Source organism: Niabella sp. (assembly GCF_030150205.1).
Lineage (GTDB): Bacteria > Bacteroidota > Bacteroidia > Chitinophagales > Chitinophagaceae > Niabella.
This window is the reverse complement of sequence record NZ_JASLGT010000002.1, coordinates 1-57,671: the sequence shown is the minus strand read 5'-3', so window position 1 is coordinate 57,671 and position 57,671 is coordinate 1. Positions and strand designations below refer to the sequence as shown.

The following is a 57,671-nucleotide window of genomic DNA, read 5'->3' as shown; positions in this document are numbered from 1 at the left end:
TCATACGTTGTCTCTGCTAAATGAAAACGGGGCTCTACTGAATCAAAAGCAATTTTTTGCTCATTATGAGGACCGCAATCGTTTATCAGTGCAGACCGAAAAAAATCAATTTGGTACCCGGGAGAAAATAGCTGTAACCATTGATATGAAAGACGGGCAGGGAAAGCCGGCCAAAGCACTACTTACTGTAGCCTGCGTAAATACAAATCGCCTGGAGAATGATAACCGGTTATTATTCCCGGGTTATTATTATGCGCAAAGCCTGGATGAGCCCTATAAAACTGAAAGCATCTATACAAACAGAAGCCTGTTGGGCCGCATGTTGCAACAACCGGTAAACGCCAGCGGAACACAACGCTTTACTACAGAAGGGCTTTACAAACCGCAGATAACAACCAATATTGTTTTTGCAAGAGACGGAAAAAGGGTAAAAGAAAAGCTGGCGGTATATATCCGGAGTGATACGACCGATAAATTCGCCACAACAGACAATGCAGGCCGGTTCTATCCTACACCAGCAGACCTGACCGTACCGGAAGGGCGTCCGTTTTCAGTAAAGGCGGGTAATATTACAAAAAGAGAAATGGTCTCGTTCATGATCCCCTATGCAATAACTATTACCAATCCTATGCTAAAATCCATGACCTACCTGGAACACCCGGGATTGCCTTTGCACCGCAGGGAGCCCAATAATCAAACCAGCAACAACCAGGTGTTAAACGATCCTTATGAAGCAAAAATGATGAAAATGGTTACCGTGCAAAGCAAATTTTTTAGCTTATCCGCTGATGAAACTCATAGAAATAATTGCGGTGATTATGTTTGCTCTTACAATATTCTAAACTGCCCGGCGCATTTAAACGACGTCAATAATACCCTTCCCGTTAAAGGCGGGCGGTATCTGACCAGGGCCGGGGGAACCTATACTATATACCAGGGTTGTACGGAAAATAATCTTGCAAGGATCAATACACCCCGTGTATTTACGGGAATGAATGAAAACAGGCTGCAAAACAAGGAAGTACCCCAATATTTGTCTACCCTTTACTGGTCTCCGTTTTTACAGGTATCCGATAAGATCACCCTGGAATTTTACAGTAGTGACCAACCGGGAAGATATAAGATCATTGCAGAGGGGATTGCAGAAAACGGGGATATTTTGCGGGAAGAAAAGGATATCCTGATTGATGATAAAAATCTGCAGCCATAATCGATGCTGCCAACTTTATCCTACTGTTTATTCACACTTCAATATCTCCCATACCGGCCCTGGAACAAGCCTACATTTACACCGGCCCGTATCACCGGTATGATCACCGGTCTTTTGTTGCCATAGTCGTCATACCGTTTATCTACATAAGGACTGTTCCAATCTTTTAATACATCAGCCAGCACCGAAATATAGAAGAAGGTTGTTCCCCCTTTGATACGGCCTGTAGAATAGCCTCCGCCTAATAACAAAGAAGGCGCGCTGGTATTGATCTTATAAGAAGGCACAGAACTGCTTCCCGAAGTGGTGTACCGCTCATTGGTAAAATTTTGCTCAAACTGCGCCTGAACAAATAAAAAGTTGATCGGATAGGCTCTCAGAAAAGCCCCCGGGCCCCATACATGCTGCCGCAATTTGTCATTGCCCGCCCATATATCCCGGGCGCCATTATACACATAGTTCAGCACGATGCCCCCGTCGAAATAATCGTTGAATTTATAGCCGATTACCGGACTGGCTCCCAGTACGCTTCCCCCCGAATAGAAAGAAGCGGTTACGCCTCCCCCGGTGAACAGGTTTTCTTTTTTAAATCCTTTTTCCTCAACAGGCTGCTCCCTGTTGCCATTTCTTACCTCAACCGGGTCGTTGTCCTGTGCATGCGATGCTACGGTTAGCAACAATGCCGTTCCAAGCATACAGGCCATACCAATCATTCTTTTCATATTCAACGGTTTTATGTGCTGTCGCCCTGTTTTATACCGATGCTACGGCATCAAATATCTTCCCGGCGTTTAAAATATTGTTAGGATCAAATGCTTTCTTAATATCACGCATTACCTGGATCTGGCGTTGTTCAAATACAATATCCATATAAGTCTTCTGGATCAGCCCGATGCCATGCTCGCCACTGATAGTACCCCCCAAACTTTTTACCAATTTAAACAATTCCCGCAGGATAGCGTTCATTTCCGGATCGTTAAGGCTGTTTTTATTGCCTTCTTTTTTGATACGTACATGTAAATTGCCATCACCCGCGTGTCCGTAACAAACCGCGTGAAAATCGTATTTCTGTCCCAGCTCCTTTACGCCTTTAATCAGTTTGGGCAGCTCTGCACGGGGCACTACGGTATCTTCTTCAATTGTGTACCCGGAAGATTTTACGGCTTCTGCAGTTCTTCTGCGCAGTTTCCACAATTCTTCCTTTTGCTGGGCATCGTCTGCAAAGAAAAGCTCACCGGCTTCATATTGCTCCAGCAGCATCGCAATCTGCTCCATTTCCTGCATCAGCACATCCAGGTTGTTGCCATCCACTTCTACCACCAGGTGCGCGGCAATATCGTCATTTACCGGTACCACATAGCTGTCTACCATCTGGCTCACGATCTTTAACGCATCAATTTCTACCAGCTCCAGCGCGCTGGGATTAAAGCCCGCCCTGAAAATAGCACTTACCGCTTCACTTGCCTTTTCAAGAGAAGCAAAAGGCGCCAGCATCAACAGGTCGTATTTAGGCAGCGGAATCAGTTTCAACACAATTTTTGTCACCACCGCCAATGTGCCTTCACTGCCTACCAGCAGTTGTGTGAGGTTATAACCGGTGGCATTTTTTAATACATTGGCCCCGGTCCAGATAATTTCACCGGTGGGTAATACGGCCTCCAGGTTCAGCACATAATCTTTTACCACTCCGTATTTAACGGCCTTGGGACCGCCGCTGTTTTCTGCGATATTTCCCCCGATAAAACAGGTTCCGCGGCTGCTGGGATCCGGGGGGTAAAACAATCCTTTTTCTTTTACGGCATTTTGCAGCACTTCTGTAATCACACCAGGTTCTGTGGTTACCTGCAGGTTCCGCTCGTCGATATCCAGGATCTTGTTCAGCCGTTCTGTAGACAGCACCACACCGCCCAGATGTGCCAGGGCTCCGCCGCTCAATCCTGTACCGCCACCCCGCGGGGTAACGGGGATCAGATCCCGGTTACAGATCTTAAACAACTCCGAAACCTCTGCTGTGCTTCCGGGTTTTACCACCACTTCCGGCACAAAATGAAGGGTTTCGGTTTCATCATGCGCATAAAATTCCAGTGATTCTGCGTCTATGATTACATGAGCGGCGCCCACAATCTGCTTAAAAGCCTCAATATGCTCCGCCGTGATCTTTTTGTCTGCCATTAGTCTTTTTTACGAACAGTCTATAAATTTAAGAGGCGTAAAATTCGGGGAAATTTGGGAAAGGAAAAAATGATATAGAGAATCGCTGTTAGCTGTCAGCCTTTAGCTTTTAGCAATCAGCAGTCCACCGGATTATCTGGCTAACGGCTGATAGCTGAATCTGATAGCTCTAAGAAATCTTGCTCCACGCCGTTTTTCCCTTCTGCGAACGCAGGAAGTCCTTCAGCACCTCGTGTTCGGGCAATGAAAGATCCGGGTCTTCTTTTAAGATCTGCTCGCATTGCTGCTTTGCGGCTTCCACCATCGGACGGTCGTTTACGATATCTACCAGTTTAAAGCTTAAGGCGCCGCTTTGCCGGGTGCCTTCTATCTCGCCCGGGCCGCGCAATTCCAGGTCTTTTTCGGCAATCACAAACCCGTTGCTGGTAGCGGTCATGATCTTCATCCGCTCCCGGGCTTCATTTCCCAGTTTTTTACCAGTGAGCAGGATGCAATAACTTTTTTCTGCGCCTCTGCCCACCCGGCCCCGCAACTGGTGCAGCTGTGATAACCCGAATTTTTCAGAGCTTTCGATCAGCATCACCGAAGCATTGGGCACATTTACTCCTACCTCAATCACGGTGGTAGAAACCATGATCTGGGTGTCGTGTATTACAAACCGCCGCATATTTTCTTCTTTCTGATGGGCTGGCATTTTTCCATGCACCATACTGATCCAGTACTGCGGCTCGGGAAAATAGGTCTTTATTTCGTCGTAGCCCTGCATCAGGTTCTCATAATCCAGCTTTTCGCTTTCTTCAATAAGGGGAAAAATAATGTATACCTGCCGGCCCAGGGCGATCTCTGCCTTCAGAAAATCCATTACCACGCTGCGGTCATTTTCATACCGGTGTACGGTCTGTATCGGCTTACGGCCCGGCGGCAACTCATCAATCACACTATAATCCAGGTCACCGTAGGCCGTCATGGCCAGCGTACGGGGAATGGGTGTAGCCGTCATTACCAGTACATGCGGCGGAATGGGTGCCTTATCCCAGAGCCTTGCTCGCTGCGCCACACCAAAGCGGTGCTGCTCATCGATGATGACCAGGCCCAGGTTATAAAACTGTACCGGGTCCTCAATTACCGCATGGGTACCAACGAGGATATGGATCTCCCCGGCTACAAGCCGCTCCAATAACAGCCGGCGTTCTTTTGCTTTAGTAGTACCGGTTAAGATGGCAACTTCCACCGGCAGCGGTTCCAGTAATTCTTTGATCCCCTGGAAATGCTGACGTGCCAGGATCTCCGTAGGAGCCATCAGCACCGCCTGAAATCCATTATCGGCTGCCAGCAGCATGTTGAGCAGGGCCACAATGGTTTTACCACTGCCCACATCCCCCTGCAGGAGGCGGTTCATTTGTTTGCCCCTGACGGTATCGATGCGGATCTCTTTTAATACCCGCTTCTGTGCGTTGGTTAGCTCAAAAGGCAGGCACTCCTTATAAAAACGGTTGAACAGATCACCCACTTTTTCAAATACCACGCCCTTTGAAAACCGGTGCCGCTCCCATCGCAGTAAATTCATCCGCAGCTGTGCAAAGAAGATCTCTTCAAACTTTAGCCGGCGTACAGCCGCTTCGTAAAGGGTAGTCGTTTGAGGAAAGTGAATATTCCGAAAGGCTTCAAAGCGGGGCATCAGCCGCAGGGCTTCCCGCATTTTCAATGGCAGGTTCTCCGGCAGGTCGCGTTCGGTAAGATGCGTGATCAGCCCTGCCGTTAATTTTCCGATCTGCCGCCCGCCCAGGTTTTTTGCCTTCAATTTTTCGGTAGACGGATAAACCGGCTCCAGGTAATCTTTTCCCTTTAGCTTTTCGGGATCCCAGGGCTCCATTTCGGGATGCACGATCTGCGGTTTCCCCATAAAAAAGGAAACCTTTCCGTAAACCAGGTAGGGCTGCCCGGGCTGAATTACTTTTTGGATAAGACTGATGCTTTGAAACCAAACCAATTCCAGTACCCCGGTTTTATCCCGGATCTGGGCGGTGAGCCTGCGTGCCCGCCGGTCACCAATCAACTCAAACGGAGATAACAGTCCGGCCACCTGCGCATACTCCTCACCCGGAACAAGGGCCGCAACCGCGGTTACGCGGGTTTTATCCACATGGCGGAACGGGTAATGCTGCAACAGGTCGCCGAAGGTAAAAATACCCAGCTCTTTTTGCAACAGCTCAGCCCGCTGTGGCCCTACTCCTTTGAGATAGCCGATCGGATTGGATAATATGTTGGTATTGCCGGAAATAAGACTGCTTTTGACAAAAATAAGGTGCTTTTGTTAACGGCAAAACAGGAATGCATTACCTTTTATGATCCGGAACCAGAGCCGGTTTTCCTATTGAGGTATAAAGCACTATCTTCACCCTATGAAAAACACCGTCTATCCACACGATAGCTTTATCCGCTGTATTTTATCCAATAAAAGCATTGCAATAGAATATTTTAAAAGCTATTTACCGCCTTTTATCAGCAGCCAGTTACATTTTGCATCCCTAACACAATTGCCGGATACTTATTTATCTGAAGATCTGATAAAAACCATGTCCGATATCGTTTACTCCTGCCAAAGAAAGAACGGCAGTCCTCCTGTTAAAATAAGTCTGCTTATAGAGCACAAAAGTTATCCCGACAAGCACACCTCTATACAAATGGGCCGTTATATTTTTTCGGCACTGCAAAAACAGGTGATCAACAAAGAGCCGCTGTCTATTGTCATCCCTGTACTGCTTTACCATGGTAAAGGAAAGTGGCGGTACCAGACTTTGACAGGCCTTTTTGAAAAAGTTGATGCGGACTGGCTGCAATATATACCCAGCTTTGAGTACGTTTACAATAACTTAGGTATACTGGATGATGAAGCCGTGGAACACCTGAATAACAAATTCTTAGCAGCATCGATCCTCGCCCTTAAACATTGCAGCGAGAAAAAATGGTTAAGTGATCATGCAACAAAGCTATTACTATGGGCATCAACGGGTTCCAGCGATCTTCAAAAGGGCTTTATCATTTATTTGTACGGCAGGGCAGCGTTAAAAGAAGAAAAAATATTAAATTCGCTACCAGACCCGATAAGAAAAACGATCATGAACACATTAGATATCTATATTGAAAAGGGAAGAAAAGAAGGTATTGAAAAAGGCAAAGAACAGGTAATAAACAACCTACTGGCAACAGGAAAATTTTCCGTTGCTGAAATTGCTGCTTTTGCAGGGGTTACCGAAGCCTTTGTAAAAAAGCAATTGCAATCTTCCAAATAAAACACCTAACCATTGCAGGTGCCAGCGCTTTATTACCGGAGGAATTTCCCAATAATCGGTAGTGCCTTCAATTCCTTTTTTTCCACACGACCAACAAAATACAGGAACACCGCCATAAAGAACGTTGCAGAAATTGTTTTTAACCAGAAGTTACCAGTAAGAGCACAAACCTTACTATTGATCCAAAACAGCATCACCGTTATAAAAATATACGCCACCAGCTTCTTCCATGCATACGGTATCTGGTAATATTTCTGTCCCAGCAAATAAGCCAATACCACCATCGTACCATAGCAGACCATCGTTACGGTGGCCCCCGCATACATTTCAAATCTGGGAATAAACAGGTAATTGCCAATTAAAGTAACGACCGCTCCTAAAATGGTAATAATAATGCCCCAATACATTTTATCCGTCAATTTATACCAGGCGGAAAGATTATAGTAAATGCCCAAAAAAACATTGGCCATTAATAATATCGGTACAATGCCCAGGCCAGACCGGTATTCCCGGCCGATCATGTGTTGCCAGATATGAAGATAAAGCCCGGTAAACAGGTAGGCGATACAAAGTGTTATAACAAACCATTTCATAACGCGGGCATAGGTTTGCCGGGCATTCACTGCATTTTTCTGACGGAAAAAAAAGGGCTCCGCTGCCATACGAAACGCCTGTATAAACATGGTTATAAAAATGGATATTTTATAATTGGCTGAATAAATACCAACAATGCGCATATTTTCATCCATGGAATGGGGCAGAAAACTCTTCAGCATTTGCCGGTCCATCACTTCATTCACCATTCCGGCAAGACCAATAATGATCATGGGTAAGCTGTAATGCAATACCTTTTTCAGCAGTGTTGTATTAATGTTGAACCGGAACCGCTTCCATTCCGGAAATAAAAACAGGAATACAAAAAAAGCCTGTACCAGGTTCGCCAGCACCAATAAGGTTACCCTGTTTTGCTGCAGCAACCACTTAATCAAAAAATTTTCCGATTTTGAAAAATGTTTGGGAATATAGTACACAAACAATACGACCAAAGCAATATTTACCAATACACCAAATATCTTTATAAAGGCATACCGCCGCGGCCGGTTCTCCTGTCTTAATTTTGCAAAAGGAATGGTAGAAAGGGTGTCAAACCCCATAATAATAACCGTAATGACAATGATCCGGGGAAATTTTCCGATTTCTAAAAACTCAGCAATCGGATGGCTGAAATAAAGGAGAACAATACTTAGTAAAACGGTGGTAATTACGTGTGATCCAAAAGTAGAATTAAATAATTGCTTTTGAGAAATACCGGCATCGCTGCTAAAGCGAAAATATCCGGTTTCCAGGCCATAGGTGTAAATAATGTTTGCCACCCCGATCCAGGCATACAATAAACTAAAGTCACCAAATTCCTTTACCCCTTTTGAATCTACCATCAGGTAGGTTAAAATGGGCGTTAGAAGAAACCCGATTAACCGGGTTAAAACGTTGCTTAAGCCATACCAAAGTGTTTGTCCTGCCAGTTGTTTAATGCCGCTCAATGGATCTTCGTATTATTTAACAAATGTACTGTTCTTCCGCTAAATGGTATTACCTGCCCGTTTTTTCAGTCAGGAAGCCGCATCTTTACCTACGGAAACCGGCCACTCCTTTTCCGGTTAATGAAGGAACCGCCCGATAACAGGCAGCCGCTGAAATTCTTTCCGCTCTACTTTCAGAATAAAAACAGCAAACAGCATCAGCAACACCGTAGCCGTTCCCAAATTGAACCAATGATTATTCCATAGGCTAACAAAGCCTCTGTGCACCGCATACAACACGATAACGATGATGAGGTATGCCAGCAGCTTTTTATGTGCATAAGGCACGGGATAATATTTTTGTCCCAGGATATAGCTGATGACCATCATCGATAAATAGCAGGTAAATGTAGCAATTGCGGCACCCAGGTAATGGTATTTGGGTATGAGCAATACATTTAAAACAATGGTTATAACAGCCCCGGTAATGGTAATAACGCCTCCCGTCATATTCCTGTTTGTTAATTTGTACCAGATACTCAGGTTATAGTAAATTCCAAGAAAGATATTTCCCAATGCCAGTACGGGCACCACATTAAGTCCCTGCACCCAACTTTCGCGGTGAATGGCTTTAAAAAACCAGCTTACCACATCAATATAAAGACTGATCAGCAAAAACATAAAACAGCAGGCAATCACAAAAAATTTCATGATCCGGGCATACGTTCTTTGTGCATTTTCTCCTTTTGACTGGTTAAAGAAAAAAGGCTCAGCCGCCATCCGGAATGCCTGGATCATGATCGTAATCACCACCGCCAGCCGGAAGATATTGCCAAAAATACCCAGTTCATGCTTTGCCTGTGCCGGTGGCAGATCTACTACATGCTGATAGATCAAACGGCTCATCATATCATTGATCATACCGCCCATGCCCACTATGATCAGCGGCAACGCGTACTTCATTACCTCCTGCCATAACTTTTTATCAAAATGAAACCGGATCTGGAGAAACTCTTTTTGCAGCACAAGAAAAGTAACAATACTTCCTGCCAGATTTCCAATGAGGTAATACCCGATGCCTATTTTACTATTATAGATCGCATTTAGTAAACTGTGGGGATGCGTATGAAGGTACCTGGGAATAACCGCCAGGAAAAGAATGACAATAACCAACATGGTAAATACGCCGGAAATACAGGCAAACGCATAACGCTTCGGCCGGTTTTCCTGCCGCAACTTTGCAAAAGCAAGTGTAGAAATCGCATCAAAGAATATAATTGCGGCCATATAGTTAACAAACCAGGGGGTTTGCTCAAGACTCGCCCATACAACGATTCTTTGCTTAAAGAAAAGCAGCATTCCGGTAAACAAAACCGTAGAAACCAACAGGGAAATGGATAGCGTATTATACAGCCTTTTTTGATCCACCGTTTGTGAAAAGCGAAAATAAGCCGTTTCCAGTCCGTAGGTAAACAACACATTTAAAAAGGGAATAATCGCATAAATCTGCGTGAGGTCGGCCGTGGATGCCGGCTGGGCAAAAATTAACGGAAGCGCAAGATTCATGAGATACCCCAGAAACCTTTTTGAAATAGTTGGAACGCCATACCATAACGTTTGTCCCGCCAGTTGTTTAATGCCGCTCAATGGATCTTCGTATTATTTAAAAGTATACTATTGTTCCGCTAAATGATATTACCGGGTAAAATTTGGGGTTGGAATAACATCTTTTTACCTTCGCAATACATCATTCTATAAAAATACAAATTAACATGAAAAAGTTTTCGTTGATTTTGGCGTTGCTTACACTGACCGGCACTGTTTCTTTTGCACAAAAGGCTTTTGAAGGAAAGATCCGGTATAAAAAGCTCGACCAGCCGGCACTTGCGGTGGAATACGATTATCCGGTGGCCGTGGTGGAAAACGCTTTAAAGGCGAAAATGGCGGATCTGCAGTTAAAATATACCGCTGCCAAGGGTTTTATTTCCTATAACAACAGCAGCATACCATCCATTACCCGTTCTGTGCTGGATTATACCTTCAAAACGATGCCATCGGCTAAAAATGGAAAAGAGAAAACAACGTTATATATGATTATGGAAGGCGGTAATAATGTGGTGGGAGACGCTGCAACACTGGCCACCAATGGTAAAACCTTCCTGGAAAGCCTTGCGCCCGATGTAAAAAGAAGTGATGCGATCTTCCAGATAAAGAAACAGGAAGACGTTCTTGTTACGGAAGAGCAAAAACTACAATCACTAAAAGATGCCTATAAGGAGCTTGAAGAAAAAATGCAGAAAAACCTGGATCAGCAGCAGAAACAATCCCGGATCATCGCCTCTCAAAAAAGTGTGCTGGATGATCTTAAAGGAAACTGATCCCGCCCGCGGGAAAATCAGCGCACTCTTTTAAAACTGCCATTGGAATATTCCAGGAAATACAGTTTTTTATTTTCGTAATAATCCAGTTTATTGGTTTTACTCACCGGCTGTATATCATAATCATAAAATACCCGGTATTCCTTACTGGCCAGCATTGCCGAAAGGTTTTTACCATACTGGTTTAACAGCCGGCCAAAGCGATAGGTAAGATCATAACTCCGGAAAACCAGGTCCGAAGGCCTTGCATACATTTTTGAATTATAATAGCTGATGATATTCCGGCTGGCAGCATCGAGCCTTGAGCTGTAAAACGGGGTACTGTATACCAGGTCAAGCCCCTTATACTTTGAAAAATTCAGATTGTCCCAGGTGGGCATGCCCATTATGGTGATCTGCGGATAGGTTTTGCTTAGCCGCGACAACTGGGTCAGCAGCTTTTCAGAAAAACTGTTATCCAGGGAGCCGATCACAAACAGCGAAGGCCGGTCCGGGAAAAGGTTCGCTGTAACCTGGGCCTGTGACAAGGTGTCCTTTACATCCGTAAACCGGATATGCATGGCCGTGGTTCTGTCCAGCTTGTTGAGGGTTTCAAAAACGGACCGCAGGTAATTTTCAGAACTGCCCTTACGCGTGAGATAGATGATCTGCTGATTGGGATAGTTCTTTTTGAGATAGGCATAGATCTGCTCGCCCTGCGTGGGCAAGGTAGGGTTCATTACCACAAAATAGGGATTATCCCGAACATTGCCATCATTGGGTGTCACCGCATTGATCAGTGCGATCTTTTTGGAGGCTGCCAGTTTGGATAACCGGTCCAGTTCACTGATAGCACAGTTTGCAATGATCAGTTCCACACCGTCGGACGCCGCTTTGTTTACCTGGCTTTCCAATGACATTTTTGACGACCTGGAGTCGTAAATATAAATATCCAGCGGAAGGTTCAGCTGCTCAAGGGAATCAATGGCCATCGACGCCCCATGATAAAACTCCAGTCCGGGTATAGACGCTTTTGGAAATGACTTTCCATTGTAGTTATACGAACCATCTGCGCTAAAGGCATCATCCAGGTATAAAGGAGTAAAAATGGCCATTTTATGCCGCTGGGTGCCCGTTACCTGTGCCGTTACTGCCAACATATGGCAAACAGCAAGGAGTACCAATAATGATAATTTCTTCATAGTCACAAGAATATTTGATCACCTGTTTCCGGCCGCTTCGTAAAAAGAACGATCCGCGAAACCGGTATATCCCTAGCAAATATTATTCCCATTCTATGGTAGCCGGCGGTTTGCTGCTAATATCATACACCACCCGGTTAATTCCTCTTACATTGTTACAGATTTCGTTAGAAACATTTGCCAGGAAATCATAGGGAAGATGCGCCCAGTCCGCCGTCATTCCATCCACACTGGTTACCGCCCGCAGGGCTACCGTATATTCGTACGTGCGCTCATCTCCCATTACGCCAACGCTCTTCACCGGTAACAAGATTGTTCCAGCCTGCCAAACCGTTGCATACAGGCCGCTTTCTTTTAGCGCATTGATATAAATGGCATCCGCCTCCTGTAATAATGTTACTTTTTCTTCGGTTACCTCGCCCAGTATACGAATTGCCAGGCCTGGTCCCGGGAACGGGTGCCGGTCGATCAGTGCTGCCGGTATGCCTAACTCACGTCCTACCTTGCGCACCTCATCTTTAAAAAGAAAGCGCAGGGGTTCTACCAGCGACAGGTGCATTTTCTCCGGAAGTCCGCCCACATTGTGGTGCGATTTGATGGTTACCGACGGACCATGTACCGAAACACTCTCGATCACGTCCGGGTAAATGGTGCCCTGTCCCAGGAAATCGATATCGGTCAGTTGGTTGGCCTCATCCTGGAATACGTCAATAAAAAGACGGCCGATGATCTTCCGTTTCGTTTCCGGATCCGGATTATCTTTCAACTCTTTATAGAAAAGCGCTTTTGCATCTACTCCTTTTATGTTCAGGCCCAGTTGCTTATAGGTTTCCAGCACCTGTTCGAACTCATTTTTCCGCAATACGCCGTTGTCTACAAAAATGCCGTAAAGCCGGTCGCCGATCGCCTTATGAATCAGGGTGGCTGCTACAGTACTATCTACCCCGCCGCTCAGCGCCATGATCACCTTGCGGTCACCGATCTGCTCCCGCAGGGCATTTACGGTATCGGTTACAAAATGAGCGGGCGTCCAGTCCTGGCTGCAACCGCAGATATCCGTAAGAAAATTCTTTAATATTTTTTTTCCTTCAATGCTGTGATACACTTCCGGGTGAAACTGCAATCCGTAAAGCGGGTGCTGTTCTCCGGAATATTTAAACGCCGCTACCGGAATACTTTCGGTGGTAGCCAGCACTTTAAAATCGGTAGGAAGTTCCAGGATGCTGTCACCATGACTCATCCATACCTGGCTTTTGGGCTCCACTGCTTTCATCAGCGGGTCTCCGGCCTGCCCGATCTGCATCTGGGCCCGGCCATATTCCCGTTTACTACTTTTTTCTACTCTTCCGCCAAAGAGTTTGGTAGAAAGCTGTGCCCCGTAACAGATGCCCAGTACCGGCACCTGGCCCAGAAGGCTTTTTACGCTGATAACCGGCGCATTTTCATCATTTACCGAAAAGGGCGATCCGGAAAGGATAATTCCTTTTAAATTGCCTTCGAATTCAAATGATTTAGAATAGGGAATGATTTCGCAATAAACATTGGCTTCCCTTACGCTGCGCGCGATAAGTTGGGTATACTGGGAGCCAAAATCAAGTATTAAGATTTTTTCGGTCATGATGCGCGAAGGTAATAAAATTGCAAATCACATGGGTGCAGAATCCGGAGAACCTTTGGTTAAATTACGGGGTTATGTGTTGAAACATTTATTTTTATAACAGGGAACATTGCCCGTTTCGTGTTTCCGGGAAGCAATAAAACGATTATAAACTTAAAAAACAGAGGATGAAAAAGTTATTTTTTTTGGGGATGGTTGCTGTGTTACTTGCTGGCTCCTGTAATATCATTGATCAGCAGCGCATTAAGGGCAACGGGAAAATTGTGAGTAAAACCTATGATCTGAAGGGTTTTAACAGCATCGATATCGGTAACGCTTCTTCGGTATTCCTGAAACAGGATTCGGTGTTTAGCATCAAGATCGAAACAGATGAGAACCTTTTCCAATATATCATTGCACGCGTTGAAGACGGGGAACTGGATATTGATGAAAAAGATGAGGTGAACCTGAAACCCAGCAACGATATCAAAATTTATATTTCCATGCCGGTGGTGAAAAAGGCGGCTTTGTCCGGAGCATCCACCTTGAAAGTTGATAATAAGATCATCCAGGACGAGCCATTTGCCCTGGATATCAGCGGGGCTTCCAATGCCACCCTCCAGGTAAAAGCACCCAGCGTGCAAATGGATGTAAGCGGAGCTTCTACCCTGAATATTACCGGGGAAACCCGCGATATCAAAGGCGAATCCAGCGGTGCCAGCACCATTCATGCGTTTGATTTAAAAGCTGAAACGACCAATATTGAAGCCAGCGGGGCCAGTACGGCCAATGTGTTCGCCAGCGTTCAGCTGACGGCAGATGCCAGCGGAGCCTCCAGCATCAGGTACAAGGGCAATCCAAAGGTAAGCTCTTCCGCAAATGGGGCCGGGAGTGTGAATAAAGCGGATTAAGCGTTCAGCTTTCAGCCTTTAGCTTTTAGCTTTTAGCATTTGTTCATAGAGCTAGAAACGGCATTTAATGTTAAACGGTTTTCAGTCATCAGTTTTCAGTTCTCAGAAGATATAGCTGGGGATGCAGTACCCGCATTTAAGAAAATGGAACCTAAACAGCATTTAGCCTTTACCTTCCAGCACAACAGACCTATAGAAGATCTGCATTGAATAATGATCTTCTTGCCCTGAACGCAAACATCTGATAACTGATTGCTGATAACTGATTGCCACCAGGAATGCTCATGGAGCTAGAAACGGCATTTAATGTTAAACGGCTTTCAGTCATCAGTTTTCAGTTATCAGAAGATATAGCTGGGGATGCAGTACAGGCATTTAAGAAAATGGAACCTAAACAGCGTTTAGCATCCAGCTTTCAGCCTTTAGCTTTTAGCATTCAGATGATCTGCCGTTATTTGAAATTTTGTCTTTTGTTCTTTGCTTTTTGAATTTTGAATTTTAACGCTTAGCCTTTAAAAAATCACTCCTTATCCAGCCGTTCCCAGACCTCCATCAGCCTTTTTTTGATCTCTGGTGAAAGACGTTCAAAGTTTTTGGAGTAAAGGTTCCGCTTATATCCATCCGAGGCTGTAGCACTGATTGTATAAAATGCAGTGCCTTTTGAAAACAACAGGTGTACCGACTGCTGCTGCTGACGGGCATCTGTAAGGCTGTAGATAAAATAGGCATCCGCACTGCCATCACTGTCACCATCGAAAAAGCCCTTGCGGGCATCCCAGTTCATAATGATTCCGGGATGCGTCAGCATCGTATCGGCCTTTACCGTCCAGGTTCCTTTTTCCTTAGTATATCGCTGCAGGTACATGGTATCCGGCTGAGCGCCTTTTGCAGCTTTTGAAAAAATAAATACGTTTTCCTCTTTGTCTCCTATACGAACTTCATTCACATTGAGCAGCCGGGCTCCCCGGAATTTAAAATTGCTGTACGCTTCCGCTGCGCGGGTGATCACACTTACCTGTGCGTTAGCAATCGCAGGGCCTATAAACAATGTCAATAGCAGTATAATGTGTTTCATGGTATGAATGGTGATTGGTTTTGCTTTTTGATATTTGAAATTTGTTTTTTGTTTTTTTAAAAAAAATGGGTCATGATCCATTTACCATGCACCATGACCCATTCACTTAAACAATAATTATTTCCGGCTGTAATTCGGCGCTTCCTTTGTAACATCGATATCATGCGGATGGCTTTCATTCATACCCGCATTGGTAATTTTTACAAACTGGGCGTTCTGCAGATCTTTGATGCTCTTTGCACCGCAATACCCCATCCCTGCACGAAGTCCGCCGGTATATTGATAGATCACTTCTTTTAAGGTGCCTTTATAAGCCACCCGGCCTTCAATACCTTCCGGTACAAATTTCTTTACATCATCTTCCGGATCCTGGAAGTAGCGGTCGCTGCTGCCTTTAGCCATCGCACCCAGCGAACCCATTCCACGGTAGGCCTTAAATTTACGTCCTTCAAAAATGATGGTCTCACCAGGGCTTTCTTCCGTACCGGCAAAAATACTGCCCATCATGGCGCAATCTGCACCTGCAGCCAGCGCTTTTACCAGGTCGCCGGTATACCGGATACCACCATCGGCAATGATGGGTACGCCTTTTCTTTTCAGTCCTGAGGCGGCTTCCATAATCGCCGTCAGCTGCGGCATTCCCGCCCCGGCTACAATACGCGTAGTACAGATGGAACCAGGTCCGATCCCTACTTTTACGGCATCGGCACCTGCTTCTGCCATTGCCAGGGCCCCGGCAGCAGTACCTACATTACCCGCTATAATATTCAGTTTCTTAAAGTTCTTCTTAACGTTTTTCAATGCAGTCAGTACGCCTTTTGTATGTCCATGTGCGCTGTCCAGTACCACCACATCCACACCTACCTGCTGCAAGGCATCGATCCGCTCTGCCACGTCTCCGGTAATGCCCACACCGGCCCCTACCAATAAACGGCCAAAGGAATCTTTAATAGCATTGGGAAACGAGGTCACCTGCAGGATATCCCGGTAGGTGATCAGCCCGATCAGCTTACCCTGACGGTCAACCACCGGTAACTTCTCTACCTTGTGCTGGCGCAGGATCGTTTTTGCTTTTTTCAGATCGGTACCTTCCGGTGCGGTGATCAGGTTCGTGCTGGTCATCACCTCACTTACCTTGCGTGCGGGGTTATCTTCAAAACGAAGATCCCGGTTGGTAAGGATTCCTTTCAGTTTCTTGTTTTTATCAATTACGGGAATACCGCCTATTTTATTTTCGGCCATCAGTTTCAGCGCGTCTCCGATGGTGGCATCTTCCAGCAGGGTGATGGGATCCAGGATCAGGCCACTCTCACTCCGCTTTACCTTTCGCACCTGTTCCGCCTGCTTTTCAATACTCATATTCTTGTGCAGGATACCCAATCCTCCTTCGCGCGCAATAGCCGTAGCCAGCGCCGCTTCCGTAACCGTATCCATGGCTGCGGATAAGATGGGAATGTTTAAAGTAATGTCTTTTGTAAGCCTGGTACGGATATCTACCTCGCGCGGCAGCACCTGGCTAAATGCCGGAACCAATAATACATCATCAAATGTTAAGCCTTCAAAGGCGATCTTGGGGTTGTTTGCAGTAGCTGCAGAAGATTTTCTTGTTGCCATGTGCAAAGGTAAGGGAAAATGGAAATACGATCCATGGTTTTACCATTTGATCACACAGATCTTGCAATTTCATGACGCTGTAACCCGCTGTGAAAGCGGGTTACAGGCCTATAAATATATTTTTTTGTCAATGCGGATGCCCACATAATCATTTTTTCTGCGGGCCATTAGTACCGGTGTAATTGTCCATATGCGCAAACGTTTGCGTAGTTATGGCGCATTGAAAACCAACGGAACACACAAACAATACCCCCGTTTTTCTTTTTAGTCCTACTTTTGCAAACAAATTTTAATGCAGCACTGAATCATGTTTAAAAGCAATCATACAAAAAAACCCGCGCCTACGGTCCTTTTTATATTTGGCGGAAGCGGAGATCTGAACCAGCGTAAACTGACCCCTGCCCTGTATAACCTTTGGCTGGATGGCCTGATGCCGGAACAATTTTCCATCATCGGTACCGGGCGTACAGATTATTCGAATGAAAAATTCAGGGATCACCTGCTGGAAGGTATCAATGAATTTTCGCGCCGGAAAAGTGATGGCAACGGAAGCTGGGAAAAATTTTCGCAGCAGGTATCCTATCTGCGGATGGATGTAGATAAGCCGGATGACTATGTGGCCATGGGAAAGATCATCAGCGATTATGAAGCGGAATGGGGCGTAGAAGTGCATGTGCTCTTTTACCTGGCGGTAGCACCGCAGCTGGTACCGGAGATCACTACCAATTTAAACAAACTGGAAAAAGCCAGGGATAAGAATAAGGCGCGGATCGTTATTGAAAAGCCTTTTGGACATGATCTGAAGAGTGCGGAAGAACTGAACCGCCTGCTGACGGAAATGTTTGATGAAAGCCAGATCTACCGCATTGATCACTACCTTGGAAAGGAAACGGTACAGAACATCCTGGCCCTGCGCTTTGCCAATGCCTTGTTTGAACCTATCTGGAACCGGAACTATATCGATCATGTACAGATCACCGCGGCAGAAACCGTTGGTGTGGAAGACCGGGGTGGTTATTATGAACGTTCGGGCGCCCTGCGTGATATGGTGCAGAACCACATCCTGCAATTGTTATGCATGGTGGCTATGGAAGCGCCGGTTTCTTTTGAAGCCGATGAGATCCGGAATAAAAAATCGGATGTGCTGAATGCGATCCGGAAGATTAAGAAAGAAGAAGTGCAGCAATATGCCGTACGCGGCCAGTATTCCCAGGGATGGGTACAGGGACAACAGGAGAAGGCCTACCGCGAAGAAAAAGGTGTGGCACCCGATTCATCTGTAGAAACCTTTGCTGCCGTAAAATTTTATATCGATAACTGGCGTTGGCAGGATGTGCCGTTTTATGTACGCACCGGGAAATTCCTGAAAGAGAAAACCACGCTGATCACCGTACAGTTTAAAGAAGCGCCCAAGTACGCCTTCCCGCCGGAAGCTTCCGAAACCTGGCGCTCCAACCGCTTAACCATCAGCATTCAGCCGGAGATGGACATCCGCCTGCGATTCCAGGCCAAGCGCCCGGGCCAAACCATGTCGCTGAACCCCGTAAACATGGTGTTTAGCTACAGCGACAGTTATGATGCGCCCCAGCCTGAGGCCTATGAAACCCTGTTGCTGGATGCAATGATGGGCAACCCCACCCAGTTTATGCGCGGGGACCAGGTAGAAGTGGCCTGGGAAGTAATAGCGCCCATACAGGAAACCTGGGAAAACCGTCCGCCGGTTGACTTTCCCAATTATGCGCCCGGTACCTGGGGGCCTGAAGATGCAGAAGCGTTGATTGCACGCGAGGGCAGGAACTGGATCACCCTTCCGCCCAAAAGAAAAGATGGATAACAAACCTTACGAATAGAATGCAACAGGCCCCGGAGATGATCCGGGGCCTGTTTTTTAATATCGCAGGATTTTACCTCCAGGCCTGCCTGCATTTAACTTTTCCTTTTCAAAGAATCGTTGGACGTTTGCATTATACCGGATGATGTAACATTTAAACCAACACATACGAATCACAACAATGAAAACATTTATACTGACTGCCATTGCCTTTTTTCTTCTGGATGTGGTTGCTGCAGCTCCTGTAAAGGGCCTGATCGCTGACGAGCACGGATCGGCATTGCCCTACGCCTCCGTTACCATAAAAGGAACCAGCATCGGAACCACAGCCAACAGTAAAGGGTTTTATGCCCTTACACTGGCACCCGGTACCTACACCATCGTGTTTGAATATGTAGGGTACATTCCGCTTGAAAAGACACTGACCATTACCGACAAAGAACAGGTATTAAATGCGGTACTTTACACCAACGATCACCTGATGGGAGAAGTGGTCGTTCAAAGTAAAGGGGAAGACCCGGCTTACCGCATCATCCGGCAGGCCATAAAAAAGAAATCGTATTACGAACATCAAACGGATTCCTTATCCGTAAACATTTACCTGAAGGGGATCATCCGCACCCGGAATATTCCTAAAAAAGTATTGGGTCAAAAGGTAGAACGGGACGCCAACGACGGACTGGACACGATGGGTAAGGGCGTATTATTATTGTCTGAATCGACGATACAGCTGGATGAGGCAAGACCCAATCATTCAAAAACCACTGTGCTTTCCAGTTACGAGCGGGGCAGCAATATGGGACTGAACTTTTCAAAGGTCACCTCCTTTTATACCAACAACGTAGCCGTGTTTGATCTGGGCAACGGTTCCCGCGGTTATATTTCACCGATTGCAGATGCGGCGCTCAATTTTTACCGGTACAAACTTTTAAACACGTATACCCGTGACGGCATCACCGTAAAAACCATCCGCGTGATTCCCAAAAGAAAAAATGAACCGCTGTTTTCCGGCACCATAGAAATAGCCGATACCAGCTGGCATATTTACAGCCTCGACCTGATGCTGACAAAAGATTACCAGCTGGAGCTGATCGATACTCTCCACATTAAGCAGCTGCATAGCCCGGTTGCGCCCGGTGTATGGAAAACCAGGAACCAGATCTTATCTTTCTCCTTTAACCAGTTTGGGTTCAGCGGCATAGGCAGCTTTGTAAACGTATACAGCAATTATAACCTGCATCCGCGATACGCGGCAAACTACTTCAACAATATTGTTATTAAATATGATACGGGGTACTATAAAAGAGATTCAAACTTCTGGAAACAGGAACGGCCGGTAACATTGGAGAACGATGAAAAAAGATACTATGCATTCCGCGATAGTGTAAGCGCCCTGAACCGGAACCGCCCAAAGACGTACTACGATTCCCTGAGACGGCATCAGAAAATCACCATATGGAACATCTTGTGGAGCAACCAGCAATACCGCTGGTATTCAGAAAACCATACCCTCACCTATAATCTCAAAGGCCTGTTAAAAGGACTGGAGTATAACACCGTGGAAGGGGGGGCATTAAAAGCAGATCAGACCTTCAATTATACACCCGTAAAAAGCAAATACAAATACGACCTGCGCTGGAACCTGCGCTATGGTTTTGAAAATCATCATTTCAATAGCTATGGAACATTTACCATCAGACCCAAAGAGCTTCCCTACCGGAACCGGTATTTAAGTTTCTCCGGCGGAACGCGGGTATCGCAGTTCAACCCCGATGAACCGATTAATGCATTGACCAATACCTTTTATACGTTGTTTTTCAGGAGCAATTTTATGAAGTTATACGAAAACCGGTTTGGAAGCATCCGCTACAACAATCGCTTTGAAAACGGTTTTGCCGTCAATGCAGGCCTCCTGTATGAAGACCGCATTCCGCTGCAAAACACCTCCGGCTTTTCGTTCTTCAACCGGAACAAGATGTTTACGCCCAATCATCCGGATGCATTGCAACAGATCGCTTTTAATCCGCACCAGGCGCTGATCGGGAGCCTTACGCTTAGCTATCAACCCGGACAGAAATACGTTCAGTATCCCAACTATAAAGCATCCATAGGATCCGACAAACCGGTGTTTACGTTCAACTATACGGCGGGTATCCCGCAATTATTAGGCAGCGATGTAAATTATCATAAATGGTCGCTGGACATGACACACGATAAAAACTTCCGCCTTGCAGGGCTATTCAAATACCGGATAGGGGCTGGTGGATTCCTGAGTGCCAATGCCTATTCCATCCCGGATATGAAACATTTCAACGGCAATCAAACATTTTACAATATTAAATACCTGAACAGCTTTCAGCTGGCACCCTATTATGCATACAGCAATGTTGCCCGTTTTTATACCGAAGGAAATATTGAGCATCATTTTAATGGTTTGCTGACGAATAAAATCCCCCTGTTCAACAAGCTGAAGTGGAACCTTGTGGCCGGGAGCAATGCCTTTTATGTGAATAAAAATCAATATTACGCAGAGGCCTTTGCCGGCATTGAGAACATTTTTAAACTATTCAGGGTAGATGTGATTGCCGGTTATCAGCCTTTATTGAAAACAACTTATGGAGTACGCATAGGGCTGGGCGGTCTTTTAGGCAGCGCATTCCGGTTTGAGAAATAAAATGGCATCTTGTAATAATGAGAGGAATACGGATAAGCCCCTGGTAAGATAATCCGGTTGCCCAACAACAATGGACAGTTACAGCAGCTGGTACATCTTCCCCGGCAGTGCCTGGATTACATTCTGCATTTCCAGGTTAAGCACGGCCACGGCAACCCGGCTGGTGCTTAAGCCCGAACGCAGGTGCAATTCATCAATATCTGCCTGTTGCCGCTCCTGCAAAAGTGTTACAATGGCCTGTTCTTCGGCCGACAACTCGATAAACAATTCCTTTGTTTGTTTTTTTACCGGCTTCTTTGTTGCTACCCAGCCCATGGTTTCCAATAGCTGCTCTCCATCCGTCAGCAGCTGTGCCCGGTTGGTTTTGATCAGATGATTACAGCCACTACTTTTTTTATCTGAAGTTCTTCCGGGAAAGGCAAATACATCCTTGTAATATCCATTCGCCAACTCCGCGGTGATCATACTTCCTCCCTTGATCTCTGTTTCCACCACCACGGTAGCATCGCTCATGCCCGCCACGATCCGGTTCCGGCTGGGGAAATGATGCCGGTCCGGCTGAGTTCCGGTTACAAACTCCGTCAGCAAACCGCCCTGTCCGGTCATTTCCTTCGCCATCGCAAAATGTTCCGGCGGATATAGCTTATCCAGCCCATGTGCCAGTACCCCTACCGTTTCCAGGCTGGCCGCCAGGGAATATTTATGTACCAGCGAATCGATGCCATACGCCAGCCCGCTAATGACCAGCGCACCACTCCCCTGCAATTCACTCACCAGGTGTTCACAGGCCAACCGGCCATATTCTGTATGAACCCGGGAGCCTACAATAGCCACAATACGGGATTGATTCAGATTGGCACTGCCCTTATAATACAAAAGCACCGGCGCATCATAGCAATTCAGCAACCGCTGCGGATAAGCATCATCTGTAAGAAAAAGCGGCTGGACCCCGTGCTTTTCAATAAACTCCAGCTCCTTCTCCGCCTGTGAAAAATCTTTAAATTTCAGAATACTATCAACCCGCAACTTACCCAGGCCTTCAATGCCTTCCAATACAGCTCTTCGTGCAGTAAAGATCTCTTCCGGTTGTAAATGCTGTAACAACAGCCGTGCAATAACAGGCCCGATATTGGGAACAAGGGTCAGGGCAATACGGTACATCAGCGGGTGCTCCATTAGGTCATCTTTATATTAAAGATACAAAGATTTTTGCATTTTTTCCGGTGCCGCAGAAGCACTGAGTCACAGGTTCATTTTCGATCGCAGTTCCGTCAAAAGAGCGCCTGCGATACAAACATTCAGTTTCAAATGCAGGAGCTTTGTGGCATGGAAACCATTATCCCTTCCGGGCAACCACACGCCGGCCATAGACCAGGTGGGCCACCAGGGCCAGTACCGTAAAGGCCGTACCAATGGCCACTACGCCGTTCCAATGTCCATACTTCCAGGCTTGTGCCGCCAGGTATGTACCGGCCGCGCCACCTATAAAATAGCTGAACATATAAACGGTATTCAGCCGGTTATTGGCACCCAGGTTTAAAGCAAAAAAGGAGGATTGGTTCAGGATATGCATGGATTGTAATCCCAGGTCGAGCAGGATTACCCCGATGATCAACCCTATATACGTATAACCACCGATGTAAAAAATACCCCAGCTCAGGATCAGCATCACAATGGCCGACGAAATAATCTTCGATGGCGTCACTTTCCGGGCCACCCGGCCCACCAGGGCAGCAGCCAGCGCACCCACTGCTCCAATAATACCAAAGGAACCGGCAACTGCCGCACCGGCATGAAACGGCGCCTCTTCCAGGTGAAATACCAGGGTGGTCCAGAACGCACTAAATGCCGCAAACCCCATCGCTCCGCGAAATGCCGCCAGGCGCAGCACCGGCTGTGTGCGGGTGAGATGGACCAGGGACCGCATCAATGATCCATAGCTCCCCTTAAAAGACGGATGTACTTCCGGCAGCTTTAATGCAATTAACCCCGCCAGCAATACCATCGCGCCCGTAGCAATATAGTACATCACTTTCCAGCCCCACAGATCACCTACCACCCCGCTTACCACGCGCGACAATAAGATCCCCAGCAACAGTCCGCTCATCACCATACCGATAGCGGCGCTTTGCTTTTCCTTTGCCGCCAGTTCCGCCGCCATGGGCACAAACAATTGCGGCAGCACCGAGGTAAACCCGACCATAAAGCTGGCCAGGAACAACCATCCCACCGAAGGCGCAATGGTCATACCGATCAGTGACAGGATGATCAAACCAAAATCTATAAGAATTAAACGCCGGCGCCTGAGCATATCACCCAGCGGTACAATCAGCAACAGCCCCAGGGCAAAGCCCACCTGCGTCAGCATGGCGATATTGCTGATACGGCCCTCACTTACACCAAAATCCCGGGCCATCAGCCCCAGCAATGGCTGGTTATAATAGTTATTGCCCACCACTACTCCGGTGGCGATCGTCATCAGCCAAAGCGTTCCGCGGCTCAGTGGCGGCCGGGCAGGCGTTTGTTCCGGGCGCTGTGCCCGGTGTATTTTCACCTTGGTTGTTTCCAAAGGTTCCTGTAACATTTCACTATTCGTAGTACTCATAATAATCAGGTTATTGATCCGTAAACGGGATCCACTTTTCTTTCCGGTTAATAGGCGTTTGCAACCACCAGTTCCAACATCACCGGATGCTTCTTAATTGGAAAAGCCCCTAAGGGCTCTTCCGTTATTGAACAGTATATAAACACATTCATACGGTCTGTTATTTTTTATTGATCATTTTCGCCGCTGCTTTTTCCAAAACAGCAACGATATCTGTATACCCCCTGGAGCGGGCATGTTGCAACGCCGTAACCCCATCATGGTCGGGGATCTGGATATTACATCCTGCGTCTACCAGCAGCTGCACCACCGTTACATACTTTGCGGATCCGTTGCCCAATACAACAGCCTCCATCAATGCCGTCCAGCCCAAACGGTTTACGTGATCAATTGGAAACCCTTTTGTATTTGCCAGGATCTTCACTACTTCGATATGCCCCCGTTCGCAGGCAGGAATAAGTGCCGTACCATTATACCGGTTAAACAGGTCAAAGCGGGCTCCGTGCTCCAGGAAGAGTTTTACCAGGTCCGTCAGTCCGGCTGCTCCTGCATATAAAAACGGACTGTCATGAATCTGATCCTGCTGATTCACATTCGCACCATGTGCCACCAGTAACTTAGCCATCTCCAGGTTGTTGGCCTGCGTAGCGATCAATAACAGGGATTTCTTTTGCTTATCAGTAGTATTTACATCCACACCTTTTTTCAATTCGGCTTCCACCACCGATAGCTGATTTTTTTCTACGGCTTCGATGATTCCTGTACGCTGTGTATTCATATCCGGACTATTTGTTTTTGCCTGGCAGGCATTCAGTATAAATACCGCGCACACCAAAAGTAAATAATGCATAACACGACTATTTAAAATACAACATTGCCGCGGTGAATGAGGGAGCGCACCGGCGAAATACGGGATACGGCTTCTGCCGAGCAGCTGGCATCGATCAATACCAGGTCTGCCCTGTCTCCTGCCTTCGGCCATTGCCGGTTCCCCTTATCATCCAGCGGCAGTACATTATGAGTAGCCAGCTTCAGGATGCGCGACAAATCAAATTCGGTACGGTAGCCATACAATTGGGCTGCAAGATTGGTTTTCTGCAACACACTTCCGGAGCCAAACGTGTTCCAATGGTCGATGATACAGTCATTTCCCGCACGTACATCTACCCCATATTTATACAAAGTAGGAATGGGCATGATCATGCCGCCAAACGGAATCGTAGACATAACGCCCACCCCGGCATTTCCCATTTTCTCCGCCATTTCCTCCTGCTTCTTCCGGTCGAGATAGGCCAGGGCAAAACAATGACTAATAAACGTTTTTCCTTTTAAAACCGGATTTTCATTCACCTTGTTCACCAGGTATTCAATAGTCTTCACACCGGATTCGCCGCCTTCATGTAAATGAATATCGATGCCTTTTTTATAATCCAGTGCCAATTGCACTACAAAGTCCATACTCTTCTCAATGCTGCCATCGATGGATGTAGGATCCAGCCCTCCGATATAGTCTACCCCCATCTGTGCCGCTTCCTTCATCAGGGCCGCTGAATCTGTATAAAAGATACCGTGCTGCGGAAAAGCCACCAGTTCGGCTTCAAATGTATCCTTTTTATGCTCCAGTGCCTGCTGCAGATGCTTTAACGAATCCAGCTTTGAAGTGGGCTCGATGTTAACATGACTACGGGCGATATTGCTACCCTTCGACTGCAGCAGTTCGATCAGTTTTTCTGCCTTGTAAGTAGAATTTTTCAGCAATTCCGGAATGATCTGCTGCTCCAGGGCGATCATGCCCTTTACCCCACCCTGCCGTTTACCGGTAGCCTTCCATTTTTCACCATAGTAGGTTTTATCCAGGTGAATATGCATTTCCTTGAAGGCCGGCAATAATAATAACCCTTTGGCATCGATACCTTTTGCCGCAGGATTATTGGGCAATACCGATTTTATTTTCCCGTCGCTGATCTCAATGGTGAACAATTCCGTTTTTGTACCACTCACTTCCTCCCCCTCATATTCAAAACCGGTTTCCAATCGCACATTCTTTAATGTAAGCGTTTTTCCGGGTGCCGCCATCGCTGGATTGCTTGCGGCAACTGCCTGTCCGGTAGCCAGTAAACTGCTGCCGGCTGCAAAAAGAATGGAAGAGTTCTTAATAAAATCTTTCCGGGAAATGGATCGGGGTACCATAATGCTTTAATTTTTTACAAAATTAGCACCCGCCTTTATCCCGGCGATGGAGGATTTATGCCATAACTTGTAATATTTATAACTGATCCCGGAACTCCCTTGGGCCGAATCCGGTTTTACTTTTAAAAAAATTGGAGAAATAGGCAAGATCGCTAAACCCCAGCTCATAAGCTATTTCCTTTATCGATTTTTCGGAAACCTGCAGCAGCCGTTTTGCCTCCAGTATCACACGGCTCTGGATCAGGAACGTGGCCGGCACATGAAAATGCCGTTTGCAGAGAATGTTTAAGTAGTTGGCTGTTATATGTAGCTGACCCGCATAGAAGGTCACCGATTTCTGCTCCTTAAAATGAAGATCTACCAGCGATTGGTATTTTAACAATACCGGGCGCGCCCTGTATACCTCAAAATCTTCAAATTCCCGTTCGGCTTCCCTGCTGGCCAGCTGCGCGATTAAACGGGTACGAAGCGTGATGATCTCCGATTGAACCGGATGTTGTTCCAGTTCTTCTTTTACAGAGCGGAATTCATACAGCAGTTTTTTAAATACAGGCTCCGGAAGATCCAGTACCGGGTGATGCTGATACAGGAAAAAGGAAAACCGCAGCGCATCGGAAAAGGTTTCAAACACCGGCCGGCTGATCATGAGCTGAAACCCCGATGTAATTTTTCCCAATTGCCAGCTATGTACCTGATCTGGGAACAAGAGGTGCAGCTGGTGCTGCTTCACCTTATAATCTACAAAATCGATGGTATGAACACCGCTTCCTTTTTCGAATAAAAGAAATAAGAAAAAATCATGTTTATGCGGCTTTTCAATAGACCGCTCCCCATGCAGCTCATGATAGGCCAGGTGATCTTCGGATTGTTGCGTTGCATTAAATTCCCGGATCCCGAAAATGGGGAAAGGTTCTTTTGTTCTCACAGATGAAAGTTACAACATTTTAGATGCCCTGCCATATTCACCTGCCTGCTAAGCGCTGCGTTTCCTTAAGGTGCGTTCAAAATGCTTATACGCCTTTTCCAGCAAGGACACAAAAACCGGTAAGGCAGGCTGCCGGTTTTCACGGTCAAAAACCAGCACGGTTTCCGTACGTACCGGTAGTTGCTGCAATGATATAAAATCCAGGTACGTAAAACGGAATAACCGCCGAACCGATTGCGGAACGATTGCTACCCCCATACCACCGGCCACCAGTTCCAGGATCGAAGGCATATTATTACATGCGTGCACCACCTGTGGCTCAAATCCAAGCTGGTGGCAGCAATGGATAAATTGTTGATGGTAATCCGGTGCGTCATCCTGATTGAAGGAAACAAAAGGTTGTGTAGCCAGCTCCCGTAAGCGTATCTTTTGTCCCTTCGGCTTTGCCAGACAAAAATACTCCGTCAGCAATAACCGTTGCTCCAGTTGTTGCGTTAACACGGGCGCCCGCATAATACCCAAATCAAGCGTGCCGCTTTCCAGCGCCGCCCGTTGCCGTTGTGTAGCCGCCTCATACAGGTTCACCCGTAAAAATGGATATTGTTCTTTTACCGTTTTCAGGATACCGGCAAGAACGCTCCGGGGTGTGGAGCTGATATACCCCAGCCGGAAGGTACCCGCCAGGGATTCATGGATCTGCCGCGCCTTTAGCTTCGCCTTTTCCAGTTGTTGCAGCAGGGTTGTACTTTCCGATAAAAAATACCGCCCGGCCTCCGTAAGCGCCACCCGTTTGTTATTCCGCTCAAACAGCAACAGACCAAGTTCCGTTTCAAGCTCCCGGATCTGCCGGCTTAACGGCGGCTGCGAGATAAATAGTTTTTCAGCCGCTTTTCCAAAATGCAGCTCTTTTGCAAGCATTTGAAAATACAGTAAATGACGAATTTCCATGATACCTTTGAAGTATTGATCAATGATAAAAATAGCATTTTAAAGTATCGATTAGCGTTTTAATTTTGGATCAAAACCACATATGGAACAGAAATCAACCTTAAAGGAAATAGAGGAACGCTTCGACCGGGATGTGGCGCGTTTCTCAAATCTTGAAACCGGGCAGCAGACCACGCTGGACGCCGCTTTTAACATGGAGCTGATCACCGACGGCATCATCGCCACCCATCCGGACCTGAAAAAAATACTGGACATTGGATGCGGCGCCGGTAATTACCCGGTAAAGCTGTTGTCAAAAACAACTACCCATCCGGATGTAACACTGGTAGACCTGAGTCAGCCCATGCTGGATAAGGCTGCAGAACGCGTACAACCGCATACCAATGGCAAGGTGACCACAATAAAGGGCGATTTCAGAACGGCGATGCTGGAAGAAAACGCCTATGATATTATCATTGCCACGGCCACCCTGCATCATCTGCGGGATGACGCCGATTGGGAAACCGCTTTTGCAAAATTTTACCGGCTTTTAAAACCCGGTGGCAGCATCTGGATCTTTGACCTGGTGGCCGAAGACCTCCCGGCGCTTCAGCACCTGCTTTTTCAACAACATTATGGCAATTATCTCATCAGCCTGAAGGATGAAGCCTACAGGGATCATGTATTTGCCTATATCGAAAAAGAAGACTCTCCCAGGAGCGTGCGCTACCAGGCCAGCCTGCTGCAACAATCAGGCTTTAAAACAGTAGCGCTGCTTCACAAACACCTTTGCTTCGCTTCTTTTGCAGCTTTTAAATAGTTGCGGCTGATCAAGTACATTTGACATTCTTAAAAATCTTGTCGAAATTTGTCAGGCGAAGAAAAGCTCCTGTTTTTACAGATGCCCGTAACAATATCCCGGTACCCTAACGGCAGCAATGTAAACAGGATGCATAAACAAAAGCATTATGACAGGTCTGAGCAACGATTTAAATACCATGCGCAGCTTTTTCCAAACCGGCGCCACCCGTTCCCTCCCATTCAGGAAAAAGCAACTGCAGCAATTAAAAGAAAGCATCCTGCGCCACGAAGAAGCATTGAATGACGCATTGTTCCAGGATCTGCATAAAAGCAAAGAAGAGGTTTGGATCACCGAAACAGGAATGGTCATTTCGGAGATAGATGCCTGTATCCGTTCGCTGGATGAGTGGATGGAGCCGCAACCCGTTGCAACCAATCTCGTTAATATACCCGGCAAAAGCAGTATCCTTTATGAGCCACTGGGACTGGTATTGATTATCGCTCCCTGGAATTATCCGTTTCAATTGCTTTTTATGCCGTTGATTGGGGCTCTTGCCGCCGGCAACTGCGTAGTATTAAAACCCAGTGAACTGGCGGCTGCTACGGAAAAGGTTATGGGCCAGATCATCCGCGGGGCCTTTCCCTCCAACTATGTGCTGTATGCGCCGGGGGAAGGCGTTTCGCTCATTCCCCTGTTAATGGACCATTTCCGGTACGATCATGTTTTTTATACCGGAAGTACCGCCGTAGGACGGATCATCTATCAAAAGGCAGCGGCGCAGCTTACACCGGTAACACTGGAACTGGGCGGAAAAAGTCCGGGGCTGGTTACCGCTGGTGCCACCTTAAAAACAGCCGCCAAACGGATCACCAATATCAAATTTTCCAATGCCGGGCAGATGTGTATCACCCCCGATTACCTGCTGGTACACCATTCCGTTAAGGCGGCGTTTATTCAGTTACTAAAGACCACGATCCTGAAATTTTACGGAGCAAATCCGATCAGTAGTTATGACTATGGCCGTATCATCAACAATAAACATTTTCACCGCCTGAAGCAGTTAATGGACGGGCAAACCATTCTTCATGGCGGCGAACACAACGAAGAACAATTATTCATTGCACCCACACTGATCGATACCCCTTCCATGGATGCACCGATTATGAAAGAAGAAATTTTCGGGCCCCTGCTGCCCATCATTGGTTATGAAACAGAGGAGGAAGCACTCGCGATCATCCGGCAAAATGAAAATCCGCTGGCCTTTTATGTGTTTACCAATGATAAAAAAGAAGCGGACCGGTGGCTGCAGCAGGTGTCCTTTGGCGGAGGCTGCGTAAACACCGCAGCAATGCATTACCTCAATAAAAACCTGCCCTTCGGCGGCCGGGGCAATAGCGGCATCGGGCGTTATCATGGCCGGTTTTCTTTTGAAACCTTCAGCCATGCAAAGGGCATTTTAAAAGCCCGCAACTGGCCCGATATTCCCCTGGCTTATCCTTCACTAAAAGGCAAACTGAAAACCTTAAAAAAAGTAATATAACAGTATTGCGCCAGGAAAGGTGCACTTTATAAAACATAAAACCGGATGTAAGCTGAAACCATTCAGTCTACATCCGGAATACAAAACACCCTGGGAGCGTTTTAAAAGTGCGTTAAGATCCGTGCATGAACCAGGCTTCCTGAAGCTTAATCATCTGTTTCATCCACCGTATCGGCATCCGGCGCATTCTTCTTTACGGATTCAATACCGTTTTCCCGTGCCGCTTCCGACTCGTAAAGTTCACTTTGGCCAATAACCTGGCCATTACCGGCTTTCAAATTAAAAAAAGGTTTGCCGTTAGACGATGTTTTACGCTCATAATGGCCATCATCCGGTGCATTTTTTTGTACAGAAGCAATACCATTTTCGCAGGCAGCTTTCGTGGTATAGCCTTCACTGGTAAGGATCACCTGGCCATTGCCGGCTTTCAGGTTAAACTGGAACTCGCCGTTTTTTCTTTTGGTAATTACAAATTTTCCCATAGTTAATTGTTCTTTAAGGTAAGGCAATAAATTACTAAAATAATTGATGTACTAAAGTTAAGGAAACCTGTTTATAACATTCATCACGAATACCCATAAATCTTTTCCGCTGTACCAGGATGGTGCTCAAAAGAACCATGAGGCGGTCCGATAGCGCTCATCACCCTTCCGTTATGAATATTTGAACAAAGAAGAGCAGTCGTTCCTGTTATATCTGCGTAAAATCAGCGCTGTCTGCGGGCAAAGAGCTACCGTCCCGGTACCGGGTTACAACCCCAATACCGCCTTCAATTTTCCGTATCCGTTCCGGCTTACATTGATCTTTGTACCGTTCTTCAGGATGGCTACATGCCCGTCTTTTTCATAAGGATCAATACGTGTGATCTCATGTATATTCACAATATAGGAGCGGTGGCTGCGTACAAACAGGTCGGCCGGCAAAAAGGCTTCAAAAAAGGACATGGTTTTATTTTTAAGGAAATAGCCATCCTTTGTAAAGATCTTTACAAAATCATCCGCAGCCTCCAGGTACAATACTTCCTGCACCGGAATGATCTTGATCTTACTTCCGTTTTTTACCACGATCCGGTTATTGGAATTGGGCAGCTGTACATCATTCAGCAGCTCCTGGGTGTTGGTATGGCTTACTTTGTGCTGGGCCAGGAATTTGTTCACCGCTTTATCAAAGCGCTCCTGGTCAAAAGGTTTTAGCAGGTAATCTACCGCATGCGCTTCAAAAGCTTTAATGGCATACTCATCAAATGCTGTGGCAAAAACAACGGCCGGCGGCTCCTCAATCAGCTCCAGCATTTCAAAACCACTGATCTTCGGCATCTGGATGTCCAGGAAGATCAGGTCCGGCTTATGTTCCTGGATGGCTTTCATCCCTTCAAACCCGTCGCCGCATTCCGCCACCAGCTCCAGCTGGGGATATTTCTGCAGGTATTCCTTTACCATACTTCTTGCCAAAAATTCGTCGTCGATGATGATTACTTTGCTCATGCCTGTTGCGGTATTTTTACGATTGTATAATATGTATTGTCTTTTGTTTTTGTAGATAGCAGGTCATTCCTTCCGTACAGGAGGTATAACCTTCTTTTTATCGAGCTCAGCCCAAACCCCGTACCCGTTTTAGGCAGAGAGGTTTCCGGATCAAAAGGATTGCTCACCAAAATGCACAGCTCCGATAATTCCCGGGTACTCTCGATGGTGATCAGCGTTTCTCCGATGGTATCATAAAGCCCGAATTTGATCGCATTTTCAACGATCGGCTGAAGCAGCAATGTAGGCAATTGCAGTTCTTTTGTTTCCTCTGCAATAGAAATGGACGTCATCAGCCGGTTTCCAAAGCGCACTTTTTCAATTTCCAAATATAAGTTCAAATAACTAACTTCTTCTGTAAGGGAGATCATCTGCGACTCTTCCTTTTTCAGCGTTCCCCTTAAAAAATCAGACAGCTGCTGCACCATCCGGCGCGCCTGCTGTGGGTTTAGCCCAATCAGGGCATTAATCGAATTCAGGCTGTTGAACAAAAAATGCGGCTGCAATTGCTGGCGCAGTTTAAACAGCTCCGCTTCGCGCGACAACCGGTCCGCATCCGTACGCCGCTGCTCTACCTTCTGCCGTTCTACCCAATTATACCACAAAATAGCGGCGATGGTCAGGATGGTGAGCACAAGGAAGGCAAAACCCGCCCGGATGATCAGCGAGTTTTTAAGAAACGTGGCATAGGCTTCTGAATCGCCCAGGAATATTTTTAAAAAGGTGTTGGAAACAAAAAGCCATAAGCCCGTCAGTACCAGGCAGGCAGCAATCACGCTGGTATACTGGTAAGACGAAGGCAAATAATATTTGGTTACGTTCAGCATCAGCAAACCAGCCACCAGCAGCAGGAAATTGCTCAGCAGGCTGTCTGTAAGCACCGTATACAGCGGAAAGAACGGGAAATTGTTGCGCAGGAAAAATACCTGAGCGTTCACCAGAACCACCCAGGCTATGATCAGGGGTGTTAGAAATCTTTTTGCTGTTAACGGGGAGGAAGACACTGAATTTATTTGGAATTTGAGATTTGAGATTTGGAATTTGAGATTTAACATTGACAGCGCACGGTATCCTGGTCTGATCAAAACGCAATGAATACCCTATTGACCATTGCCTGTTCACCATTCACTATTGCCTATTCACTATTGCCTATTCACTACCTAAAAACTCTTAATATCAATGCCCCCTAAAATTACGGTTCCTTTTAACACCAGCGTCTTTGTAGTATCCACATTGCCCATCGACACCCGCTTGTCCTTTACCTCTCCCAGTATCGCCACCGCTTCAGAGATCACATTCCAGTGAGAGGGGATCAACAGCGTTGCTCCGCCAAAAATGGCGGTAACCTCTAATATGGCCGTTCCGCTGATATCGGCCTGCAACAGGTCAATTTCACTACCACCGAATACATTAACCATATCTCCACCCCTGAAGTTCTTGGATAATACTTTTTTCTTGGTACCTCCAAAAATAGAAGTAGCATCAATGATGTCCTCATTACTGATATTTCCGCGATAGGTCTTCTTTCCTGTCGGATCACCGGTAACCGGATCCTGTGTTATAAATTCATAGGTTTTCTTAGGTCTCAAAATAAAGAACAGGCCGGCCCCTATCAAAGCAATAGGAAAGATGAATTTTTTCAGGGCGTTAAACAGAAAGAACTCGTTTACAAGGAAAAGAGACCCCACCAGGATCAGGATCAGCCAACCGGGCCCCTGGAAATTTTTGCGAAAACCGACAAAGATTCCCAATACGATCAGTAACATTTGCCAGGACAACATAAAATCCGGGAAAACGAAACCCATTCTTTTCAGCAGGTACACCACTCCGATCAGCACTAAAAACAGGCCTACCCAAATATGTCCCTGCGCATTCCGCTCCTTAAAATATGGCTGCTGAGACCCGGTGGTCTTTGTCTCGGGGCGGTCAGTTTTTTCTGATTTATTATAGAATTCGGTATTGTACGGATTATTTTCACTCATTGTTCACTGTTTTTTGTAAAAATACCCCCCTAAGATAGGCCTTACAACAGATTTTTCGCATGTATACGCCAGATATCGGTAAATGGGCAGATTGCCACGGCGAATGACAAGCCCTTTTTTGAGAAAATCCGGTTTGAACGGTAAAATGCTCGTTTTATTGGGTGATCAATTCAAATTTCTGGCCATCGAAAAGCCCTTTATCACTGAGTTTGAGAGCAGGAATGACCAGTAAGGCCATAAACGAAAGCGTCATAAAAGGAGCCGAAAGCGTTGAGCCCATTGCCTTTACCATCTGGTCGATGGCCGTATAGGCTGCTGCCACCGCATATCCGTCTTCATTGCTCATTAAACCGGCCACCGGCAGGGGTACGATCATTTCCTGATCATGATCAACCGCCGCCACACCCCCTTTTGCATCGATCACGAGATTTACAGCCCGGCACAAACTTTCGTCATCCACGCCTACTGCAATAATATTATGACTATCGTGCGCTACAGAGGAAGCCATGGCACCCCGTTTTAGCCCGAAATTCCGGATAAGGGCCATGGCAGGCACCGCCTCCCGGTACCGGTTCACCACCGTAATTTTCAGCAGGTCCTTTCCCGGATCGCTCACAAACTGGCCACGATCCTGTGGAAGCTGCAGGTACAATGCATTGGTGATCAGCTGGCCATCCAGGGCCTCGATAACCGGAATTTCCGGTGCCGCGGTAACCGGCATCCTGAAATCAGCAACGGTTTTCGGCCGGCACTCAAACTGGTTAATGATCCCGGCCCGGGAGGCCTGGATCAGCGTTTTGCCGCCGGAAGCCACCAGGGTTCCGTTAATATAGGTTTCCAGTACTTTAAAATGCTGTAGATCTTCAATCAGGATCAGATCCGCCGGATCGCCCTTTTTCAGTTGTCCCACATCCAGTCTATAGTGGGTAACAGGATTTACACAAGCCGCCTGTAGTACATGAAACACATTCACGCCTTTTTCTACAGCCCGGGCACATAAACGGTCGATATGACCAGCTTCCAGGCTATCCGGATGTTTATCGTCGCTGCAAAACATTATGTCCTCCGGGTAATCATTCAGCAGATCGATCAGCGCCTCAAAGTTCTTGGCAGCACTGCCTTCCCGGATCAGGATTTTCATACCCGCCTTTAACTTATCCAGGGCCTCCTCCTTTGTAAAACATTCGTGATCCGTTCCCCGTAGCCCGGCAGCATTGTCCGCAATGGCCTCCGCGTATTGCCGGGCGGCCGCACCCCTTAACCCGGGGGCATGGCCATCCACCGGTTTCCCGGCCTTATGCGCCGCCTTTATTTTTTCCATCACTTCCGGATCTGCTGCCAGCACACCCGGAAAGTTCATCATCTCGCTCAGGTACCGGATCTCCGGATCCTGCAACAATTCCGTTACCTCCGCTACTCCAAGCCGCGCTCCTGCCGTTTCAAAACTGGTAGCCGGTACGCAGCTGGGCGCGCCGAAATTAAAATGAAACGGTACCGTCTTCCCGTTTTCGATCATATAGCGCACACCCTCCATCCCGCACACATTAGCGATCTCATGCGGATCACTCACGGTAGCCACGGTTCCGTGTACTACTGCAAGCCGGGCAAATTCCGAGGGCACCAGCATGCTGCTTTCGATATGCACATGACTATCAACAAACCCCGGCAGCAGATACGGGTAGCCGGCTACCGACTGCTCTTCGATCACCTGTATATCCCGGATGCCTTCTTCATTAAACGTCACCAACGCAAAAACAACAGCGCGCTGCCGAATATCTACAAGATTTCCCTTTACCTGTTTCATGACATCTATCATTTGAGTAAATGTAAAAAATTGTTTCAGAATAAAATAACACCCCGCTTGAAGAGGATCATTTAGCCTGTAATTTTGCACTAAATCATTTATATGTCCGGGGATCCTCAGATTTTTCAAACGGAAAGCAGAGCGCGGTGGAACACGTTTAAGTGGATTAGCCGGCTACTGGTGTTCCTGGCTATTGCAATGATTCCGCTGGCTATTTTCTCCATCAGCAGGGTAGACAACCTGCTGCTTCCCGGCCTCGCTAAGGCAGATACCAACCGGGCCATTCACCTTACGATACCGAAGACCCTGAGCGAAAAAGACAAGAAAAAATACAAAGGCATGCAGGCCTTTATCAGTGCCCGGGCACAGAACAATGCTTATATCGCGCAGGAAAAAAAACGGCCCAAAAGCACAGGGATCCGTGCTGCCTTTTTTGTAGACTGGGATCCGCAGTCGCTTTCCTCCTTAAAATCAAACGTCGACAAACTGGATATGGTATTACCGGAATGGTTCCTGCTCGATCCGGATGCCGACACCCTCCGGCCCAATATCGACAACGACGCATTACAGATCATGCGGAAGGCGAAGGTTTCGATCGTGCCGATGTTGAGCAATGTTCAAAACGGGGATTTTGATGGCAAACTGCTGCACCGGATACTCAGTAACCCGCAGAAAAGAAACCGGCTGTTGAAAGATATTCTCAGTACGATCGATAAATACAAACTAAGCGGCATCAACCTCGATTTTGAAGAGCTGAAGGAGGGAACCCTGCCCTACCTCCGCCAGTTCCAGGAGGAATTGTACAAAGACCTGCACAGCCGGGGACTGTTGGTAACACAGGACATTTTACCGAATGACGATAATTATAACATCGCCGAAATTGCCAAACTGAACGATTATATCTTCCTGATGGCCTATGACCAGTTTTACGATACCAGTATTCCGGGCCCGGTAAGTGATCAACACTGGATTGAAAAAGTACTGGACAATGCAGCCAAAAATGTACCCTCAGAAAAGATCGTACTGTGTATGGCCACCTATGGCTACGACTGGCCCGAGAACCGGGCGGCTCAAAACCTTACCTATGCACAGGCCATATCCGCGGCCAAAGAACACAATGCTGATATCACATTCGATAATGCCACCTATAATTGCCATTTCAGTTATACGGATAACAGCAATGTAAAACACCAGGTGTGGTTTAATGATGCCGCAAGCAACTTTAATACCATGCGCTTTGCAGATGATTATGGGGTAGCCGGAGTAGCCATCTGGAGGTTAGGTGCCGAAGATCAGCGGCTATGGACTTTTTACAAACGGAGCCTGACCACCGAAGCCATGCGCTCGCAAACCCGGTTGTTCACGCGTTTGGAAAACATCCCCGTCTCTTTCGAGAAACCCGATTACGTGGGCGAAGGTGAGGTACTGGATGTGATCTCCGAACCCCAGAACGGCCGCATGAAAATAACGGCGGATACGCTTAACGACTACCTGATACAGGAAGAAAAATACATCGAGCTGCCTACTAAATACGTGATCCGGAGGTTTGGCCAGGTAGTACCGGGCAAGCAGGTCCTGCTTACTTTTGATGATGGTCCGGACCCCGAATACACCCCTCAGATCCTCAAAATATTAAAACAGGAGAAAGTACCAGCAGCATTCTTTGTAGTGGGTATCAATATTCAAAATCATTTACCGGTATTTGAACAGGTTTATAAAGATGGTTTCGAGATCGGTAATCACACCTTTACCCATCCCAACATTGCCAGTGTTGGGCTCCGGAGGGCACAAACGGAAATTGACGCTACCCGTTTTTTAATAGAAGCTGTTACCGGTCGCAGTACCATCCTGTTTCGCCCGCCTTTTAACGCGGATGCCGAACCAACACTGCAGGTAGAACTGCAACCCGTTGCCCTAAGTAAAAAACTAAAATACTATGCAGTGGGTGAAAGCATTGATCCCGAAGACTGGGACATCGACAGCGCGCATGTAAATGCCGATAGTATTTACAACCGTATTGTACGTCAATACGAGGCCATGACTTATAAAGACCGGGGCATTATTTTATTACACGATGCCGGTGGCAACCGTCAGGGCACCGTAGATGCATTACCCCGTATTATTAAATACTTTAAAGACCGGAACATACAATTCATTACCGTTGCCCAGCTGCTGAATCTTACCCGGGACCAGATCATGCCTCCTGTGAAGAACGACATGCTGCAGGCCGATAGTTTTGCTACCAAACTTGTATTTTGGATATCACAATTTTTAACCACGGCGTTCTGGCTGGCGATCTTCCTGGGATTAGGCCGCGTTATCTTTATGGGCATCCTGGCCGTTTTGAACTACAGGCGGCAGAAAAAAGAAACCCTTCCCCCATCGGGAGCATTTAAAGAAAAAGTAAGCATCATTGTTCCCGCATATAACGAGGAAGTCAATTGTGTGCGCACTGTTCAAAGTCTTTTAAAACAAGATTACCCGAACCTCGAGGTCATTTTTGTAGATGACGGTTCAAAAGACCATACGTTTAAAAACATCAGTGAAGCCTTTGCTGGTCACCCCAGGGTAAAAGTGCTGACCAAGGCCAATGGCGGCAAGGCATCGGCATTGAACTTTGGAATTGCACAGGCATCATCCGATTACCTGGTTTGTATTGATGCCGACACCCAGTTAAGAAAGGATGCTATTAGTCAGCTCATGCGTTATTTTGTAAACGAAACCATTGGAGCCGTTGCAGGTAATGTAAAAGTAGGAAACATCAATAATGTGCTTACCCGCTGGCAGTCGATCGAATACATTACAGCCCAGAATTTTGACCGCCGGGCATTCGATTATATCAACGGGATCACTGTAGTACCCGGGGCAATCGGAGCGTTCAGGAAAGAAGCCATTGTGGAAGCCGGTGGTTTTACAACCGATTCGCTGGCCGAAGATTGTGACCTTACGATCCGCATTCTGCGCAAAGGATATGTTATTCGTAATTGCAATGATGCGGTTGCCATTACAGAAGCGCCCGAAACCATCCGGCAGTTTTTAAAACAGCGCTTCCGCTGGAGCTATGGAGTGATGCAAAGTTTCTGGAAAAACAAAGATGCCTGCTTCAGAGCCCGTTATAAAGGATTGGGCATGGTATCCCTTCCCAATATCCTTTTATTCCAGATCATACTTCCCATTATTGCGCCCATTGCAGACCTGTTGTTTTTCTTTTCCATTTATTACAACAGGCCCACGGCGCAGCATACCAGCTGGGGCGATCTCAACCGGATCCTGTTGTATTATGGCATCTTCCTTGTTGTAGACGTACTGGTTGCTGTTTTCGCCTTCAGCATTGAAAAGGAGAAAAATTACTGGCAGCTTTTATGGCTCATCCCTCAGCGTTTCGTATACCGGCAAATTATGTATATCGTGCTTTTCCGGTCGCTCCGCCGCGCAATCAAAGGTGAAGGCCAGGGCTGGGGAAACCTGAAACGAACCGGGAATGTTGTTTTAAAGGAACCGTAACCGGTGCTACTCCATTTTACCGGCGTGCTGCATCAATGAGTGAAAAATAGCGGTTCATATGCCGGGCAGCAACCTCCTCTGCACAAACCAGGATGGTTGCAATCTTTTCCTTCAGTACTTCCAGGGAATGATCCGGCACTGTAAAATCATTCTGATAACGCGCACCGGTGTAGGCAGCTTCCAGCAGCTCCAGCATTTCAATTTCCGCAGCTGTTTTAAAAAAAGAAGCAAATTTCCGATGAATACGGCTGCAATGGTACAACAATTCCCGGATGGAATGCTGGCGCAGGTAAACGCCGGAAAACGCTGCCGCAAACCCGCGCAACGACAGCTCCGCAGCCTGATGCAACATAAAACAAGCCAGCCCGTTGGCACCCTCCTTTTGAAAAAGCAACGCATGTTCAAAGAGCCGCCGGCCTCTTCCGGAGCCGGTTTCAAAGGTTTCCCTTGACTTTGCCAGCCATTCCTGAACTACCTGGCCATCTATTGGATCCAGGGCAGCTCCATCCCGGACATACACCAGCCGTTCTTCATTGCAGCTCAACACGCAAAAAAGATTTCCCTGTTTCCGCTGTTGTTGAAACTGACTGCGCTGGCACAATGTAAACCGGATGTTCCAGCTTCCAAACGTAGCGGCATGAATATAGGCATGCAGGTCTCTAAAACCACGTACCTCCTGCGGCTGCAATACAATAAACAGGTCCAGACTGCATTGCTCCGCATGATACTCCAGCTCAAAAATAAAATCAGGCGTACACAAACCTGCGATCCATGCAATGACCTGCTCCCTTGAAAACAGCGCACAAACCTGCGTTGCTTCGATATGAGTCGCCTGGCCGGGATCAAACAAACGTTCCACGTCAGGAATCAGTTCATACAAATAATGCGCAAAGCCCCGCTCTGCCTCCTTTACAATCAGTTGTTTCAACAGGTTGCATTTGGTCGCATCATCCCATTGAGGCAGCAAGCCACCCCCATGCAGGGGCCGGGCCTCCGGTATTGTTTCGTTTTTCATTTATTGGTTTTTTATAGATCAGAAAATTTATAACAAAGAAAATTGGAGTATACCGGCATTAACAGCACGGCAATAGCAAGTGTATTACCGGCCCTGGGTGCAATGCCTGGTATCAGGAACCGGTATCAAAAGCCGCTACTGCGTGAAACAGCCCCTGCATATTGGGGGTGTTCCGGCATATTAGTATAGCTATTTACCAGCAGACGCCGAATCAGTTTCAGAATGACTGTGCCCAATCAATCGACTTTGAAGACTGTCCTCATTTAAGACATTCTTCGGTTCCTTGGATCGGCCAACTATTTTATTCCGAAGGTTTTTCTTTTGTACCATCCTCAACGCCAAACAGTGCGGGGTATTGTTTGATCATATAATACGGAGCCCACAGCATACACAGCAACGACTCATAATCAAAAAGGGCATTCTTACGATCGATATTAAAATACGCGCCATACCCTAACACGCAATCCAAAACAGACCAAAGGTAAATACGGGCCTTCCCTTCAGCGTAAGTATTTGTAAAACCCAATATCTGCTGAAAGGCCTTGTCCGTTTCCGGAAGGTACCGGTAAATCACATTGCGATCGGCAATAAACAGCTGCCTCTTCTTCATTTTCATCCACTCCCGGGTAGCATAGTGGGATGCATCCATCAGCAAATGAAAATGCATGGCGAACCGCAACAGGAATTTCCGGTCCATATCCTCACTGAAGGCGCTGTACTCCGCACAAAGCGTACAATGTACCCATTCATTCCATAAGGCTTGCAGATCTTCTAGCGCAGTACTATCCAATACCCGCATAAGGCAGTGAAACGGATTGGACTTAACAAGATGCATAAAATGATAGCTGGGTTTGAAGTTGCTTTCTTCGAACCGGTCCTGATGTTTTTCTTCCTCGGATTCAAAAGGGCGGGGATCATCGGATACGATCGAGAGAATCTCGTTATTTTTGTTATTCATGGCTGTGTGTTTTATTATTAGCACCCCAAAGATACAAACCTATTTGTGATAAACAAACAAAAATGAACAAACTTTCAACTTTTTTTGAACGGCTGGAGCAATTCAGTGCAGCTGAGGGATTTAAGTCGATCAATGATTTTGCCATTAACGGACTGAAATACAGGTCTTCACAGAAGCTGAACCGCCTCAGGGATGGTAAAAACAAGCCTTCACTGGAGATCATTGAAGACATTAAAAACAGGTTTGCAAATGCAGATCTGAACTGGCTGATCGCTAATAAAGGAGAGAAATACCTGACAGGGGCTGACCTGGTCTTACACGAACCTTCTGAAACCAAACCCTGTAAGGAATGTGAGCTAAGGGAAAAGATCATTGCCAGCCAGGAACAGGCAATAAAGGCTTTGCAGGGCCAGGCCGATGCCCTGCAACTAAGTATGGAGATCATCAGCCGGAAGGTCACCCGGAAAAACGGGTAGCAATTACAGGATCATCATTTCAGCGTTACAGGATCAGTTAATATCCTTTCCCGCCTGCAGTTTTGCGATCTGTTCCTGCAGGTTATTCCGGGTATTAATTTCACTGGCTTTAGACAACGCCTGTTGTGCATATTTTAGCGCCGCTTTATAGTCCGCCATTGCAGAATATGCACGCGTCATCCCCACCAGCGTTGTAAACTCGTTGGGATGTTTTTTATAATTATCCTTAAAAACGGCAATGGCCTCTTTTAGTTTTTTTTGTTGCATCAGGGTACGGCCATACAGATGCACCTCGTTCATATCTGCATGAGCAAGCGCCGTCTTCATTACCGCTGCCGCCTCCTCATTTCGCCCCGCCTTTTCCAGCAATTGTGCCTTTGTATTCAGCGCAACGAATGCCCTTTCGCCACCAAAATTTTTCCCTGTCGCTGAATCGGCCCAAAGCAGCGCCTGGTCTAAATTAACGTTCCGTTGAAGGCACCAGAACGCCGCCTGGTTCCAGGTTTGCCAGCCAAAGCCTTTATCGGTTCTCAATTCCTGTCGAAACACCGCCAGCTGATCATTGATATAATCCGTTTCCACCCTAAAAGGGATGGCCAGCTTTTCCCATTGCAACGTAATGGTGGCACCGGTTTCCGTTTCATCTGAAAACTCATATTTCAACCGCTCTATACTTTTCTCCAGCGGCACCGGCTTTACAGCCACCCGCAGGGCGTCTTCTTTCGCGTCATAAAAATAGCTGCCCCAGGAGCCGGAGTTCTTTGAAAAGACCAGGGTGCATTCAGCTGGTCCGTATGCAATAAAAAAGCCATACTTACCTGCGGGGAGTGGTTGTCCTTCAATTTTGACCGCATTCGAAAATTGGATAGTCGTATTCTCATTCGCACCGGCGCGCCAGGGAGCCGCCTTACTGTTTCCAAAACCCAAGTCCCCAAACCCGGTATACACCAGTCCTCCCCAGATCTTTCCTTCCCGGCCTTTTACTGCCGGGCGGTCATAATGAATCGTTATATCCGTCAGTCCGACCCGTTCACTTACAGAGGCCTTCTTGTTTTCTCCACTGGGAGGTGTGGTCAGCAATACCTGTGCCTGGGCAAACATAGCAGCAAAACAGGCAACCCATAAAAGCAGTTCCTTTTTCATTGTTTTATCGTTTATACAAAAATAATCTACTTAATTACAGCTTTGCAAAACCATCGGCGACAAAACCCTGTTTCAGGCATCACTAATCCGCTATTTCGTAGTCACCGCTGGTATTTCACCTTTTTTGGCGATGGCCTGCCCCCGGTATTTTGAGTAAATTTATAGGTTGATAAAACAATATAATACCGGCTTAAATTTTTATTATATGCCTAAATATGTAATCGAACGGGAAATTCCGGGTGCAGGGAATCTTACTCCCGATCAGCTAAAAAATGTTTCCGAAACCTCTTGTAATGTGTTGCGCGAAATGGGACCAGAGATTCAATGGGTACAAAGCTATGTAACCGGCAACAAAATTTATTGCGTGTACATTGCGCCAAACGAGGAGTGGATCCGGGAACATGCCAAACAGGGAGGTTTTCCAGCCAACGCCGTCAATGAGATCGCAACAGTTATCGATCCCACTACAGCGGAATAAATGGTAGCCCTGGTAGTCATTATATACCACACAGGTTTTAGTCGGTCAGCAGATCCGGCCGGCGGTCTTTTGTGCGCTGCAACGCCTGTTCATAGCGCCATTCTTCAATTTTAGCGTGGTTGCCGCTCATCAGCACATCCGGAACCGTCATGCCCTCAAAATCAACCGGACGGGTATACACCGGAGGCGCCAGCAGGTTGTCCTGGAACGAGTCTGTCAAAGCCGAGGTTTCATCATTCAGCACCCCCGGCAGCAGGCGTCCGATGGCATCCACCAGCACGGCAGCGGCCAGTTCTCCGCCGCTTAATACATAATCCCCGATGGAAATTTCAAGCGTTATATATTTCTGGCGGATGCGCTCATCAATCCCTTTATAGTGACCACAGATGATCAGCAGGTTTTCCTTTAAGGAAAGCGTGTTGGTCATCCGCTGGTTCAGTGTTTTTCCATCCGGCGTTACATAGATAATTTCATCAAATTTCCGGTTTGCCGAAAGTTCAGCAATAGCGCTTACCAGCGGCTCGCACATCATCACCATACCAGCCCCGCCACCATATTGATAGTCATCTACCTGGCCATATTCATTCACCGCCCATTTGCGTAAATGATGTACCGCCACCGTAAGCAAACCCTTATCCTGTGCACGCTTCATAATACTGTGTTCAAAAGGGCTGTTCAGTAATTCGGGTAAAACGGAAATGATATCGATATGCATGAAAGAAAATTGAGATTTCAGAGTTGAGCTGTCAGCGATTAGCCGTCAGCATAAAACAGGCGCAAATTACCGATTAAAAATTCAAAAAACCTTATTCTTCTTTTAGTGTATCCAGCACCTGCTTCAGCTGTTTTACATAACGGCCATAGAACCGGTTGATCCATAGAAGGGTAAATGTAACGATCAGCACGGTTGCCACCACTACCAGCAACAATACAAGGTAGGGGTTTACAAATACCTCCAACCGAACATGCCGGGCCTGCAGGTCTGAATAGATCAGCATTCCGATCGTAAAATAAGCGAAGGGCATAATCAGAAAAGAAAACGATTTATACCGTTCCATATTCAGCCGCAGATCATAATACAACTGCAAAAGATTGTCCTTTGTACGGGCATCATATAGCTGCACCTGGTGGTAGAATTTATAGAAATGATACAGGTAGTAAACGCAGGCCATCACCAGCAGCGCATACCCCATATAATAAATGGGGAACAACGATGGCAGCAGCTTCAGTTGAAAAGGGAAAACCCCGATTAACACAATTGCCAAAACCTGTACGACAAATTCTTTTTTCATATTCCGTTTCAGCTGATCCAGCGGATGCTGTGCCGCTCTTAATTGTTCCACCGAGGCGGGAACCTGCACGTCATCGGCCCCTTCTTCGTTCCATTGTGATTTCAGCTCATCAAAATTCATAACCTTGTTTTTTTATAATGGTTTGTAATTTTTCTTTTGTCCGGTTTAGCCGCACCCGCGCATTTCCTTCACTAATGCCCAATTGCAGCCCGATTTCTTTGTGCGACATTCCCTCCATAAAATAGAAGATAACCGCTTTTTCCACCGGGTTCAGTTCCTGTGCAGCCTTATAAAAAGCATTCAGCTGCGTTTCCTTATGCGAAGACGCGCCTTCATCCACAGCGTCCGGAATATCCGTATAAGCAACTTGTTTTTTATAGGTCTGGTTCTTCTTTAAAAAAGTAATCGCCGTATTAATGGCCACCCGGTACATCCAGGTAGAAAACCGGCTTTCGCCTTTAAATCCCTGGTACGATTTCCAGAGCTGCACAATGATCTCCTGGTGCAGATCTTCCCGGTCTTCTGGGTGATCCATATACATACGGGCCACTTTATGCAATATTCCTGCATGTTGCTTGATGCTGGTCAGGAAAAATTCTTCTGATTGCGACACGCGTTGTTCTGGTTTATAAGTTGTAAATCAATACAGTATTAGTACTTTACCCGTTTCCCGGAATTGATTCCGCTATCGGATGGATGGGGTACCGGTTTCCCGCTGGCTTCGTGCTTCCGGGCTGCCGGAAGCAGTGTCGCCGCTTCCCGCTCCATTCTTGATTTTCGCAGATGCTGTGATACAACTACCAGCAGGAGCACGGTTACTGCAATTGAAACCCTTTTACTCATGTTTAACGAATTTATTACAGTAAGTCATTGCCGGGAGCCGTTCGTTACACATCTGCGATTCTTTTTTTGGGAGCGATGGATCAGACGGCTCTAATCCAAGACCGGTTTTACATCGTAGCCCTGCGCACGGAGCTGCGCCAGTACCCCGGCATTTCCCCAAAGATGGCCCGCACCCACGGCGAACAAAACAGGTTCGGTACGCATGATCCCTGGCATTTGGGTGGCCCAGTTATGGTTCCGTTTGGTCAGTAATAACGCTTCAGCCCGCTCCGACATAAACGCCGGGTTCTTCAATGTGCGGTCCAATGCCACCAGGTCCTCATTTTTGTACGCCGTTACCATGGCCACACTGGCGGTTTTATATTGGTCGCCTTTTTTCAGCAGATCGATACAGTCATCCCAATTATAGATCTGCTCGATGTAATGCGTCTGTTCGCTTATTTTTTCCAGCCCCCTTACTGTTTTTTTGTCTTTCAACGCCAGGCTGATGAGCTCCAGTTCCATCATTTTCATTGCTTCCTGCGGACAATCGATCGCCTTTAACGCAAACAGTGAATACAAACCGGCAATGGTAAAATGATCTGCTTGCTCCAGGGTAAGATTATACAGTTTCAATGCGGACTTCATGGCTTCGGTTTGCTGTGGACTCAGTTGCCCGCTGATGGTCTTTTCGCCCTGCATCAACCTACCCATCGCCACTCTTTCCGTGGGGTCTGTAAAATCCACTTCCAGGTACAGACCCGTAACAGCGTTCAGGGCATTCAGCACTTTTGGTTTCAGCTGGAAATCTTTTTTGCACAAAGCGTGGATGGTCCCCAGTACATAAGATGGTTTTGCCAATCCATTTCCGGAAATTTCCCAAAGCAGGCTGGTGACCGGGGAAATGTTTCTTTTTGTTTTAAATTGAGCCATTGCACTCACACATAAAATAACTGCTACTGCTAAAAGGGTTGCTTTTTTCATTTTTAACCAATTTATACAGTAAGTAGTCCGGCAAGCTGATTCGTTACAATCTTTTTTATTTTCTGTCAGGATAGGCGGCAGTGCTCAACGTTCGTTGCCGAAGTCTATTCTTCCCCATCCATAAAATCATCCAGGTCCCTGCGCTCTTTTTTAGTCGGACGCCCGATCTTACTCAAACGCTTACCACTGAAAAATGAAGCTGCCTGGATCTTGGCCTTTTCCAGTTCTTCTGCCGGAGTCAGATCGATATAATGTTTGATGGCCTCCTCGTACTTAACACGGGTATGCAACAGACCCGTAACCTTTATAACCCACTTACGGCCTTCGGTACGTACATCATATACATCGCCCAGGTGCACGTTCTTCCCCGGCTTGGCAGGTTCCTCCTGGTATTTCACCTTATTGTCGTTGCAGGCATCGGTAGCCAGCCTCCTTGTTTTAAAAAGCCGGATGGACCAGAGGTATTTATCTAAACGTAATTTTTCCTTTTCCATTTTTTTAATGCCACGAATGCACGAATTTATTATTAAGCATTTTAGAAACCACGCAATGATTGGAATCTGTTCTTTTACAAAGAAAAATAATTCCTTTTACAATACGATTCTTTTATAATTCAATCGGAGTTCACCCAGGTTCACCAACAATGCAAGCCGATTTTGAGAAACTTTAAGATAGTTAATACATTGCTCCAAATGCTTATCTATGAGTGCAGCCACTCCCTTTATTTCAAGAATTATTTTATCATACACAATAAAATCAGCATAAAAGCTATGCGACAGCACGATGTTTTTATAATGAACAAGATATTTTTTTCCCTTTCATAAGGGATTGATCTTTGCTGAAATTCGTATTCCAGCGCATCTTTATACACGATCTCGGAAAAACCAGGTCCTAAATTATTATGAACCTCCATACAGGCACCGATGATCTGGTAGCTTTCATCTTTGTAAACGATGTTCATAGTATGTTAGCATTAAATACATTGAATACCACAAATGCACGAATCAGCTTAAGTCATTCGTGCATTCGTGGCCATTTAGCTTATTCCCCAAAATACTTATGAAAATAAGGAATGGTTTCAATGCCTTTATAATAGTTCTCGATATTGTATTTTTCGTTGGGGCTGTGCAGGCCATCATTATCCAGGCCAAAGCCCATGAAGATAATCTTGATACCCAGTTCATGCTCCAACACCGAACAAATTGGAATACTGCCGCCGCCCTTTACCGGGATGGGCGTTTTACCAAATGTGGTTTCCAGCGCTTTGGAAGCCGACTGGTAGCCCTTGCTATCGATAGGCGTACCATAAGGTTCTCCACCATGATGTTCAAACGCGTTCACATCCACACAGGAAGGAGCGATCTTCCGGAAATGATCCAGCAACAGTTTGGTGATCTTTTCGCTGGATTGATTGGGCACCAATCTTGCAGAGATCTTAGCCGTAGCTTTTGCAGGCAACACCGTTTTAGCACCTTCCCCGGTATAACCACCCCAGATGCCGTTCAGCTCCAGGGTTGGCCGGATACCGGTACGCTCGTAGGTGGTGAATCCCTTCTCTCCATACAGTTCTTTAATGCCGATCTCGTCTTTATATTCCTGCTCGTTAAAGGGTGCTTTATTGATCAGTTCCCGTTCAGCAGCCGATACTTCCTGCACATCATCATAAAAACCCGGAATGGTGATATGATTGTCCGCATCATGACAACTGGCGATCATTTTAGAAAGGATCACAACGGGGTTGGCTACAGCACCGCCATAGGTACCACTATGCAGGTCCCTTGCTGCCGCCGTCACTTCTACTTCAATATAGCTTAGTCCGCGCACCCCTGTATCCAGGGAGGGGTTTTCCATGCTCAGCAACGAACTATCGCTGATCAGGATCACATCGGCTTTCAGCAAATCTTTATGCGCTGCCACAAAGGCCCCCAGGTTGGGCGATCCCACTTCCTCTTCACCTTCAATAATAAATTTTATATTGGTAGCCATCGTATCGGTCTTTACCATGGTTTCCAGCGCTTTTACATGCATGTAGAACTGCCCTTTATCATCGGCGCTGCCCCGCGCAAACACTTTACCGTCTTTGATCGTAGGTTCAAAAGGAGGGGTATTCCACAACTCCAGCGGCTCTACCGGCTGTACATCGTAATGACCATACACCAGTACCGTTGGTTTGGAAGGATCAATGATTTTTTCACCGTAAACCGCCGGATGCCCACAGGTTTCCATCACTTCTGCCTTATCACAACCCGAAGCCAGCAGCGCCGCCTTTACGGCTTCCGCACATTGTTTCATATCCGCTTTGTTCTCGCTCTTGGCGCTAATGGAAGGAATGCGCAAAAGATCCATCATCTCGTTGAGAAAACGCTCTTTATGTTCCTCCTGGTATTTTTTCCATACTTCAGACATAGTATAATTTTTTGTTCCCGCGAAGGTACGGAATTGGGCGGTTTGGCCTGAAAGTCCTCCGGCACATCCTAAACCCGGTATGTACCGTCATCTTCAATCAGCCATTTAAATACCAGGATCAGAGAAAGCAGGCATTTACCGCGCCAGCCGGCAAAAGAGGCGACTATCCGGATACGCATTCCGGCAGATGCGCCCCCTTTCAAAACCGCATAAATATGCGTAACTTTAAGGAAACAGGAAAACAATGAAAAAAGAGATTCTTGATGCCATTTTAAAGGCACTTGAAAAGGACACGGCGGGTGTGAAACAGGAGATCGATACACAGGAAAGCAACGCGGTTATTGATACGGAAGCCACCGCCGACCTGGATGCGCTTTCCCAGCGGGACCAGGCCACGGATATTTACAATTTGCTGCAGCAACCGGAAGAAACGGCGGCCGGCACCATTGCAACCGTAAAAAGATACCGGGAGCTGTCGCGCGGGGATGCAGGCCCCGGTGCGCTGGTGGAAACGACGGAATACTTTTTCCTGGTTGGAGTAGCCCTTCCTCCTTTGGAGGTAAACGGTAAAAAGATTGCAGGAATCACTACAGATGCCCCGGCATACGCCAATCTTGAAGGAAAAAGAAAAGGCGACGAAATCCACCTCGGTGAATGCGATTACCTGATCCTCTCCGTACAATAGCGCTGCTACTGCAAGGTAACTTTACCATCCACCGGGGCACCATTGCGCACTTCTTCCGTAACCCGGGTGATCAGCGTATCATTGGTATGCAGATCGCCGTATACAGCAACTTTTCCGGCCGTTTGCACCCCGGTCTGTACCGGAACCCAAACGGTTTTCCCGCTCACCACTTTGATCACATAGATCCCCTGGCTCGAATTCAGCAAGGCACTACCGGGTATTACAAAAGAAGCCTCCTTACCGGCCTGCAACGGGATTTGAACTTCCGGTATCATTCCCGGCAATAATTTCTTATCGGCATTCAATACATCCATTTCTACATGCTGTGCCCGCAGCCGGTTATCCAATGCGCCCGATACCCGGGAGGTTTTTGCTGTAAACTGCTGACCCGGCAATGATTTTACCGTAAACCGCACGGCACCATTTTGATCCAGCACACCGGCATTGCTTTCCGGAAGATTTACAACCAGGCGCAATTTCTTTTGCTCCTGCAGGGTAAACATCGGTACGGATCCGGCCCCCGGCCCTACATAGGCACCGGCGCTTACATTACGCGCTGTAATAACCCCGGAGAAAGGCGCCCGTATTTCCAGGTAATTGCGATTATCGTGCACTTCTTTTAATGCCGCTTTTGCCGCCTGGTACTGGGCATAGTCGGATTGCTGGCGCGCCCGTGCCACGTCCAGGTCATTCTGAGAAATGGTCCCCGGCGTTTTACTGGTTTCCAGCAACCGGTCATAGGTAGCCTTGCTGGCCAGGTAAACCGCTTCCTGCGATTGCATCCGTGATTGAGCCCCCTCACTTTGGGCATTCAGTTCCGGAGCTTCCATTACCGCCAGCAATTGCCCCGCACGCACTTCACTCCCCACATCCACATACAATTTTTTTACAAAACTGCTCACCTTTGCAAACAGATCCACGTGCTGAAAGGCAACCAGTTCTCCGGGAATCGACAAGGTATCCGACAGCGCCCCTTCCGTAAGCAGGAAGGCTTGTACTTCAGCTTGTTTTTCCGGGGCCTTTTCTTCACCCGCACTGGTTGAACTGCAGCTTTGCAAACCCATAGCAGCAGTTGCAACACCAGCCAGTATTATTTTTATGGTCTTTATCATAATTCCGTATAATTAATATAAACAAATCCAGTTTAATGGTGGTGTAAATTCGGTATGTAGTGTACACTTTCCGCATCTTCCGGATCCAGGGATACACTTGCTGTTTTTGCCTTGCCCTGTCCCCAGGCAAAAGCCAGCGGCAGGATAAATAAAGCCGCAACCGTAGAAGCGATCAATCCACCGATCACAGCGCGTCCCAGCGGTGAAGACTGGTCCCCTGCTTCACCCAGCCCCGATGCCATGGGAATCATACCCACTACCATCGCCAATGCCGTCATCAGGATGGGACGTATACGCAGGGCTGCCGCCTCCCGGGCCGACTTCACCGCATTTCCGTTATGTTTCCGGATCTGCTCTGCATTGGTGATCAAAAGTACCGCATTGGAAATAGATACCCCTACGGACATGATCATGCCCATATACGATTGCAGGTTCAGCGTAGAACCGCAGAGCATCAGCAGGGCCATCGACCCGAACAATACCGCCGGAACAGTAGCCAGTACGATCAGCGAAACCTTGAACGACTGGAAATTGGCCGCCAGCATCAGGAAGATCACCACAATGGCAACGATCAACCCGCTCTGTAAACTGTCCAGCGTATCCGTAAGCGTTTCGCTGAGCCCGATCAGATTCACGCTCAAACCACGCGGGAGCTTACCCAGCCCGTCGATGGCCTGCTGCACATCTTTAGCAGCCGCGCCCAGGTCTGTATTGTTAAGATTGGCCGTAACCGTCAGCATAGGCACGGAACCCAGGTTATCGGCCTCTCCATAAGTAACGTCCGGTTCAATGGTGGCCACATCCCCCAGCAGTGGTCGTGCATTATTGGCCGTAAGCGGTATTTCACCGATCGCGTTCTGGCTGGTCATTTCGTTCTCAGGGATCTGCACCTGTACGCTATAAGGCAGGTTCGATTTAGGATCCACCCACATATTTTTTTCCGTTAAACGGGAAGACGAGGTAGAGGCGATCAGCGAGCGGGAAATGGCATTTACATCTGTACCCAATTGTGCCGCTCGCAGCCTGTCGATATTGATATTCAGCGACGGGTAGCGGATCGATTGCCCCAGCTGCACGTCCCTTAAATAGGATATTTTTTTCAAACGCTCTACCATCATCAGGGCGTACTTTTCATTCAGCTTCTTATCCCTTCCGGAAAAACGGACTTCCACAGGCGTAGGCGAGCCCTGGCTCAGGATCTTATCGGTCAGCTCAATAGGTTCAAACGACAGTTTCATTTCCGGTGCAATCTCCCGGGCGCGCTTACGGATCTTATCTTTCAGTTCATCCAGGTTTACCTTGTAATCTTCGTTCAATGCTACCTGTAACACGGCTTCATGCGGTCCGGCCATCCAAAGGAAAATGGGCGCCGTGGAAAACAATTGCGGATGCACACCCACAAAGGAGGATGTAATGGATATATTCTTTTTCCCCACGATCTCATTTACCGCATTGATCAGGTCCAGGGTTTTGAGCTCCGTCCGTTCAATACGTGTTCCATCCGGTTCTCTTAACCGCACCTGGAATTGTTTACCATTCACTTTCGGCAATACGTCCCTGCCGATCTGATTCAGGAATAATAAAGCCATCAGTCCGATCACCAGGATATAACAGGATACGATCCATTTCCTGTAAGGCATCATCCGGTCGATAAACCGCATGTACCGCATCCGGAATTTTTCAAACCGGCTCACGTTCCCATCCCGGTTACTATCCGCGTTTTGCAGTAATATTTCCTTCTGCGACCAGGTATCTTCTTCGTTCTCGGCAATAGCAGCACTTTCAAACACCTCCTGTTCACTCAGTTCCTTTCCATCCTTGCCTTTCTTATGTTTGATCTTCATGATCCAGTTAGCCATTACCGGTACAAATGTCTGGGCCAGGAAATAAGAGGCGATCATACTAAAACCGATGGCCAACGCCAGGGGCAGGAATAAAGAACCGGGAATACCGCCCATCGTAAAAGCGGGTGCAAACACGGCGAGGATACAGAACAGGATCAGCAGCTTGGGAAACGCGATCTCCTTACACGCATCCCAGATGGCGAGGGCCTTGGGTTTGCCCATATCCAGGTGCTGGTGAATATTCTCGATCGTTACGGTACTTTCATCCACCAGGATCCCGATGGCCAGCGCCAGCCCGCTCAAGGTCATAATATTGATGGTTTGCCCGAACAGGCTCAGGAAGAGTACACCCGTGATAATAGAGGTGGGTATCGTCAGAATTACAATGAGTGCACCCCGCAGGTCACCCAGGAAAAGCATGACCATCAAACCCGTTAATATGGCACCGATCACCCCTTCACTCAACAAACTCTTTACCGAGTTCATTACATAGGTAGACTGGTCGAACTCGTAGCTGAGTTTTACATCTTCCGGCAGTTGGGACTGAATTTTGGGCAGGGCTTTTTTCAGGTTCTGCACCACCTCCCAGGTAGAAGCATCCGCAGCTTTGGCAATATCTACATATACGGAACGCTTGCCATTGATCAGCGCATAGCTGGTACTCACGTCTGCTCCATCTTCTACCGTAGCCACATCGCGCAAATACAAATTCGCAGCACCCGTGCCGGTAAACAACGGAATATTTTCAAAGTCTTTTATTTCCTTTAACGTGGTATTGGCAGGCGTTACATAGTTCTTATCATGTATGCGCACGTTGCCCGCAGGAGCAGAAAGGTTGTTGACCCGGAGTGCCGCCACCAGCTGATCCGCCGTCATATTATGCGCCCGCAGCAGTTCGGGGTTGGCCTTGATCACCACCGTACGTACGTTACCTCCAAAGGGTGTGGAGCCTACCAGGCCGGGGATGGACGTAAACGAAGAGCGCACATACACGTTGGCCAGATCGAGCAATTCATTATTACTACGCTTATCACTGCTCAGTACCAGCTGCCCCACCGGCAATGTAGACACATCAAACCGGATGATAAACGGCGGGTTAGAACCCTGGGGGAAGATCGCCTGGATCCGGTTAGAGAAGGCGCTGACCTCCGCCGCAGCCTGTGCCATATTGGTACCGGGGTAAAAATTGATCTTGATCAGTGTAAGGCTCTGGATATTTTTTGTCTCAATACTTTTTACCCCGTTTACGTACAACAGGATATTGATGTATTGTTTTCCAAAATACGCCTCCATTTGCTGCGCGGTATAGCCTCCAAACGGATGCGAAAGGTAAATCACCGGCAGATCCAGCTTGGGGAAGATATCTACCTTTATGGTAGTTACGGCCTTAATTCCGAAAAAGAAAAGCGCTGCCACCATTACCAGGATGGTAATCGGCTTTCTTAATGCAAAACGTATCAAATTCATAACGATCCCTGCTTTTTATTGGTCCTTATCCATTCGGGTTTATAACTGTCCGTCAAATATTTCAAAATCACCCAAAGCCGCAGCTTTTAGTAAAAGCGCCTGCCATACATTATTATTGGCAATGTCCCGGTCGGTTTCCGCCCGTATCAACGTGTAGCCGGCCTGCATCACATCCACCATATTGGTGAGCCCGTTTTTATACAGCACTGATTTCTGGTGGTAAGCATCACTGGCAGCCTTTACCTGCACCGGCGCTTCTTTGTAATTGGAAAGTGCATTGTTCATTTTGTTGTCTGCAGTACGCAATTGTGTTTTTAGCTGCAACGCGGCCGCGTTATATTCTTCCTGCAGGGCCTGGCTGATCATCCGCTGCGCGTTTACCTGTTTAGACAAGCGTACCGGCTGAATAATGTTCCAGGTAACGCCCACTCCAACGAGGTAGTTGGAACGGTTCGGGTTGATTCCCTTAAAGTAATCCGATGAAAAATGGGTTTGATCCGTCACATAATCACTACCAAAACCCGATGCCCGGGATTGCCATACCCCAACCAGTGAAAATGCGGGATAGTATTGCGTTTTAATATAATGCGACTGCTGATCGCTGACCGCTATCCGGCTTTTGTAATAGTCCAGTACCGGGTGCTGTGGCTCCGGATTCAGGGTATCGGTATAACTACCGGGAATCCTCGAAACAAATATGGTATCAATAGTAAAGCTGGTGTCTTCTGAACCGATCAGTTGCGCCAGTATATTTTTTTGTTCCTGTTCCCTGTCCCCCGCATTGGTCAGCAGGATCTGCGCACTGGAATATTCCGCATTGGCCAATGATGAATCCACGCCGGCGATCAATCCGCTTTTTACACGGGCGATTACAAACCTGCGGATGGAATCAGCCCGGTTTAGGTTTTTTTCATACGACCGGGTAATCTGGTGGCTGGCTACCAGGGTAAGATAAGCGGCGGCCACTTTTATTTTATGTTCAAACAATTCCTGCGCCAGGTCCTTTGTATCGCGTTGCCATACCTGCTGCGCCACCTTAACCTTTTCCCGGTATTTTCCAAATGCAAAAAACTCCCAGTTTACATTGGTAAGATACAATGCTCCAAAAGCCGCATTCCAGTTTTGACCAGTCAGTGCCGGTCCGGACGAAGCGGCGGCCAAACCACCAAAACCATAGAGCGGGCCATTGGTTCCGTTGATGGTACCATAATCCTGCTGCACACCCAGGTTCACATTAGGCAGCTGCTCTTTACGGGCGGCTGCAATCAATTGTTCGGATGCCTTGGCATAGGCCGTCTTTGCCTTTATAGAAGGATAATTTTCCGTTGCGATCCGGATCGCATCTTTCAGCGAAAGCGGCGACTGGGCGTCTGTTATGTTGGAAAGAAGCACTGCAAACAGTACTAAAAGCGATCTTTTGTGCATTGTTATTGCGCTGTTTGATTGGAAACAATGCGCAAATCAACTGGATCTTTTTGAAGCAATTTTGAAGCTGAAATAAAAATGACCACCGGCTTACAAAATCTTGCTCAGGCCTCGGCAAAGACCACCCGCTGAAAGCTGGCATTGGAGGGAATTACATCGATTTCGGATAAATAATTTTCGTTAAAGTAAACACAGAAAATATGCCGGCTCTCTACATAAGCATAAGAGACCCGGAAATTACAAACTTCACAGATCTGTTTTACGATCGCCAGCCCCAGCCCGACGCCTTCATTTTTTTGACTGCCTTTTTTGAACCGCCGGAACAGGTCCTTATGCGGAATGGTTACCGGAGTTCCGGTATTGCTGATCCGGAAATAATCTGTGGTCAGCTCTACATGAACCGATCCGTTTTCTTCATTGTACCGGATGGCATTGCGCATCAGGTTGGCTACCAAAATATCGGCCAGCGTGGGATGTATCTGTATAAACACCTGGCTGTCGGTGTTCTGCGTAACCGTGATATTTTTTAGATCGGCCCAATAAGCATAGGTTTCAATCACGTTTTTCGCGATCCGGCAGAATCGTATCTTTTCGCGGGTATTGAACTCATGGTTCTCCATCCGGGCCAGCAATACCAGCGATTTTGTAATATTGGAAAGCTTGCTGATTTCCATCTGCATATGCTCGATCAGGTCTGCCTGCTGACTGTTTAGCGGTGTTTGGGTCAACAGTTCCGTTTTTGTACGCAGCACGGCCAATGGTGTCTGCAGCTCATGTGATGCATTTTCGCTGAACTCCCGCGCCGTGGCATATTCCTCCATCGCCTTATTGGTCATGGTTTCTATAAAACAATTGAGCTCATTGAATTCTTTGGTGGATGAGCGCTCAAGCTGCAGCTTTTGTTTCTGACGTATATTAAAATTCCGGATGGCCTCCATCGTGTTTTTAAACGGCTTGAACAGGATCCGGGACAGGATCCGCGCAGATATCAGCACCGCAATGCCCAACAGCAACATTTTCCACAGCAGGGTAATAAACATGCTGCTGAAAAATTCACTGGGGTTAATAAAATAATTGTGCGAAGTAACCTTGTAAGTAACGCCATTCACCTGCCGGTAGCTGGTTACAAAAAGCGCCAGCTCCTTTTCACTCATGCCTTCTACATTATCCACCCGCCGGACCACCTGCGGATTTTCTTTGGGAACCGGGCCTTTAATAACAGCAATTTCAATTTCCCGGTCCCGGATAAAATCATCAACCGGTTTTCCTTCTTTCAGCAGGCTGTAGATCCGCTCATTTACCGACAACAGGCGCTTCTCCTCAAACTCGATCATTTTGCGTTTGATGCCTGCCCGGGAAATGATCATTGTAACCGGGGTAATGACCAGGATAATGCAAAGGAACCAAAGGGATATCTTATTGATCAGCTTCATGTGTCAGAGTTTAAAACGGTAACCCAAACCGTATACGGTTTCGATATAATCATTACCATTCGCCGCCGCAATCTTTTTACGAAGGTTCTTGATGTGCTGGTAAATAAAATCAAAGTTCGCAAGATTATCGGTATAATCCCCCCACAAATGGGTAGCGATGGCCTGGCGGGAAAGCACCCGGTCCTTGTTCACGATAAAATACAGCAGGAGATCAAATTCTTTGGGGGTAATATCCAGCAGGAAGGAATTGACCCTTGCTTCAATGGTATTGGTATTCAGTTCTATTTCGTTAGCCGTAACAATATGACTGCCCTGGAGACTGTTCCGGCGGTACATCGCACGCAACCGCGCATGCAGTTCCGGAAGGTGAAAGGGCTTGGTAATATAATCATCTGCGCCACCTTCCAGCCCGTTTATTTTATCATCCAGTGCATCGCGGGCCGATATGATCAGCACATGGCTGACGATCTTCTCCGTTTTTATAAACCGGAGCACTTCCAGCCCGTCGCCATCCGGAAGCATAATATCCAGCAGGATAAAGTCGTAGGTGAATACGGATAATTTTTCCCTTGCCTCATCTACCCCAAACGCACAGGTGCAAATAAAATGCTCTGCCTCCAGGTAATCCCTTACGCTGGCCGACAAAGCACTATTATCTTCGACAATTAAAATTTTCATCCCCCGCAAAAGTACGCAGGAGTTTTGAAGAAATTTTGAAGGGCCGGGGCCTGATAGCTATCAGATTCTGTGTTAATTACCAAATAGAAGTTTTAATTTTTTTAATACTTTTGTGTTTTAGGCGGCTTTATGCCAGCCTGTGTAAGAGAGCAATTATTTAATATTGCTCTCTACTTTTTTATTGCACTTCTGTAG

At 47.0% G+C, this 57,671-nt stretch carries 47 protein-coding genes and 1 pseudogene (1 of these 48 running past the window's edge); 12 read left to right on the top strand and 36 right to left on the bottom strand.

Annotated elements, in window-relative coordinates; all coding sequences use genetic code 11:
• Positions 1 to 1,210 carry the 3' portion of a hypothetical protein gene (locus tag Q1V85_RS00790; protein ID WP_300596433.1) on the top strand. The gene continues 947 nt to the left of window position 1, outside the view, so 1,210 of the gene's 2,157 nt are visible here — the last part of the coding sequence; its start codon lies off the left edge, out of view; the stop codon is at positions 1,208 to 1,210.
• A 38-nt stretch (positions 1,211 to 1,248) separates the two neighbouring features.
• On the opposite strand, the gene Q1V85_RS00785 is transcribed toward Q1V85_RS00790, so the two are convergent.
• The 3 genes from Q1V85_RS00785 to recG form a co-directional block, all read right to left on the bottom strand.
• The gene (locus tag Q1V85_RS00785) at positions 1,249 to 1,932 is read right to left on the bottom strand and encodes a hypothetical protein (protein ID WP_300596431.1); all 684 of its coding nucleotides are present in this window, start codon (positions 1,930 to 1,932) and stop codon (positions 1,249 to 1,251) included.
• Between the two features lie 31 nt (positions 1,933 to 1,963).
• Positions 1,964 to 3,382, bottom strand: a complete 1,419-nt coding sequence (locus tag Q1V85_RS00780) for an FAD-linked oxidase C-terminal domain-containing protein (protein ID WP_300596429.1) — start codon at positions 3,380 to 3,382, stop codon at positions 1,964 to 1,966.
• A gap of 169 nt (positions 3,383 to 3,551) precedes the next feature.
• Positions 3,552 to 5,645 carry an ATP-dependent DNA helicase RecG gene (gene recG / locus Q1V85_RS00775; RefSeq protein ID WP_300597125.1) on the bottom strand — a complete coding sequence of 698 codons (2,094 nt, stop codon included), beginning with the start codon at positions 5,643 to 5,645 and terminating at the stop codon, positions 3,552 to 3,554.
• Positions 5,646 to 5,784: 139 nt separating this feature from the next.
• Between recG and Q1V85_RS00770 the strand changes: the two genes are divergently transcribed.
• The gene (locus Q1V85_RS00770; protein WP_300596427.1) at positions 5,785 to 6,675 is read left to right on the top strand and encodes an Rpn family recombination-promoting nuclease/putative transposase; all 891 of its coding nucleotides are present in this window, start codon (positions 5,785 to 5,787) and stop codon (positions 6,673 to 6,675) included.
• Positions 6,676 to 6,707: 32 nt separating this feature from the next.
• On the opposite strand, the gene Q1V85_RS00765 is transcribed toward Q1V85_RS00770, so the two are convergent.
• A complete protein-coding gene (locus Q1V85_RS00765) occupies positions 6,708 to 8,216 on the bottom strand; it encodes an oligosaccharide flippase family protein (RefSeq protein ID WP_300596425.1) in 1,509 nt (502 codons plus the stop codon).
• Positions 8,217 to 8,333: 117 nt separating this feature from the next.
• Positions 8,334 to 9,842 (bottom strand): polysaccharide biosynthesis C-terminal domain-containing protein, encoded by a 1,509-nt coding sequence (locus Q1V85_RS00760; RefSeq protein ID WP_300596423.1) that lies wholly within the window; start codon positions 9,840 to 9,842, stop codon positions 8,334 to 8,336.
• 125 nt (positions 9,843 to 9,967) lie between these two features.
• Here Q1V85_RS00760 and Q1V85_RS00755 point away from each other — a divergent pair, with 125 nt between their 5' ends.
• On the top strand, positions 9,968 to 10,573 hold the full coding sequence (locus Q1V85_RS00755; protein WP_300596421.1) for a hypothetical protein: 606 nt from the start codon (positions 9,968 to 9,970) through the stop codon (positions 10,571 to 10,573).
• Between the two features lie 17 nt (positions 10,574 to 10,590).
• Here the strand turns inward: Q1V85_RS00755 and Q1V85_RS00750 are convergent, their stop codons facing one another.
• Both Q1V85_RS00750 and guaA read right to left on the bottom strand, forming a co-directional pair.
• Entirely contained in the window at positions 10,591 to 11,754 is a 1,164-nt protein-coding gene (locus Q1V85_RS00750; protein ID WP_300596420.1) for an amino acid ABC transporter substrate-binding protein, read from the bottom strand.
• 82 nt (positions 11,755 to 11,836) lie between these two features.
• On the bottom strand, positions 11,837 to 13,372 hold the full coding sequence (gene guaA / locus Q1V85_RS00745) for a glutamine-hydrolyzing GMP synthase (RefSeq protein WP_300596418.1): 1,536 nt from the start codon (positions 13,370 to 13,372) through the stop codon (positions 11,837 to 11,839).
• Between the two features lie 167 nt (positions 13,373 to 13,539).
• Between guaA and Q1V85_RS00740 the strand changes: the two genes are divergently transcribed.
• A complete protein-coding gene (locus tag Q1V85_RS00740) occupies positions 13,540 to 14,262 on the top strand; it encodes a head GIN domain-containing protein (RefSeq protein WP_300596416.1) in 723 nt (240 codons plus the stop codon).
• Between the two features lie 520 nt (positions 14,263 to 14,782).
• On the opposite strand, the gene Q1V85_RS00735 is transcribed toward Q1V85_RS00740, so the two are convergent.
• Together Q1V85_RS00735 and guaB are read right to left on the bottom strand one after the other, a co-directional pair.
• Complete coding sequence (locus Q1V85_RS00735) at positions 14,783 to 15,337, bottom strand: hypothetical protein (RefSeq protein WP_300596414.1); 555 nt, start codon at positions 15,335 to 15,337, stop codon at positions 14,783 to 14,785.
• 117 nt (positions 15,338 to 15,454) lie between these two features.
• The gene (gene guaB, locus Q1V85_RS00730) at positions 15,455 to 16,951 is read right to left on the bottom strand and encodes an IMP dehydrogenase (RefSeq protein WP_300596412.1); all 1,497 of its coding nucleotides are present in this window, start codon (positions 16,949 to 16,951) and stop codon (positions 15,455 to 15,457) included.
• 307 nt (positions 16,952 to 17,258) lie between these two features.
• Here guaB and zwf point away from each other — a divergent pair, with 307 nt between their 5' ends.
• Together zwf and Q1V85_RS00720 are read left to right on the top strand one after the other, a co-directional pair.
• The gene (gene zwf / locus Q1V85_RS00725) at positions 17,259 to 18,785 is read left to right on the top strand and encodes a glucose-6-phosphate dehydrogenase (RefSeq protein WP_300596410.1); all 1,527 of its coding nucleotides are present in this window, start codon (positions 17,259 to 17,261) and stop codon (positions 18,783 to 18,785) included.
• 178 nt (positions 18,786 to 18,963) lie between these two features.
• Complete coding sequence (locus Q1V85_RS00720) at positions 18,964 to 21,456, top strand: DUF5686 and carboxypeptidase regulatory-like domain-containing protein (protein ID WP_300596408.1); 2,493 nt, start codon at positions 18,964 to 18,966, stop codon at positions 21,454 to 21,456.
• Positions 21,457 to 21,534: 78 nt separating this feature from the next.
• On the opposite strand, the gene dprA is transcribed toward Q1V85_RS00720, so the two are convergent.
• The 6 genes from dprA to Q1V85_RS00690 form a co-directional block, all read right to left on the bottom strand.
• Positions 21,535 to 22,632 carry a DNA-processing protein DprA gene (gene dprA / locus Q1V85_RS00715; RefSeq protein ID WP_300596406.1) on the bottom strand — a complete coding sequence of 366 codons (1,098 nt, stop codon included), beginning with the start codon at positions 22,630 to 22,632 and terminating at the stop codon, positions 21,535 to 21,537.
• Positions 22,633 to 22,792: 160 nt separating this feature from the next.
• Positions 22,793 to 24,061: an MFS transporter gene (locus Q1V85_RS00710; protein ID WP_300596404.1), complete on the bottom strand. Its 1,269-nt coding sequence runs from the start codon at positions 24,059 to 24,061 to the stop codon at positions 22,793 to 22,795.
• A 160-nt stretch (positions 24,062 to 24,221) separates the two neighbouring features.
• On the bottom strand, positions 24,222 to 24,911 hold the full coding sequence (locus tag Q1V85_RS00705; protein ID WP_300596402.1) for an ankyrin repeat domain-containing protein: 690 nt from the start codon (positions 24,909 to 24,911) through the stop codon (positions 24,222 to 24,224).
• 11 nt (positions 24,912 to 24,922) lie between these two features.
• The gene (locus Q1V85_RS00700; RefSeq protein WP_300596400.1) at positions 24,923 to 26,251 is read right to left on the bottom strand and encodes an amidohydrolase; all 1,329 of its coding nucleotides are present in this window, start codon (positions 26,249 to 26,251) and stop codon (positions 24,923 to 24,925) included.
• A 76-nt stretch (positions 26,252 to 26,327) separates the two neighbouring features.
• Positions 26,328 to 27,176, bottom strand: coding sequence for an AraC family transcriptional regulator (locus tag Q1V85_RS00695; RefSeq protein WP_300596398.1), 849 nt, complete (start codon positions 27,174 to 27,176; stop codon positions 26,328 to 26,330).
• A 48-nt stretch (positions 27,177 to 27,224) separates the two neighbouring features.
• On the bottom strand, positions 27,225 to 28,124 hold the full coding sequence (locus Q1V85_RS00690) for a LysR family transcriptional regulator (RefSeq protein WP_300596395.1): 900 nt from the start codon (positions 28,122 to 28,124) through the stop codon (positions 27,225 to 27,227).
• Positions 28,125 to 28,206: 82 nt separating this feature from the next.
• Between Q1V85_RS00690 and Q1V85_RS00685 the strand changes: the two genes are divergently transcribed.
• On the top strand, positions 28,207 to 28,923 hold the full coding sequence (locus tag Q1V85_RS00685) for a class I SAM-dependent methyltransferase (RefSeq protein ID WP_300596393.1): 717 nt from the start codon (positions 28,207 to 28,209) through the stop codon (positions 28,921 to 28,923).
• A 148-nt stretch (positions 28,924 to 29,071) separates the two neighbouring features.
• On the top strand, positions 29,072 to 30,445 hold the full coding sequence (locus Q1V85_RS00680) for an aldehyde dehydrogenase family protein (RefSeq protein ID WP_300596391.1): 1,374 nt from the start codon (positions 29,072 to 29,074) through the stop codon (positions 30,443 to 30,445).
• A 146-nt stretch (positions 30,446 to 30,591) separates the two neighbouring features.
• Here Q1V85_RS00680 and Q1V85_RS00675 read toward each other — a convergent pair whose 3' ends face one another.
• From Q1V85_RS00675 to ade, 5 genes are all read right to left on the bottom strand, one after another.
• The gene (locus tag Q1V85_RS00675; RefSeq protein ID WP_300596389.1) at positions 30,592 to 30,927 is read right to left on the bottom strand and encodes a YegP family protein; all 336 of its coding nucleotides are present in this window, start codon (positions 30,925 to 30,927) and stop codon (positions 30,592 to 30,594) included.
• A 267-nt stretch (positions 30,928 to 31,194) separates the two neighbouring features.
• Positions 31,195 to 31,929 (bottom strand): response regulator, encoded by a 735-nt coding sequence (locus Q1V85_RS00670; protein WP_300596387.1) that lies wholly within the window; start codon positions 31,927 to 31,929, stop codon positions 31,195 to 31,197.
• On the bottom strand, positions 31,926 to 32,972 hold the full coding sequence (locus Q1V85_RS00665) for a histidine kinase (RefSeq protein ID WP_300596385.1): 1,047 nt from the start codon (positions 32,970 to 32,972) through the stop codon (positions 31,926 to 31,928). The genes Q1V85_RS00670 and Q1V85_RS00665 overlap by 4 nt, the downstream gene beginning before the upstream one ends.
• A 156-nt stretch (positions 32,973 to 33,128) precedes the next feature.
• Positions 33,129 to 33,950: a DUF5668 domain-containing protein gene (locus Q1V85_RS00660; RefSeq protein ID WP_300596384.1), complete on the bottom strand. Its 822-nt coding sequence runs from the start codon at positions 33,948 to 33,950 to the stop codon at positions 33,129 to 33,131.
• Positions 33,951 to 34,104: 154 nt separating this feature from the next.
• A complete protein-coding gene (ade, locus tag Q1V85_RS00655; protein WP_300596382.1) occupies positions 34,105 to 35,754 on the bottom strand; it encodes an adenine deaminase in 1,650 nt (549 codons plus the stop codon).
• Between the two features lie 102 nt (positions 35,755 to 35,856).
• Here ade and Q1V85_RS00650 point away from each other — a divergent pair, with 102 nt between their 5' ends.
• Positions 35,857 to 39,258 (top strand): glycosyltransferase, encoded by a 3,402-nt coding sequence (locus Q1V85_RS00650; RefSeq protein ID WP_300596380.1) that lies wholly within the window; start codon positions 35,857 to 35,859, stop codon positions 39,256 to 39,258.
• Positions 39,259 to 39,274: 16 nt separating this feature from the next.
• Here Q1V85_RS00650 and Q1V85_RS00645 read toward each other — a convergent pair whose 3' ends face one another.
• Positions 39,275 to 40,273 (bottom strand): HEPN domain-containing protein, encoded by a 999-nt coding sequence (locus tag Q1V85_RS00645; protein ID WP_300596378.1) that lies wholly within the window; start codon positions 40,271 to 40,273, stop codon positions 39,275 to 39,277.
• Positions 40,274 to 40,574: 301 nt separating this feature from the next.
• Positions 40,575 to 41,231: a hypothetical protein gene (locus tag Q1V85_RS00640; protein WP_300596376.1), complete on the bottom strand. Its 657-nt coding sequence runs from the start codon at positions 41,229 to 41,231 to the stop codon at positions 40,575 to 40,577.
• 62 nt (positions 41,232 to 41,293) lie between these two features.
• Between Q1V85_RS00640 and Q1V85_RS00635 the strand changes: the two genes are divergently transcribed.
• Positions 41,294 to 41,707 (top strand): hypothetical protein, encoded by a 414-nt coding sequence (locus Q1V85_RS00635; protein ID WP_300596374.1) that lies wholly within the window; start codon positions 41,294 to 41,296, stop codon positions 41,705 to 41,707.
• Positions 41,708 to 41,740: 33 nt separating this feature from the next.
• On the opposite strand, the gene Q1V85_RS00630 is transcribed toward Q1V85_RS00635, so the two are convergent.
• Entirely contained in the window at positions 41,741 to 42,850 is a 1,110-nt protein-coding gene (locus tag Q1V85_RS00630; protein WP_300596372.1) for a DUF2911 domain-containing protein, read from the bottom strand.
• A gap of 205 nt (positions 42,851 to 43,055) precedes the next feature.
• On the opposite strand from Q1V85_RS00630, the gene Q1V85_RS00625 reads away from it, so the two are divergent.
• On the top strand, positions 43,056 to 43,328 hold the full coding sequence (locus Q1V85_RS00625; protein WP_300596370.1) for a DUF4242 domain-containing protein: 273 nt from the start codon (positions 43,056 to 43,058) through the stop codon (positions 43,326 to 43,328).
• 37 nt (positions 43,329 to 43,365) lie between these two features.
• On the opposite strand, the gene trmD is transcribed toward Q1V85_RS00625, so the two are convergent.
• The 8 genes and pseudogenes from trmD to Q1V85_RS00585 form a co-directional block, all read right to left on the bottom strand.
• Complete coding sequence (gene trmD / locus Q1V85_RS00620; protein ID WP_300596368.1) at positions 43,366 to 44,043, bottom strand: tRNA (guanosine(37)-N1)-methyltransferase TrmD; 678 nt, start codon at positions 44,041 to 44,043, stop codon at positions 43,366 to 43,368.
• 91 nt (positions 44,044 to 44,134) lie between these two features.
• Positions 44,135 to 44,740: a hypothetical protein gene (locus tag Q1V85_RS00615; protein ID WP_300596366.1), complete on the bottom strand. Its 606-nt coding sequence runs from the start codon at positions 44,738 to 44,740 to the stop codon at positions 44,135 to 44,137.
• Positions 44,730 to 45,233 carry a sigma-70 family RNA polymerase sigma factor gene (locus Q1V85_RS00610; RefSeq protein WP_300596364.1) on the bottom strand — a complete coding sequence of 168 codons (504 nt, stop codon included), beginning with the start codon at positions 45,231 to 45,233 and terminating at the stop codon, positions 44,730 to 44,732. The genes Q1V85_RS00615 and Q1V85_RS00610 overlap by 11 nt, the downstream gene beginning before the upstream one ends.
• 38 nt (positions 45,234 to 45,271) lie before the next feature.
• Entirely contained in the window at positions 45,272 to 45,463 is a 192-nt protein-coding gene (locus Q1V85_RS00605; RefSeq protein ID WP_300596362.1) for a hypothetical protein, read from the bottom strand.
• A 90-nt stretch (positions 45,464 to 45,553) separates the two neighbouring features.
• Positions 45,554 to 46,426, bottom strand: a complete 873-nt coding sequence (locus Q1V85_RS00600) for a TraB/GumN family protein (protein WP_300596360.1) — start codon at positions 46,424 to 46,426, stop codon at positions 45,554 to 45,556.
• A 104-nt stretch (positions 46,427 to 46,530) separates the two neighbouring features.
• Positions 46,531 to 46,920 carry an RNA-binding S4 domain-containing protein gene (locus Q1V85_RS00595; RefSeq protein WP_300596358.1) on the bottom strand — a complete coding sequence of 130 codons (390 nt, stop codon included), beginning with the start codon at positions 46,918 to 46,920 and terminating at the stop codon, positions 46,531 to 46,533.
• 96 nt (positions 46,921 to 47,016) lie between these two features.
• Positions 47,017 to 47,387, bottom strand: a pseudogene (locus tag Q1V85_RS00590) (GxxExxY protein).
• Positions 47,388 to 47,467: 80 nt separating this feature from the next.
• Complete coding sequence (locus Q1V85_RS00585) at positions 47,468 to 48,832, bottom strand: dipeptidase (protein ID WP_300596356.1); 1,365 nt, start codon at positions 48,830 to 48,832, stop codon at positions 47,468 to 47,470.
• A 244-nt stretch (positions 48,833 to 49,076) separates the two neighbouring features.
• On the opposite strand from Q1V85_RS00585, the gene Q1V85_RS00580 reads away from it, so the two are divergent.
• The gene (locus Q1V85_RS00580; protein WP_300596354.1) at positions 49,077 to 49,517 is read left to right on the top strand and encodes a hypothetical protein; all 441 of its coding nucleotides are present in this window, start codon (positions 49,077 to 49,079) and stop codon (positions 49,515 to 49,517) included.
• 5 nt (positions 49,518 to 49,522) lie between these two features.
• On the opposite strand, the gene Q1V85_RS00575 is transcribed toward Q1V85_RS00580, so the two are convergent.
• From Q1V85_RS00575 to Q1V85_RS00555, 5 genes are all read right to left on the bottom strand, one after another.
• Entirely contained in the window at positions 49,523 to 50,629 is a 1,107-nt protein-coding gene (locus Q1V85_RS00575; RefSeq protein ID WP_300596352.1) for an efflux RND transporter periplasmic adaptor subunit, read from the bottom strand.
• Positions 50,630 to 50,661: 32 nt separating this feature from the next.
• The gene (locus tag Q1V85_RS00570) at positions 50,662 to 53,940 is read right to left on the bottom strand and encodes an efflux RND transporter permease subunit (protein WP_300596350.1); all 3,279 of its coding nucleotides are present in this window, start codon (positions 53,938 to 53,940) and stop codon (positions 50,662 to 50,664) included.
• A 39-nt stretch (positions 53,941 to 53,979) separates the two neighbouring features.
• Positions 53,980 to 55,365, bottom strand: coding sequence for a TolC family protein (locus tag Q1V85_RS00565; protein WP_300596348.1), 1,386 nt, complete (start codon positions 55,363 to 55,365; stop codon positions 53,980 to 53,982).
• 104 nt (positions 55,366 to 55,469) lie between these two features.
• A complete protein-coding gene (locus Q1V85_RS00560) occupies positions 55,470 to 56,798 on the bottom strand; it encodes a HAMP domain-containing sensor histidine kinase (RefSeq protein ID WP_300596346.1) in 1,329 nt (442 codons plus the stop codon).
• Positions 56,799 to 56,801: 3 nt separating this feature from the next.
• On the bottom strand, positions 56,802 to 57,476 hold the full coding sequence (locus Q1V85_RS00555) for a response regulator transcription factor (protein ID WP_300596344.1): 675 nt from the start codon (positions 57,474 to 57,476) through the stop codon (positions 56,802 to 56,804).
• Positions 57,477 to 57,671 lie beyond the last annotated feature (195 nt).

Bases quoted from the DNA above. Each gene is read 5' to 3' on its own strand.
- Q1V85_RS00785 (WP_300596431.1), bottom strand. From the start codon at position 1,932: ATGAAAAGAATGATTGGTATGGCCTGTATGCTTGGAACGGCATTGTTG.
- Q1V85_RS00780 (WP_300596429.1), bottom strand. From the start codon at position 3,382: ATGGCAGACAAAAAGATCACGGCGGAGCATATTGAGGCTTTTAAGCAG.
- Q1V85_RS00770 (WP_300596427.1), top strand. From the start codon at position 5,785: ATGAAAAACACCGTCTATCCACACGATAGCTTTATCCGCTGTATTTTA.
- Q1V85_RS00755 (WP_300596421.1), top strand. From the start codon at position 9,968: ATGAAAAAGTTTTCGTTGATTTTGGCGTTGCTTACACTGACCGGCACT.
- Q1V85_RS00750 (WP_300596420.1), bottom strand. From the start codon at position 11,754: ATGAAGAAATTATCATTATTGGTACTCCTTGCTGTTTGCCATATGTTG.
- guaA (WP_300596418.1), bottom strand. From the start codon at position 13,372: ATGACCGAAAAAATCTTAATACTTGATTTTGGCTCCCAGTATACCCAA.
- Q1V85_RS00740 (WP_300596416.1), top strand. From the start codon at position 13,540: ATGAAAAAGTTATTTTTTTTGGGGATGGTTGCTGTGTTACTTGCTGGC.
- Q1V85_RS00735 (WP_300596414.1), bottom strand. From the start codon at position 15,337: ATGAAACACATTATACTGCTATTGACATTGTTTATAGGCCCTGCGATT.
- guaB (WP_300596412.1), bottom strand. From the start codon at position 16,951: ATGGCAACAAGAAAATCTTCTGCAGCTACTGCAAACAACCCCAAGATC.
- zwf (WP_300596410.1), top strand. From the start codon at position 17,259: ATGTTTAAAAGCAATCATACAAAAAAACCCGCGCCTACGGTCCTTTTT.
- Q1V85_RS00720 (WP_300596408.1), top strand. From the start codon at position 18,964: ATGAAAACATTTATACTGACTGCCATTGCCTTTTTTCTTCTGGATGTG.
- dprA (WP_300596406.1), bottom strand. From the start codon at position 22,632: ATGGAGCACCCGCTGATGTACCGTATTGCCCTGACCCTTGTTCCCAAT.
- Q1V85_RS00710 (WP_300596404.1), bottom strand. From the start codon at position 24,061: ATGAGTACTACGAATAGTGAAATGTTACAGGAACCTTTGGAAACAACC.
- Q1V85_RS00705 (WP_300596402.1), bottom strand. From the start codon at position 24,911: ATGCATTATTTACTTTTGGTGTGCGCGGTATTTATACTGAATGCCTGC.
- Q1V85_RS00700 (WP_300596400.1), bottom strand. From the start codon at position 26,251: ATGGTACCCCGATCCATTTCCCGGAAAGATTTTATTAAGAACTCTTCC.
- Q1V85_RS00690 (WP_300596395.1), bottom strand. From the start codon at position 28,124: ATGGAAATTCGTCATTTACTGTATTTTCAAATGCTTGCAAAAGAGCTG.
- Q1V85_RS00685 (WP_300596393.1), top strand. From the start codon at position 28,207: ATGGAACAGAAATCAACCTTAAAGGAAATAGAGGAACGCTTCGACCGG.
- Q1V85_RS00680 (WP_300596391.1), top strand. From the start codon at position 29,072: ATGACAGGTCTGAGCAACGATTTAAATACCATGCGCAGCTTTTTCCAA.
- Q1V85_RS00675 (WP_300596389.1), bottom strand. From the start codon at position 30,927: ATGGGAAAATTTGTAATTACCAAAAGAAAAAACGGCGAGTTCCAGTTT.
- Q1V85_RS00670 (WP_300596387.1), bottom strand. From the start codon at position 31,929: ATGAGCAAAGTAATCATCATCGACGACGAATTTTTGGCAAGAAGTATG.
- Q1V85_RS00660 (WP_300596384.1), bottom strand. From the start codon at position 33,950: ATGAGTGAAAATAATCCGTACAATACCGAATTCTATAATAAATCAGAA.
- ade (WP_300596382.1), bottom strand. From the start codon at position 35,754: ATGAAACAGGTAAAGGGAAATCTTGTAGATATTCGGCAGCGCGCTGTT.
- Q1V85_RS00650 (WP_300596380.1), top strand. From the start codon at position 35,857: ATGTCCGGGGATCCTCAGATTTTTCAAACGGAAAGCAGAGCGCGGTGG.
- Q1V85_RS00645 (WP_300596378.1), bottom strand. From the start codon at position 40,273: ATGAAAAACGAAACAATACCGGAGGCCCGGCCCCTGCATGGGGGTGGC.
- Q1V85_RS00640 (WP_300596376.1), bottom strand. From the start codon at position 41,231: ATGAATAACAAAAATAACGAGATTCTCTCGATCGTATCCGATGATCCC.
- Q1V85_RS00635 (WP_300596374.1), top strand. From the start codon at position 41,294: ATGAACAAACTTTCAACTTTTTTTGAACGGCTGGAGCAATTCAGTGCA.
- Q1V85_RS00630 (WP_300596372.1), bottom strand. From the start codon at position 42,850: ATGAAAAAGGAACTGCTTTTATGGGTTGCCTGTTTTGCTGCTATGTTT.
- Q1V85_RS00625 (WP_300596370.1), top strand. From the start codon at position 43,056: ATGCCTAAATATGTAATCGAACGGGAAATTCCGGGTGCAGGGAATCTT.
- trmD (WP_300596368.1), bottom strand. From the start codon at position 44,043: ATGCATATCGATATCATTTCCGTTTTACCCGAATTACTGAACAGCCCT.
- Q1V85_RS00615 (WP_300596366.1), bottom strand. From the start codon at position 44,740: ATGAATTTTGATGAGCTGAAATCACAATGGAACGAAGAAGGGGCCGAT.
- Q1V85_RS00605 (WP_300596362.1), bottom strand. From the start codon at position 45,463: ATGAGTAAAAGGGTTTCAATTGCAGTAACCGTGCTCCTGCTGGTAGTT.
- Q1V85_RS00600 (WP_300596360.1), bottom strand. From the start codon at position 46,426: ATGAAAAAAGCAACCCTTTTAGCAGTAGCAGTTATTTTATGTGTGAGT.
- Q1V85_RS00595 (WP_300596358.1), bottom strand. From the start codon at position 46,920: ATGGAAAAGGAAAAATTACGTTTAGATAAATACCTCTGGTCCATCCGG.
- Q1V85_RS00585 (WP_300596356.1), bottom strand. From the start codon at position 48,832: ATGTCTGAAGTATGGAAAAAATACCAGGAGGAACATAAAGAGCGTTTT.
- Q1V85_RS00580 (WP_300596354.1), top strand. From the start codon at position 49,077: ATGAAAAAAGAGATTCTTGATGCCATTTTAAAGGCACTTGAAAAGGAC.
- Q1V85_RS00575 (WP_300596352.1), bottom strand. From the start codon at position 50,629: ATGATAAAGACCATAAAAATAATACTGGCTGGTGTTGCAACTGCTGCT.
- Q1V85_RS00570 (WP_300596350.1), bottom strand. From the start codon at position 53,940: ATGAATTTGATACGTTTTGCATTAAGAAAGCCGATTACCATCCTGGTA.
- Q1V85_RS00565 (WP_300596348.1), bottom strand. From the start codon at position 55,365: ATGCACAAAAGATCGCTTTTAGTACTGTTTGCAGTGCTTCTTTCCAAC.
- Q1V85_RS00560 (WP_300596346.1), bottom strand. From the start codon at position 56,798: ATGAAGCTGATCAATAAGATATCCCTTTGGTTCCTTTGCATTATCCTG.
- Q1V85_RS00555 (WP_300596344.1), bottom strand. From the start codon at position 57,476: ATGAAAATTTTAATTGTCGAAGATAATAGTGCTTTGTCGGCCAGCGTA.